The sequence below is a fragment of the Streptomyces actinomycinicus genome (assembly GCF_016741775.1).
Taxonomy (GTDB): Bacteria; Actinomycetota; Actinomycetes; order Streptomycetales; family Streptomycetaceae; genus Streptomyces; species Streptomyces actinomycinicus.
In genome coordinates, this window is record NZ_JAERRK010000017.1 from 1 (window position 1) to 56013 (window position 56013).

General features: G+C 72.1%; 52 protein-coding genes (1 of these 52 only partly in view). 19 read left to right on the forward strand and 33 right to left on the reverse strand.

The window, feature by feature from the left end; translation table 11 throughout:
- Nucleotides 1–449 precede the first annotated feature (449 nt).
- Nucleotides 450–1472, forward strand: coding sequence for a tryptophan--tRNA ligase (gene trpS / locus JK359_RS27005; RefSeq protein WP_201840848.1), 1023 nt, complete (start codon nt 450–452; stop codon nt 1470–1472).
- Nucleotides 1473–1526: 54 nt separating this feature from the next.
- On the opposite strand, the gene proC is transcribed toward trpS, so the two are convergent.
- The 6 genes from proC to JK359_RS27035 all read right to left on the reverse strand — a co-directional run bounded on the left by proC (nt 1527) and on the right by JK359_RS27035 (nt 6764).
- Entirely contained in the window at nt 1527–2339 is an 813-nt protein-coding gene (gene proC / locus JK359_RS27010; protein ID WP_201840851.1) for a pyrroline-5-carboxylate reductase, read from the reverse strand.
- An 85-nt stretch (nt 2340–2424) separates the two neighbouring features.
- The gene (locus tag JK359_RS27015) at nt 2425–3225 is read right to left on the reverse strand and encodes an ABC transporter permease (protein ID WP_201840854.1); all 801 of its coding nucleotides are present in this window, start codon (nt 3223–3225) and stop codon (nt 2425–2427) included.
- The gene (locus JK359_RS27020; RefSeq protein WP_201840856.1) at nt 3222–4055 is read right to left on the reverse strand and encodes an ABC transporter ATP-binding protein; all 834 of its coding nucleotides are present in this window, start codon (nt 4053–4055) and stop codon (nt 3222–3224) included. The genes JK359_RS27015 and JK359_RS27020 overlap by 4 nt, the downstream gene beginning before the upstream one ends.
- Nucleotides 4056–4416: 361 nt before the next feature.
- Nucleotides 4417–5211 carry a class I SAM-dependent methyltransferase gene (locus tag JK359_RS27025; RefSeq protein ID WP_201840858.1) on the reverse strand — a complete coding sequence of 265 codons (795 nt, stop codon included), beginning with the start codon at nt 5209–5211 and terminating at the stop codon, nt 4417–4419.
- A gap of 437 nt (nt 5212–5648) precedes the next feature.
- Nucleotides 5649–6245, reverse strand: a complete 597-nt coding sequence (locus JK359_RS27030; protein WP_201840860.1) for an EamA/RhaT family transporter — start codon at nt 6243–6245, stop codon at nt 5649–5651.
- A gap of 201 nt (nt 6246–6446) precedes the next feature.
- Nucleotides 6447–6764, reverse strand: a complete 318-nt coding sequence (locus JK359_RS27035; RefSeq protein ID WP_201840862.1) for an SH3 domain-containing protein — start codon at nt 6762–6764, stop codon at nt 6447–6449.
- A 155-nt stretch (nt 6765–6919) separates the two neighbouring features.
- On the opposite strand from JK359_RS27035, the gene JK359_RS27040 reads away from it, so the two are divergent.
- Entirely contained in the window at nt 6920–9028 is a 2109-nt protein-coding gene (locus tag JK359_RS27040) for a serine/threonine-protein kinase (protein WP_201840864.1), read from the forward strand.
- A gap of 97 nt (nt 9029–9125) precedes the next feature.
- Here JK359_RS27040 and ilvD read toward each other — a convergent pair whose 3' ends face one another.
- The 4 genes from ilvD to JK359_RS27060 all read right to left on the reverse strand — a co-directional run bounded on the left by ilvD (nt 9126) and on the right by JK359_RS27060 (nt 13613).
- Nucleotides 9126–10979 (reverse strand): dihydroxy-acid dehydratase, encoded by a 1854-nt coding sequence (gene ilvD / locus JK359_RS27045; RefSeq protein WP_201840866.1) that lies wholly within the window; start codon nt 10977–10979, stop codon nt 9126–9128.
- Nucleotides 10980–11124: 145 nt separating this feature from the next.
- The gene (locus tag JK359_RS27050; RefSeq protein WP_201840868.1) at nt 11125–11733 is read right to left on the reverse strand and encodes a TetR/AcrR family transcriptional regulator; all 609 of its coding nucleotides are present in this window, start codon (nt 11731–11733) and stop codon (nt 11125–11127) included.
- Nucleotides 11730–12554: a sugar phosphate isomerase/epimerase family protein gene (locus JK359_RS27055; protein ID WP_201840870.1), complete on the reverse strand. Its 825-nt coding sequence runs from the start codon at nt 12552–12554 to the stop codon at nt 11730–11732. Before JK359_RS27055 ends, JK359_RS27050 begins: the two co-directional genes overlap by 4 nt.
- A gap of 117 nt (nt 12555–12671) precedes the next feature.
- Complete coding sequence (locus JK359_RS27060) at nt 12672–13613, reverse strand: Ppx/GppA family phosphatase (protein WP_201840873.1); 942 nt, start codon at nt 13611–13613, stop codon at nt 12672–12674.
- A gap of 71 nt (nt 13614–13684) precedes the next feature.
- Here JK359_RS27060 and JK359_RS27065 point away from each other — a divergent pair, with 71 nt between their 5' ends.
- Entirely contained in the window at nt 13685–14524 is an 840-nt protein-coding gene (locus JK359_RS27065; protein ID WP_201840876.1) for a DUF3109 family protein, read from the forward strand.
- A 116-nt stretch (nt 14525–14640) separates the two neighbouring features.
- Here the strand turns inward: JK359_RS27065 and JK359_RS27070 are convergent, their stop codons facing one another.
- Nucleotides 14641–16365: a BACON domain-containing protein gene (locus JK359_RS27070; RefSeq protein ID WP_201840879.1), complete on the reverse strand. Its 1725-nt coding sequence runs from the start codon at nt 16363–16365 to the stop codon at nt 14641–14643.
- A gap of 217 nt (nt 16366–16582) precedes the next feature.
- On the opposite strand from JK359_RS27070, the gene radA reads away from it, so the two are divergent.
- Nucleotides 16583–17992 carry a DNA repair protein RadA gene (radA, locus tag JK359_RS27075; RefSeq protein ID WP_201840882.1) on the forward strand — a complete coding sequence of 470 codons (1410 nt, stop codon included), beginning with the start codon at nt 16583–16585 and terminating at the stop codon, nt 17990–17992.
- Between the two features lie 80 nt (nt 17993–18072).
- Nucleotides 18073–19197 (forward strand): DNA integrity scanning diadenylate cyclase DisA, encoded by a 1125-nt coding sequence (gene disA / locus JK359_RS27080; RefSeq protein WP_201840887.1) that lies wholly within the window; start codon nt 18073–18075, stop codon nt 19195–19197.
- Between the two features lie 352 nt (nt 19198–19549).
- On the opposite strand, the gene JK359_RS27085 is transcribed toward disA, so the two are convergent.
- Nucleotides 19550–20371 (reverse strand): hypothetical protein, encoded by an 822-nt coding sequence (locus tag JK359_RS27085; RefSeq protein ID WP_201840890.1) that lies wholly within the window; start codon nt 20369–20371, stop codon nt 19550–19552.
- A gap of 181 nt (nt 20372–20552) precedes the next feature.
- Between JK359_RS27085 and JK359_RS27090 the strand changes: the two genes are divergently transcribed.
- From JK359_RS27090 to cseC, 5 genes are all read left to right on the forward strand, one after another.
- Complete coding sequence (locus JK359_RS27090) at nt 20553–21428, forward strand: HhH-GPD family protein (protein WP_307788296.1); 876 nt, start codon at nt 20553–20555, stop codon at nt 21426–21428.
- 275 nt (nt 21429–21703) lie between these two features.
- Nucleotides 21704–22243 (forward strand): SigE family RNA polymerase sigma factor, encoded by a 540-nt coding sequence (locus JK359_RS27095; protein WP_055703482.1) that lies wholly within the window; start codon nt 21704–21706, stop codon nt 22241–22243.
- A gap of 41 nt (nt 22244–22284) precedes the next feature.
- Nucleotides 22285–22893, forward strand: a complete 609-nt coding sequence (locus JK359_RS27100; protein WP_201840893.1) for a hypothetical protein — start codon at nt 22285–22287, stop codon at nt 22891–22893.
- Nucleotides 22894–22949: 56 nt separating this feature from the next.
- Nucleotides 22950–23651 carry a two-component system response regulator CseB gene (gene cseB, locus JK359_RS27105; RefSeq protein WP_201840896.1) on the forward strand — a complete coding sequence of 234 codons (702 nt, stop codon included), beginning with the start codon at nt 22950–22952 and terminating at the stop codon, nt 23649–23651.
- Between the two features lie 13 nt (nt 23652–23664).
- Nucleotides 23665–25017: a two-component system sensor histidine kinase CseC gene (cseC, locus tag JK359_RS27110; protein ID WP_201840899.1), complete on the forward strand. Its 1353-nt coding sequence runs from the start codon at nt 23665–23667 to the stop codon at nt 25015–25017.
- A gap of 228 nt (nt 25018–25245) precedes the next feature.
- Here the strand turns inward: cseC and JK359_RS27115 are convergent, their stop codons facing one another.
- The 3 genes from JK359_RS27115 to JK359_RS27125 form a co-directional block, all read right to left on the reverse strand.
- Complete coding sequence (locus JK359_RS27115; RefSeq protein ID WP_201840901.1) at nt 25246–25680, reverse strand: VOC family protein; 435 nt, start codon at nt 25678–25680, stop codon at nt 25246–25248.
- A complete protein-coding gene (locus JK359_RS27120; protein ID WP_201840904.1) occupies nt 25677–26153 on the reverse strand; it encodes a helix-turn-helix transcriptional regulator in 477 nt (158 codons plus the stop codon). The genes JK359_RS27115 and JK359_RS27120 overlap by 4 nt, the downstream gene beginning before the upstream one ends.
- A 136-nt stretch (nt 26154–26289) precedes the next feature.
- A complete protein-coding gene (locus JK359_RS27125) occupies nt 26290–27861 on the reverse strand; it encodes an MDR family MFS transporter (RefSeq protein WP_201840907.1) in 1572 nt (523 codons plus the stop codon).
- Between the two features lie 125 nt (nt 27862–27986).
- On the opposite strand from JK359_RS27125, the gene JK359_RS27130 reads away from it, so the two are divergent.
- The gene (locus JK359_RS27130) at nt 27987–28586 is read left to right on the forward strand and encodes a TetR/AcrR family transcriptional regulator (RefSeq protein ID WP_201840910.1); all 600 of its coding nucleotides are present in this window, start codon (nt 27987–27989) and stop codon (nt 28584–28586) included.
- A gap of 1 nt (nt 28587) precedes the next feature.
- Here the strand turns inward: JK359_RS27130 and JK359_RS27135 are convergent, their stop codons facing one another.
- Complete coding sequence (locus JK359_RS27135; RefSeq protein WP_201840912.1) at nt 28588–29139, reverse strand: M23 family metallopeptidase; 552 nt, start codon at nt 29137–29139, stop codon at nt 28588–28590.
- Nucleotides 29140–29615: 476 nt separating this feature from the next.
- Between JK359_RS27135 and JK359_RS27140 the strand changes: the two genes are divergently transcribed.
- Nucleotides 29616–30239 (forward strand): HAD family acid phosphatase, encoded by a 624-nt coding sequence (locus JK359_RS27140; RefSeq protein WP_201840914.1) that lies wholly within the window; start codon nt 29616–29618, stop codon nt 30237–30239.
- Nucleotides 30240–30368: 129 nt separating this feature from the next.
- On the opposite strand, the gene JK359_RS27145 is transcribed toward JK359_RS27140, so the two are convergent.
- On the reverse strand, nt 30369–32894 hold the full coding sequence (locus JK359_RS27145; RefSeq protein WP_201840916.1) for an ATP-dependent Clp protease ATP-binding subunit: 2526 nt from the start codon (nt 32892–32894) through the stop codon (nt 30369–30371).
- A gap of 448 nt (nt 32895–33342) precedes the next feature.
- On the opposite strand from JK359_RS27145, the gene JK359_RS27150 reads away from it, so the two are divergent.
- On the forward strand, nt 33343–34014 hold the full coding sequence (locus JK359_RS27150) for an SCO3374 family protein (protein WP_201840918.1): 672 nt from the start codon (nt 33343–33345) through the stop codon (nt 34012–34014).
- Here JK359_RS27150 and JK359_RS27155 read toward each other — a convergent pair.
- The 10 genes from JK359_RS27155 to JK359_RS27200 all read right to left on the reverse strand — a co-directional run bounded on the left by JK359_RS27155 (nt 33993) and on the right by JK359_RS27200 (nt 42697).
- Nucleotides 33993–34328: a histone-like nucleoid-structuring protein Lsr2 gene (locus JK359_RS27155; RefSeq protein WP_201840919.1), complete on the reverse strand. Its 336-nt coding sequence runs from the start codon at nt 34326–34328 to the stop codon at nt 33993–33995. The genes JK359_RS27150 and JK359_RS27155 overlap by 22 nt on opposite strands.
- A 203-nt stretch (nt 34329–34531) precedes the next feature.
- Nucleotides 34532–35065, reverse strand: coding sequence for an amino-acid N-acetyltransferase (locus JK359_RS27160; protein ID WP_201840921.1), 534 nt, complete (start codon nt 35063–35065; stop codon nt 34532–34534).
- Nucleotides 35066–35074: 9 nt separating this feature from the next.
- A complete protein-coding gene (locus tag JK359_RS27165) occupies nt 35075–35521 on the reverse strand; it encodes a BlaI/MecI/CopY family transcriptional regulator (RefSeq protein WP_236678541.1) in 447 nt (148 codons plus the stop codon).
- Nucleotides 35522–35717: 196 nt separating this feature from the next.
- Nucleotides 35718–35894 (reverse strand): hypothetical protein, encoded by a 177-nt coding sequence (locus JK359_RS27170; protein WP_201840926.1) that lies wholly within the window; start codon nt 35892–35894, stop codon nt 35718–35720.
- A gap of 303 nt (nt 35895–36197) precedes the next feature.
- Nucleotides 36198–36863 (reverse strand): hypothetical protein, encoded by a 666-nt coding sequence (locus JK359_RS27175; RefSeq protein WP_201841182.1) that lies wholly within the window; start codon nt 36861–36863, stop codon nt 36198–36200.
- Nucleotides 36864–37172: 309 nt separating this feature from the next.
- A complete protein-coding gene (locus JK359_RS27180) occupies nt 37173–37970 on the reverse strand; it encodes a type III pantothenate kinase (RefSeq protein ID WP_201840929.1) in 798 nt (265 codons plus the stop codon).
- A 5-nt stretch (nt 37971–37975) separates the two neighbouring features.
- Nucleotides 37976–38953 carry a carboxylating nicotinate-nucleotide diphosphorylase gene (gene nadC, locus JK359_RS27185; protein WP_201840932.1) on the reverse strand — a complete coding sequence of 326 codons (978 nt, stop codon included), beginning with the start codon at nt 38951–38953 and terminating at the stop codon, nt 37976–37978.
- Between the two features lie 5 nt (nt 38954–38958).
- A complete protein-coding gene (locus JK359_RS27190) occupies nt 38959–40680 on the reverse strand; it encodes an L-aspartate oxidase (protein ID WP_201840934.1) in 1722 nt (573 codons plus the stop codon).
- A complete protein-coding gene (gene panC, locus JK359_RS27195) occupies nt 40677–41672 on the reverse strand; it encodes a pantoate--beta-alanine ligase (protein ID WP_201840937.1) in 996 nt (331 codons plus the stop codon). The genes JK359_RS27190 and panC overlap by 4 nt, the downstream gene beginning before the upstream one ends.
- On the reverse strand, nt 41669–42697 hold the full coding sequence (locus JK359_RS27200; protein WP_201840940.1) for a Rossmann-like and DUF2520 domain-containing protein: 1029 nt from the start codon (nt 42695–42697) through the stop codon (nt 41669–41671). Before JK359_RS27200 ends, panC begins: the two co-directional genes overlap by 4 nt.
- Nucleotides 42698–42882: 185 nt before the next feature.
- On the opposite strand from JK359_RS27200, the gene JK359_RS27205 reads away from it, so the two are divergent.
- Nucleotides 42883–44067, forward strand: coding sequence for a threonine aldolase family protein (locus tag JK359_RS27205; RefSeq protein WP_236678526.1), 1185 nt, complete (start codon nt 42883–42885; stop codon nt 44065–44067).
- Between the two features lie 108 nt (nt 44068–44175).
- Here JK359_RS27205 and JK359_RS27210 read toward each other — a convergent pair whose 3' ends face one another.
- Nucleotides 44176–44385: a hypothetical protein gene (locus JK359_RS27210; protein WP_201840945.1), complete on the reverse strand. Its 210-nt coding sequence runs from the start codon at nt 44383–44385 to the stop codon at nt 44176–44178.
- Between the two features lie 186 nt (nt 44386–44571).
- Between JK359_RS27210 and JK359_RS27215 the strand changes: the two genes are divergently transcribed.
- Nucleotides 44572–45714, forward strand: a complete 1143-nt coding sequence (locus JK359_RS27215; protein ID WP_201840947.1) for a DUF5937 family protein — start codon at nt 44572–44574, stop codon at nt 45712–45714.
- Nucleotides 45715–45764: 50 nt separating this feature from the next.
- Here JK359_RS27215 and JK359_RS27220 read toward each other — a convergent pair whose 3' ends face one another.
- Nucleotides 45765–46436 carry a response regulator transcription factor gene (locus tag JK359_RS27220; protein ID WP_201840949.1) on the reverse strand — a complete coding sequence of 224 codons (672 nt, stop codon included), beginning with the start codon at nt 46434–46436 and terminating at the stop codon, nt 45765–45767.
- A gap of 124 nt (nt 46437–46560) precedes the next feature.
- A complete protein-coding gene (locus JK359_RS27225) occupies nt 46561–47766 on the reverse strand; it encodes a sensor histidine kinase (protein WP_201840951.1) in 1206 nt (401 codons plus the stop codon).
- 118 nt (nt 47767–47884) lie between these two features.
- Here JK359_RS27225 and JK359_RS39350 point away from each other — a divergent pair, with 118 nt between their 5' ends.
- Nucleotides 47885–49180: an SAM-dependent methyltransferase gene (locus JK359_RS39350; protein ID WP_307788297.1), complete on the forward strand. Its 1296-nt coding sequence runs from the start codon at nt 47885–47887 to the stop codon at nt 49178–49180.
- A gap of 140 nt (nt 49181–49320) precedes the next feature.
- On the opposite strand, the gene JK359_RS27240 is transcribed toward JK359_RS39350, so the two are convergent.
- Nucleotides 49321–50472 carry an NADH-quinone oxidoreductase subunit D gene (locus tag JK359_RS27240; RefSeq protein ID WP_201840953.1) on the reverse strand — a complete coding sequence of 384 codons (1152 nt, stop codon included), beginning with the start codon at nt 50470–50472 and terminating at the stop codon, nt 49321–49323.
- A gap of 31 nt (nt 50473–50503) precedes the next feature.
- On the opposite strand from JK359_RS27240, the gene JK359_RS27245 reads away from it, so the two are divergent.
- On the forward strand, nt 50504–51007 hold the full coding sequence (locus tag JK359_RS27245; RefSeq protein WP_201840961.1) for a PH domain-containing protein: 504 nt from the start codon (nt 50504–50506) through the stop codon (nt 51005–51007).
- Between the two features lie 251 nt (nt 51008–51258).
- The gene (locus tag JK359_RS27250; protein ID WP_307788301.1) at nt 51259–52602 is read left to right on the forward strand and encodes a PH domain-containing protein; all 1344 of its coding nucleotides are present in this window, start codon (nt 51259–51261) and stop codon (nt 52600–52602) included.
- Nucleotides 52603–52925: 323 nt separating this feature from the next.
- On the opposite strand, the gene JK359_RS27255 is transcribed toward JK359_RS27250, so the two are convergent.
- Together JK359_RS27255 and JK359_RS27260 are read right to left on the reverse strand one after the other, a co-directional pair.
- Complete coding sequence (locus tag JK359_RS27255) at nt 52926–54527, reverse strand: hypothetical protein (protein WP_201840964.1); 1602 nt, start codon at nt 54525–54527, stop codon at nt 52926–52928.
- Nucleotides 54528–54625: 98 nt separating this feature from the next.
- Nucleotides 54626–55753, reverse strand: coding sequence for an alpha/beta hydrolase (locus JK359_RS27260; protein ID WP_201840967.1), 1128 nt, complete (start codon nt 55751–55753; stop codon nt 54626–54628).
- 227 nt (nt 55754–55980) lie between these two features.
- Here JK359_RS27260 and JK359_RS27265 point away from each other — a divergent pair, with 227 nt between their 5' ends.
- Nucleotides 55981–56013: the 5' end (the start) of a phosphatidylglycerol lysyltransferase domain-containing protein gene (locus JK359_RS27265; RefSeq protein ID WP_201840970.1), read on the forward strand. It continues 1782 nt past the right edge of the window; the window shows 33 of its 1815 coding nt (coding positions 1–33); the start codon lies at nt 55981–55983; its stop codon lies beyond the right edge, outside the window.

Consider the following 56013-nt stretch of genomic DNA (forward strand, 5'->3'; position numbering starts at 1 on the left):
TCTTCCCGGCCGCTGGGCCGTTCCGACGAGTGAGACTTTAGCGGATTCCTCGCTCCCGAGCTAATCGGGGGCCGGCGTCCTTTCGAACGCGGATTCCTCATTTCGCAAATACGCACGCCAAGACAGTCGGCGCCGGAGCGTCGATTGAGTGGGAGGTACTGCGGAATGGCTGCCCGGGGACCGACCGGAGTCGGCGCTCACGCCGGACAACTCGGAGTACCTTACGGATCGGCATGAGGCGTGTCAACCCGCTGCCGTCGGCCACTCCCGAGGCGTACGCTGTTCGTCATGACTACGCGTACGTGCACCCAGTTCTGGTGGGCCGCCTGACGGCGGCCGTACTCACGTATGCACTCGACGGCCGCCGCTTCGGCGGCCGTTCTCGTATCTCCCTCCGGGACTGGGGGCCGGCCGCAGGAGCGGCGGTCCCGGCAGAAGGTGGAGCGGAGATGAAGCGAGTATTCAGCGGGATCCAGCCGACCGGGCACGTGACCCTGGGGAACTACCTGGGGGCCATGCGGCGCTGGGCCGAGGTCGACCAGCACCGGGCGGACTCGCTGTTCTGCATCGTGGATCTGCATGCGCTGACGGTGGACCACGACCCTGCGCGGGTGCAGCGGCTCAGCCGGCAGACGGCGACGTTGCTGCTGGCCGCCGGTCTCGATCCCGGACTGTGCACCTTGTACGTGCAGAGCCACGTCGGCGAGCACACCCGGCTGTCGTACCTGCTGGAGTGTGTCGCCGGCGACGGTGAGATGCGGCGGATGATCCAGTACAAGGAGAAGTCCGCGCGGGAGCGGGAGCGCGGCGGGAGCGTCCGGCTGTCACTGCTGACGTATCCGGTGCTGATGGCGGCGGACATCCTGGCCTTCGGCACGGAGGAGGTGCCGGTCGGGGACGACCAGGTGCAGCACGTGGAGCTGGCGCGGGATCTGGCGGTCCGGTTCAACCAGCGGTACGGGCACACGTTCGTGGTGCCGAAGGCGTCGCTGCCGGGCGTGGCGGCCAGGGTGATGAACCTGCAGAACCCGACGTCGAAGATGGGGAAGACGGATGCGGGGCAGGGGGTCGTCTATTTGCTGGACGAGCCGGACGTGGTGCGGAAGAAGGTACTGCGGGCGGTGACCGACAGCGGGCGGGACGTCGTCTACGACCGTGAGGGGCGGCCGGGCCTCACGAATCTGCTGGAGATCCTCGCTGCGTGCACGGGCGGGAACCCTGAGTCACTGGCGAGCGTTTACGACTCGTACGGCTCTTTGAAGAAGGACACCGCGGAGGCCGTGGTGGAGGTGCTGCGGCCCGTGCAGGCGAGGCACAGGGAGCTGTGCGCCGATCCGGTCTATGTGGAGGGGGTGCTGCGGGATGGTGCGGAGAAGGCCCGGGAGTTGGCCCGGCCGAGGGTCGATACGGCTTATAGGGCGATCGGGTTGCTGCCGCCCGCGGCGGAGCCTTCGCTGACGGCCGTCGGGTAGCCGGAGTGGGAAGACGGGCGGCGGGGCTGGGCCGCCGCCCGGGAGGCTCGGGGGCTAGTCCTTCTTGCCTGAGGCGAGTTCGCGGCTGCGGTCGCGGGCGGCTTCGAGGGCGGCGATGAGTGCGGCTCGTACGCCGTGGTTCTCCAGTTCGCGGATGGCGTTGATCGTCGTGCCCGCGGGGGACGTGACGTTCTCCCGGAGCTTGACGGGGTGTTCGCCGCTGTCGCGGAGCATCACGGCGGCGCCGATGGCGGACTGGACGATGAGGTCGTGGGCCTTGTCGCGTGGCAGGCCGAGCAGGATGCCGGCGTCGGTCATGGCTTCGACCAGGTAGAAGAAGTAGGCCGGGCCGGAGCCTGACAGGGCGGTGCAGGCGTCCTGCTGGCTCTCGGGGACGCGGAGGGTCTTGCCGACGCCACCGAAGATCTCGTCGGCGTGCGCGAGGTGCGCCTCGGTGGCGTGGCTGCCCGCGGAGATGACCGACATGGCCTCGTCGACGAGGGCGGGGGTGTTGGTCATGACACGGACGACAGGGGTGCCTGCGGCCAGGCGCTCCTCGAAGAAGGAGGTGGGAATACCGGCGGCTCCGCTGATGATCAGGCGGTCGGCGGGGAGGTGCGGCGCCAGTTCCTCGAGGAGGGTGCCCATGTCCTGCGGCTTGACCGTGAGGATCAGGGTGTCTGCGGTCTTGGCGGCCTCGGCGTTGCTGACCGGGGTGACTCCGTAGCGGGTGCGGAGTTCTTCGGCGCGTTCCGCGCGGCGGGCCGTGACCAGGAGGTCGGCGGGGGCCCAGCCGGCCCGGATCATTCCGCTGAGCAGGGCTTCGCCGATCTTGCCGGTGCCGAGGACTGCGACTTTCTGGCTCATGCGGTTCAGTTTCGCACCGGGGCGAAGGGGTGCGCGGGGATTGTCCGGTGGGCGGACGCCCTCGGGGCACCCGCCGGTTCGGTGGTCATGCGGTCCGGCGTCGCAGGGTCGCCGCGCCCAGTCCCAGCACGAGCAACGCGCAGCCGGCCACGATCAGGACGTCCCTGACGAACGTGGCTGTCATGTCGGTGTGGTGGAGGACCTCGTTCATACCGTCGACGGCGTACGACATCGGCAGTGCGTCGGAGACGGCCTCCAGGGCGGGGTGCATGTCGGAGCGGGGGGTGAACAGGCCGCAGAGGAGGAGCTGGGGAAAGATCACCGCGGGCATGAACTGGACCGCCTGGAATTCGGAGGCCGCGAAGGCCGAGACGAAGAGGCCGAGGGCTGTGCCGAGCAGCGCGTCGAGCAGGGCGACGAGGAGGAGCAGCCATGCGGAGCCGGTGACGTCCAGGCCGAGGAACCAGACCGCGAGTCCGGTGGCGAGCGCGGACTGGACGATGGCGAGGGCGCCGAAGGCCAGGGCGTAGCCGGCGATGACGTCGGCCTTGCCGATGGGCATGGCGAGGAGGCGCTCGAGGGTGCCTGAGGTGCGTTCGCGCAGGGTGGCGATGGAGGTGACCAGGAACATCGTGATGAGCGGGAAGATGCCGAGCAGCGAGGCACCGATGTTGTCGAAGGTGCGCGGGCTGGCGTCGAACACGTAGCGCAGCAGGATCAGCATCAGGCACGGGATGAGGATCAGCAGCGCGATGGTGCGCGGGTCGTGGCGGAGCTGGCGCAGGACCCGGGCCGCGGTGGCGGCGGTGCGGGCGGCGTTGAGCGCACTGGGGGCCGCGGCGGGGCTTGGCGCGCTCGTCGTGCTCGTCGTACTCGTCGTGCTCATCGGTTGCTCTCTTTCGGGCGGTTCGCGGCGGCTGCTTCGTCTACGAGGCGCAGGAAGGCGGCCTCCACGGTCTCGGTGCCGGTGCGGGTGCGCAGGGCGTCCGGGGTGTCATCGGCGAGGATCTCGCCCTCGCGCATGAGGAGGAGGCGGTGGCAGCGCTCGGCCTCGTCCATGACGTGGGAGGAGACGAGGAGGGTGGTGCCGCGGGTGGTGGCGAGGTCGTGGAACAGGTTCCACAGGTCGCGGCGGAGGACGGGGTCGAGGCCGACGGTCGGTTCGTCGAGGACGAGGAGATCCGGGGCGCCGAGGAGGGCGACGGCCAGGGAGACGCGGTTGCGCTGGCCGCCGGAGAGATTGCCGGCGAGGACGTCGGCGTGGCTGGTGAGGTCGACGTCGGCGATGGCCTGGGTGACGTGCTGGTGACGGCGTTCGGCGGCGGGGGCCGCCCCGCGCGAGCGCTTCCGTGCGTGCGGGAGGCCGGGGTCGAGGATCGCGGCGAAGTACTCGAGGTTCTGGCGGACGGTGAGGTCGTCGTAGACGGAGGGGGCCTGGGTGACGTAGCCGATGCGGCTGCGCAGGGTGGGGTGGCCGGCCGGCTGGCCTAGGACGTCGAGGGTCCCGGTGACCTTGGCCTGGGTGCCGACGATCGAGCGCATGAGGGTGGATTTGCCGCAGCCGGAGGGCCCGAGCAGGCCGGTGATCTGGCCGCGGGGGACGGTGAAGCGGAGGTGGTGCAGGACCGTGCGGGTGCCGCGGCTGACGGTGAGGTCGTCGGCGTGGACGGCGGGGGTGAGGGTGTCGTGCGGGGGGTCCGCCGCATAATTCATCATGCGATGAATAATCGGCCCGCGCGGGCGAGGCGTCAAGGGGGTGGCAGCCGCGCGTCCGCGGAGTTCGGGGCGGGGAGCGGCACCTGGGGGACGGCGGCTGAGGAGGAGGGCCGCTCATGACGAACGACGGCCGGGGCGTGGGCCGCGCATGGGGAACGGCCGCCGGGAGGAGGGCCGCACATGGGGAACGGCGGCCGGGGCGTGGGCCGGCCGCCGCTGGTGGGGAGAGAGTGTGGCTGGTTCAGCCGGGCGGGAGCTGAGGAGTGTGCAGTGTCAGGGCTCCAGGAGTGCAGGAGTTCAGGAGCGCAGGAGTTCAGGGCTCCAGGGCTCCAGAACTTCAGAAGTTCAGGGCTTTCGAAGTTCAGGGCTTCAGGGCGACGAGGAGGAGCACGTCGTAGACCTCCTCGACCAGGCCCTCTGGGAAGACTTTGAGCAGGTGGCCGCGCTCCTCCTCCAGGAAGGCGGTCCTGCGCTCCTCGGGTGTGAGGAGGAACGCCGAGTGGCTGCCGATGTTGGCGAGGTGGGTGTCGATGGTGACGCGACGGCTCCAGCGGACCTCGCGGCGGCGGAAGCGCAGGCGGCCGCTCGGGTCGGCCAGTTCGGTCCGGCTGCCGTTCCGTTGGCGGGCGACCATGTCCACACCGAAGAAGCGGCCGATGCGGACGGCGGCCTCGGCGAGCCAGGGGATGTCCAGGGCGTCGCCGTTCCACCACAGGGCCAGCGCACCGCCCGGCCGCAGCACACGCAGGGCTTCCGGCACCGAGTGGGCGGGGTCGGTCCAGTGCCAGGCCTGGGCGTAGGTGAGGAAGTCGGCGTGGGCGTCGGGGAGGGGCAAGGCGTTGCCGTTGCCGCGGACCAACGGGATGTGCGGCAGTGCCCGCCGGAACTCGGCGGCCATGCCCGCGCCGGGTTCGACGGCGAGGACGTCGGCTCCGCGGGCGTGCAGCAGAGCGGTCGCGATACCGGTACCGGCGCCGACGTCCACGGTCCTGGCACCGGCCAGGGAGCGGCCGGCCATGTCCTCGACGGCGTCGAAGAGAGCGGGCGGATAGGAGGGGCGGTTCGCCGCGTACTGGGCGGCGGCCGAGTTGAAGGAGGTGGCTCGGGCGGCGTGGTGGGCGGGTGAACCGGCGGGCGTCGACTCGGTGGCTGTCATGAAGTCATCGTGAGCGGAAGGGGCGGGCCGGGGCTGCGGTTTCCGGCGGAATGCGTACCGGTACGTCCTCCCTCGCGGATGGGCCGCACCTGCCGCACCGGGCTGCGCGACAACCCCGTACCGACGCGAGCAAGTGGGGCCGCACCTCGCGCATCCGGCTGCGCGCACCCCATGGACCGGGCGAGCGGGCGCGGCCACACCTCGCACACCCGGCTGCGCGAAACGCCCGTACCGACGCGAGCGAGTGGGGCCGCACCTCGCGCATCCGGCTACGCGCACCCCTGGACCGGCGCGAGCGGGCGAGGCCGCACCTCGCGCACCCGGCTGCACGAACCCCGTACCCACCTGAGTGGAGCGAGGCGGCATCCGGCGTGCCCGGTGGTGCGGAAGCCCCGTGCCGCCGGGGCCCGCGGGTCCCGGACTGCGCCCTGCGGGGTCTAGCGGCGGCGCTTGTTCTTGGGGCTCTTCGCGTTCTTCGCGGGGTTGCCGGTGCGGCGGGTCGTGCGGCGTTCGTGGGCCTCGCGGGCCTTCTCGTACTCCTCGCGGTGCAGCTTCTCGCCCGGGGCCTCGGTGAGGGAACGGACGAAGTAGGCGAGGAGGGAGCCGACGAAGCCGATGGCGAGCAGGCCGCGCAGGGAAGCCTGGCGCTCGGGGTCGTGCCGTTTGCCGAAGCCCTCCCAGGTGTTGCGGAAGGCGAGCGCGCTGCAGATCGCGAACATGGCGATGACCAGCACGGTCACGAAGGAGCCGGTGTCGGCTATCTGGATGCCTTCATAGGCGAAGCGGAGCACCAGGCAGGAGAGGACGGCGGCGGCGAGGGACCCGACGGCGACGCCGGCGCGGCGGGCCGGGTAGCCGTTGTCGTGGTTCACCCAGGACGTGCCGAAGAAGCGCAGGGGCTCGGGGCGGGGGCCGCGGTCCCGGGCCGTTGCGGCCTGGGAAGTGACGGCCTGGGCGGTCGCGGCCTGGGTCGCGCCCGCGGCGGAGTCCTCGGAGCCCGCCGCAGAGTCCGGGGTGCCGGTTTCGTCGCTCACGGGACGATTATGTCTCCGTGCGGGGCCGGGCCCCCGGCTGGGGCGGCTGCTCAGGGCCTGCATTGCCTGCATTCGGCCCGGCGCACCCCCGCCGGGGGCGGATGCTCAGGGCCGGCGCACGGCTTGCGGTGCTCCCGGCTGGGGGCGGGTGCTCGGGGCCTGTGAGGGGTCCGGCGCTCCCAGCCGGGCGCCTGGGTGGGGTCAGCCGCAGCGTGGGGCGATGTAGCCGTCGCTGCCCGTGTGGACGAAGGCGTCCGAGACGTACTCGCCGCTGTCGATGAGGTCCCAGATGTTGGTCGTGCCGTAGGGCCCGGCGACCGTCGTACCGGGCGTCTGGCAGTAGATCGGTACGCGGACGCCCTCCGGCAGGACGCGGACGAGGTTGTAGCCGGTGCCGGGGCCGCTGCGGACGTTCAGCCGGACGCCGGGGGCGACGGCGTAGGTACGGACGGCTGCCGCTGCCGGCGCCGTGGTGGTGTCGTCGATGCCCTCGGCCTCTGGTGCGCGGTCAACTGACATGAAAGTGGGCCCTCCCCCGTCGTTCGGCTGGAACTGCGCGTGAAACACATGTGCGCAACGCGCACGCAGACGCTAGCAAGCCGCCTCTGTCTCGTACGAGTCATCGACTAGGCTCCGTGCGTCGCGCGCGCGGACGAACAGCACGGGGGTGGTCCATGACGCCACAGCGCAACACCGGAGCGGGCGCGGAAGCGGAACTTCCTGAATACGCCGGCCACTATCGACTGGAGTCCTGTCTGGGATCCGGGGGCATGGGGGTCGTGCACCTCGCCCGTAGCACCTCGGGGATGAAGCTCGCGGTGAAGGTCGTGCATGCCGAATTCGCCCGGGATCCCGAGTTCAGGGGACGTTTCCGGCAGGAGGTGGCCGCCGCGCGGCGGGTCAGCGGGGCCTTCACGGCGCCGGTCGTGGACGCCGATCCGGAGGGCGAACGGCCCTGGATGGCCACGCTGTTCATTCCCGGTCCGACCCTGTCCGAACAGGTGAAGCGGAAGGGTCCGATGCCGGCCGCGCAGCTGCGCAGGCTGATGGCCGGGCTCGCCGAGGCGCTGCGGGACATCCACCGGGTCGGGGTCGTGCACCGCGATCTGAAGCCGAGCAACGTGCTGCTGGCCGAGGACGGGCCGAAGGTCATCGACTTCGGCATCTCACGGCCCAAGGACAGCGAACTGCGGACCGAGACCGGCAAGTTGATCGGCACGCCGCCCTTCATGGCACCCGAGCAGTTCCGGCGGCCCCGCGAGGTGGGGCCCGCGGCCGACGTCTTCGCGCTCGGGTCGGTCATGGTGCACGCGGCCACCGGGCGCGGGCCGTTCGACTCCGACAGCCCGTACGTCGTCGCGTACCAGGTGGTGCACGACGAGCCCGACCTGACCGGTGTGCCGGACAGCCTCGCACCGCTGATCCGGCGCTGCCTGGCCAAGGAGCCCGAGGACCGGCCCACGCCGGACGAGCTGATGCGGGAACTGCGCTCGGTGGCGGCCTCGTTCGACACGCAGGCGTTCATACCGGCGCAGCGGACGGCCGGGGACGGACCCCCGCCGCCGGCGGCGGGCCCCGGGCCGGCCGGCCGGCGCCCCGCGCGGCGCCTGGGCCGCGGACGGCTGGTACTGGGTGCCGCAGCCCTCGCGCTGGCGCTGGTGGGTTCCCTCGCCTCGGTCTGGGCGTTCGGCGGCGACGATTCGGCCCCGCGGCGGGAGAGCGGGCCGGCTCGGACGGTCGCCTCCGGTCCCTGGACGGCCCGGTCCGTGCCCGCGGGTGAGGGCATGCCGCAATGTGCCGAGGGGGCGGGCCGGTTGCTCTGCGCGCGGCCGGGTGTCGTGTTCGCGCTGTCCGCCTCCGACGGCAGGCTCCTGTGGCGGCGCTCGGTCCACACGCGCACCACGAGCGGGCCGCCGGCCGTCTCCGGTGGGCTGGTGCAGCCGTACACGGACGGCGGCTCGCGGCTGGCGGGGCTCGATCCGGCCACGGGCAAGGACGTCTGGCAGCGCCGCCTGCCGACGGGGACGACGGTGCGGTACGCCGGCGGCACGGCTCTGCTCACCGATGCCGGCGGAGTGGTCACCGGCGTGGACGGCGCGACCGGCGCCACGCGCTGGCGCAGTACGGTGCCCGGGCAGGGCGGGCCCTCCTTCACCGCGTTTCCGGGGGAGGCCGGCGGGTCCGCGTATGCCACGCGTACGTCCGCCGACGGTAAGAACACCCAGGTGACCGCGGTGGACCCGGGCACGGGCAAGGCCGGGTGGGACGTCCGGCTGGGGGGATGGCTGAAGCCCGTGGCCGCCGGGAAGGACGGTTCGGTGTACTTCCTGGGTGTCGACAGCGGCTACGGCGCCAAGGAGATCGTCCGCTACTCCCCCGCCACCGGGTCGACCCGGCGGGTCGCGCTGCCCGCCGTGCTCGACGGCGCGCACGTGGCCGTACGGGGGGACGTGGCCTACGTGCTCGCCACCGGCGGCTCCCTCGACGCGGTGGACCTGGGGACGGGGAAGCACATGTGGCACCTGGAGACGTCCGTGAGCCGTGGTTCGGCCCCCGTCGTGCAGGGCGGCCGGGTGTACTTCACCGCGAGCGACGGCCGGCTGCTCGCCGTCGACGCCCGCACGGGGCGGCTCGTCGGGCAGACGCCCGCACGTCTGGGCGCGAACTCGGCCCAGGTGATGAGCACGCCGCCCGCCCCACTGATCGTCGGCAGCCTCGTCTGCGCCACCGCGCCCGACGGCACCGTCTTCGCGGTGGACGGCCGCTCGCCCGCGCGGTGGTGAGGCCCCGCGGCCCGGCCCCGTTGAACCGGCGAAGGGCCGCCCCCGCAGGAGGCGGCCCTTCACACGGACGGATCGTTCGACCAGCTAGTACGGCCGGTCAGCCCAGCCGGGACACGTCCCGGACGGCGCCCTTGTCGGCGCTCGTCGCCATCGCCGCGTAGGCGCGCAGGGCGGCGGAGACCTTGCGCTCCCGGTTCTTCGGGGCGTGGACGCCGTTCAGCGCCTGCTCGCGGCGGGCCAGTTCCGCCTCGTCCACGAGCAGCTCGATCGAGCGGCCCGGGATGTCGATGCGGATGCGGTCGCCGTCCTGGACCAGGGCGATGGTGCCGCCGGAGGCCGCCTCCGGGGAGGCGTGGCCGATGGACAGGCCCGAGGTACCGCCGGAGAAGCGGCCGTCGGTGATCAGGGCGCAGGTCTTGCCGAGGCCGCGGCCCTTCAGGTACGAGGTCGGGTACAGCATCTCCTGCATGCCGGGGCCGCCCTTGGGGCCCTCGTAGCGGATGACGACGACGTCGCCGTCCTTGACCTCCTGGGTCAGGATCCGCTGGACGGCCTCCTCCTGGGACTCGCAGACGACCGCCGGGCCCTCGAAGGTCCAGATCGACTCGTCCACGCCGGCCGTCTTCACCACGCAGCCGTCGACGGCGAGGTTGCCGCGGAGGACCGCCAGGCCGCCGTCCTTGGAGTACGCGTGCTCGACGGAGCGGATGCAGCCGTTCTCGGCGTCCTCGTCCAGGGCCTCCCAGCGCTCGGACTGGGAGAAGGCCTCGGCGGAGCGGACGCAGCCGGGGGCCGCGTGCCACAGTTCGACGGCCTCGGGGGACGGGGAGCCGCCGCGGACGTCCCAGGTCTTCAGCCAGTCGGCGAGGGAGGGGCTGTGGACGGCGTGGACGTCCTCGTTGAGCAGGCCGCCGCGGTGCAGTTCGCCGAGCAGTGCCGGGATGCCGCCGGCGCGGTGCACGTCCTCCATGTAGTACGTGCGGTTCTTGGCGACGTTCGGGGCGACCTTGGCGAGACAGGGGACGCGGCGCGAGACGGCGTCGATCTGGTCCAGGCCGAAGGGGACGCCCGCCTCCTGGGCGGCGGCCAGCAGGTGCAGGATCGTGTTGGTGGAGCCGCCCATCGCGATGTCCAGGGCCATGGCGTTCTCGAAGGCCTGGAAGGTGGCGATGTTGAGGGGCAGGACGGTGTGGTCGTCCTGCTCGTAGTAGCGGCGGGTGAGGTCCATGACCGTGCGGGCCGCGTTCTCGTACAGGGCGCGGCGGGCGGTGTGGGTGGCGAGGACCGAGCCGTTGCCGGGCAGGGAGAGGCCGATGGCCTCGGTGAGGCAGTTCATCGAGTTGGCGGTGAACATGCCGGAACAGCTGCCGCAGGTCGGGCAGGCGTTCTCCTCGATGCGGAGGATGTCCTCGTCGGAGATCTTGTCGTTGACGGCGTCGGAGATCGCGTCGACCAGGTCGAGGGTGCGGACGGTGCCGTCGACGAGGGTGGCCCGGCCGGACTCCATGGGGCCGCCGGAGACGAAGACCGTCGGGATGTTCAGGCGCAGCGCCGCCATCAGCATGCCCGGGGTGATCTTGTCGCAGTTGGAGATGCAGACCAGGGCGTCGGCGCAGTGGGCCTCGACCATGTACTCCACCGAGTCCGCGATCAGGTCGCGGGAGGGCAGCGAGTACAGCATGCCGCCGTGGCCCATGGCGATGCCGTCGTCGACGGCGATCGTGTTGAACTCGCGCGGGATGCCGCCGGCCTCCTTGATCGCCTCGCTGACGATCCGGCCGACCGGCTGGAGGTGGGTGTGGCCGGGCACGAACTCGGTGAAGGAGTTGGCGACGGCGATGATCGGCTTCCGGCCGATGTCCGCACCGGGTACACCGGAGGCGCGCATAAGGGCGCGGGCGCCCGCCATGTTGCGGCCGTGGGTGACTGTGCGGGACCTCAGCTCGGGCATCGTCGCTCGCTCCTTCGGAGACCTTCTGGGACCTTCCGGCGAAGAGTCCAGAGAGTTCTGACTGTACGGTCGAGCGTACGCCGGTGCTCCAAGTGCTGGACATGCTTGTCCGGAATGCGGGACGCCCGTTCCACGTACCGTGCTGTCAGGGCTGCGTCAGGTGGGCCTGCACCACCGGTGCCACCCGCGCGATGATCTGCTCCAGGTCCGCCGAGGCGAGCGGCTCCAGCTTGATCACGTAGCGCATCATCGCCGTACCGACGATCTGCGCGGCCGCCAGTTCGGCGCGCAGCTCCGCGTCCGGCAGGTCCAGCTGGGCGACGACGCGGCGCAGCAGCTGGGTGGCGACGAGCCGGCGGAAGACGGCGGCGGCGGTCTCGTTGTTCACGGCGGACCGCAGGATGGCGAGGAGCGGCGCCCGGGTCGCGGGGTTCTCCCAGACGCCGAGGATGAAGCGGGTCAGCCGCTCCCCGACGCTCTCCAGGGGGCCGGCCGCCACCGCGTTCGGTGCGTTCAGGGCGGGGGCGAAGGCGACCTCGATGGCCGCCTCGAAGACCTGCTCCTTGGTGCCGAAATAGTGGTGGACGAGCGCGGAGTCCACGCCGGCGGCCTTGGCGATGCCGCGGACGGACGTCTTCTCGTACCCGCGCGCGGAGAACTCCTCGCGGGCGGAGGCGAGGATCCGGTCGCGGGTGTCGGCGGACTCGGTGCGCGGGGGGCGGCCGCGGCGGCGGGGGACGGGCTGGGTCGTCATCGCCGGGGCACCCGCACCGCCGAGGCCAGGTGCTTGCGCGTGAACTCCAGGGCCTCGGCGAGGTCGGCCTCACGTTCGGCGCTGGACATCGCCCTGCGGGTGTTGACCTCGATGACGACGTGGCCGTCGAAGCCGGTGAGCGCGAGGCGCTCCAGCAGCTCGGCGCAGGGCTGGTTGCCGCGGCCGGGCACCAGGTGCTCGTCCTTGGCCGAGCCCCGGCCGTCCGCCAGGTGGACGTGCCCGAGCCGGTCCCCCATGCGGTCGACCATGTCCAGGGCGTCGGTGCGGGCCGTCGCCGTGTGGCTGAGGTCGATCGTGAAGTGCCGGTAGTCGTGGTTGGTGACGTCCCAGTCGGGGGCGTAGGCGAGCATCTCGCGGTCGCGGTAGCGCCAGGGGTACATGTTCTCGACGGCGAACCGTACGTCCGTCTCGTTCGCCATCCGCCAGATCCCGTCGACGAAGTCGCGGGCGTACTGCCGCTGCCAGCGGAACGGCGGGTGCACGACGACGGTGGAGGCCCCCAGCTTCTCCGCCGCCGCCCTGGCCCGCTGGAGCTTCACCCAGGGGTCCGTGGACCAGACTCGCTGGGTGATCAGCAGACAGGGGGCGTGGACGGCCAGGATCGGGACGCCGTGGTAGTCCGACAGGCGGCGCAGGGCCTCGATGTCCTGGCTGACCGGGTCGGTCCACACCATGACCTCGACTCCGTCGTAGCCGAGGCGCGCGGCGATCTCGAAGGCCGTCGCCGTCGACTCCGGGTACACGGAGGCGGTCGACAGCGCGATGCGCACGTCCGTCTGTTCAGCCACGTCCGTCACCATACGGCGTCGGGTGGTGCCGGTGTTGGGTGCCTGTTCGCCGTTGTGACTTTTGCCATTTGTGCGGGTGCGGGTGCGTTGTTCTTCCGGCGCGGCACCGAGCCCCGACCCCACGCCCCCTTACGGGGCGCTGATCGTGTCCATGTGGTCGAGGCGCCGGAGGATCACACCCTCCCTCAGGGCCCACGGGCAGATCTCCAGGTTCTCGACCCCGAACAGGTCCATCGCGCCCTCGGCGACCAGGGCGCCGGCGAGGAGCTGGCCCGCCCTGCCCTCCGAGACGCCGGGCAGCTCGGCGCGCTGGTCGGCCGTCATGCCTGCCAGGCGCGGGACCCAGGCCTCCAGGGACTCGCGCTTGAGTTCGCGCTGCACGTAGAGGCCCTCGGCGCTGCGGGCGGCGCCGGCGATCCGGGCGAGCTGCTTGAAGGTCTTGGAGGTGGCGACCACGTGGTCGGGAGCGCCGAAGCGGCTGAATTCGCCCACCGTGCGGGCGATCTCCGCGCGGACGTGCCGGCGCAGGGCGCGGACGGCGTCCGGGCCGGGCGGGTCGCCGGGCAGCCAGCCGGCGGTGAGGCGGCCGGCGCCGAGCGGGAGCGAGACGGCGGTGTCCGGCTCCTCGTCTATGCCGTAGGCGATCTCCAGGGAGCCACCGCCGATGTCCAGGACCAGCAGTTTTCCGGCGGACCAGCCGAACCAGCGGCGGACGGCGAGGAAGGTGAGGCGGGCCTCCTCCTCGCCGGTGAGGACCTGGAGCCGGACGCCGGTCTCGGCCTCCACGCGCGCGAGGACCTCGTCCGCGTTGCCGGCCTCGCGGACCGCGGAGGTCGCGAACGGGAGCAGGTCCTCGACGCCCTTGTCCTCGGCGGCCTGGAGCGCCTCTCGCACGACGTCGGTCAGCTTGTGGATGCCGTCGTCGCCGATGGCACCGCTGTCGTCGAGGAGTTGGGCGAGCCGAAGGTCGGCCTTGTGCGAATGCGCGGGCAGCGGGCGCGCGCCGGGGTGAGCGTCCACCACCAGCAGATGCACCGTGTTCGAACCCACGTCCAGGACACCGAGTCTCATGTACGGAACGCTACTGCCAGATCGTCCGCCCTCGGTCCCCGGATCGGGCTCCAGCCACTTACCCTGGACGGGTGCCAAAGACGAAAAAGGCGAAGCCGGGGAAAGCCGACAAGGCGGACAAGGTTCGCAAGACCGCCAAAGCATCCAAGGGGGCGAAGATGAGTGACGAGAAGGGGCTCGACTTCGCGCGCGCCTGGGTGGAGTTTCCCGACCCGGCGGACGACGAGCAGGTGTTCCGCTGCGATCTGACCTGGCTGACCTCTCGCTGGAACTGCATCTTCGGCAGTGGCTGCCAGGGCATTCAGCCGGGTCGCGCGGCGGACGGGTGCTGCACGCTGGGGGCGCACTTCTCCGACGAGGACGACGAGAAGCGGGTCGCCACGCACGTGGCACGGCTCACCCCGGAGATCTGGCAGCACCACGACGAGGGCACGCGGAACGGGTGGGTCTCGGAGGACGAGGAGGGCTCCCGGCAGACGCGTCCCTTCGAGGGGTCCTGCATCTTCCAGAACCGGCCCGGATTCGCCGGCGGCGCCGGCTGCTCGCTGCACATCCTCGCCCTGAAGGAGGGCCGGGAGCCGCTGGAGACCAAGCCGGACGTCTGCTGGCAGCTGCCGATCCGGCGGACGTACGACTGGATCGACCGGCCGGACGACACGCGGGTGCTGCAGGTGTCCATCGGCGAGTACGACCGGCGGGGCTGGGGCCCCGGCGGCCATGACCTGCACTGGTGGTGCACCTCGGCGACCTCGGCGCACGGCGCCGGAGAGCCGGTGTACGTCTCGTACCGCGCCGAGCTGACCGAGCTGATGGGCAAGGCCGGGTACGACCGTCTCGTCGAGCTGTGCGAACAGCGGCTGGCCTCCCAGCTGCCCCTCGTGGCTCCCCACCCGGCGGACCCGGCACGGTAACCGGGGCGCACCGCCTTCACCGCCCGCCCGTACGCCCGCCTGTCGCCGCCGACGGCACGACCGCCGGCCCCTGGGCGCCCGGCGTTTTCCGGTTCGGCGCGAGCCGTCGGCCGGCCCTAACTGCCCGACGGGCTCGGTGTCCCGCTGTCCGTCGGGGTCGGCGTCGGGGTCGGGGTGTCCGAAGGGGGCGGGGTCGTCGGGGTGGGCGTCGGATCCGTGGGCGGTGGGGCCGGGGTGGTCGGGTCCGTGGGCGGGGTGCTGGGCGGGACCGACGGCGGGGTCGAGGACGGACGGGGCGTCGGGCGGCTCGGGGCCGTGCCGTAGCCGTCGATGGTGACCACCGCGCCCGCCGGGGCCACCGCCACCTGCGCGTGCCAGTGGCCGGACGGCTCGCGCAGATGGTCGACGTACACCTTGATCGTCAACGTCTCGCCGGGGGCGAGGGTTCCCGAGGACTGGCTGAAGTAGAGCCAGCCGGCCGAGGTGGACACCGACCAGTCGACGTCGGCGGAGCCGGAGGCGGTGAGGGTGATCAGCGTCGTGTCGCCGTCGTTGGCCGCACCGACCGCCAGTTTCCCGGCGCCCTCGCGGTCCGCCCCGCCGACGCTGACGACCTCCACGGAGACGTCCGCCTTGCCGTCCTTGGCGACCCGCGCCCCAGGCTTCACGCTGGCGTTACCCGCGTTCTCGTAGCCGCCCGCCGCATCGCTGCCGAACGCGTCCGGGCCCTGAGCCTCGCGCGCGGTCGCCGAGCGTCCGTCGTCGTCCACGGCCGGCCCGCCCCGGTAGGCGGCCCAGAGCGCGAGGACCGGCGCGGCGACGACCGTGGCGACCACCGTGGTCGTGACGGCACGCGCGCGGAGACGGTCGCGGCGGGCCGCGCGGTCCTTGGGGTCCATCGGAAAGCCGCGCCGGTCGAAGCGCGGTACTGCCGCACCCCGCGTGCGCGGGTGGTGCGCGAGCGTCATGTGCAGGGCCGCGCGCGGGGCCTCCAGGACGGGCAGCTCGGCGGGGGTGACCGTGGCACCGGGCCAGCGGCCGGGGACGGCGCACTCGGCGGTGCGGCGGCAGCGCGGGCACTCGTCGACGTGCCGGACCAGCTCGCCGCGTACCGCCGCGCTGAGGACCATCTGGCTGTCGCCGGTGAGGTGGGCCACGCTCGGGCAGCCTCCGGTCTCCACCACGGCGAGGGCCGCGCGGGTGCGCTCGACCTCGCAGGCGGCGGTGGCGAGCAGCTCGCGCGCGGCGGCGGGTTCCATGCCGAGGACGCGGGCGACCTCGTGGGCGGCGAGGTGGTGGCGGACGGCCAGTTCCAGGGCCTCGCGTTGCTCGGGCGTGGTGCCGGCCGCCTCCGGCCAGGCGAGCAGGGCCAGTTCGCGGCGCCGTCGCACCCGGACCTCCGCAGCGACGGGCGGCTCGGGGGCCTGCTTCCCGGCTCCTCGCGCGGCTCCGGTACGGCCCGCCGCGTGCGTGGCCTGACGTTTCTGCTTGGCCTCGGCGAGCTTGCGCAGGCAGGCCCAGCGGGCCAGTGCGTAGAGCCAGGCCCTGCGGTCGCCGGCCGCCTCGGGGACCCGGTGCCCGCGCCGCTCGGCCAGGGCGAGGACGTCGCCGAGGGCGGCGGTGGCCGTGTCGTGGTCGCACAGCACCGACAGACAGTAGGTGAACAGACCGTCCAGGTACGGCTCGTAGCGCGCCGGCGTGCGCTGGGCGAGGGTGCGCGCGGCCGCGCGGTCGCGTGCCTCACGGGCCTCGCGGCGGGCTTCACGTGCCTCACGCGACTCACGCTGCGCCCGGTGCGCGCCGGTCGTGCGGGTGGTCGTCTCCGGACTGCTGCTCATCACCCGTGCGACCGTAGGCGGCGGCGGAGTGCCCCTTCCGGAGCCTTGAGCACTTTTAATCCGTACGGGTGAAACGATCCCTCATAAGGGGACAGGAACCCTTTATTCCGCGGCCGGTTCCCGACGGGTGGTGGCCGATAACGGACCACTCGTACGTGACCCCGTGCCCCCGCGCACGGTCCCGGGACCCGTTGTCAGTGCCACGGGCTACGGTTTCCGCATGGCTGCCCGTACGAAGACCACCAAGGACCGACCGTCCTACCGCTGCACCGAATGCGGCTGGCAGACGGCCAAGTGGCTCGGCCGCTGCCCCGAGTGCCAGGCCTGGGGGACGGTCGAGGAGTACGGCACGCCCGCGGTCAGGACGACGACGCCGGGCCGCGTGTCCACCTCCGCGCTGCCCATCGGCCAGGTCGACGGCCGCCAGGCCACCGCCCGCTCCACCGGCGTGCCCGAGCTGGACCGGGTGCTCGGCGGCGGCCTCGTGCCGGGCGCGGTCGTGCTGCTGGCCGGCGAGCCCGGCGTCGGCAAGTCCACCCTCCTGCTGGACGTGGCCGCCAAGTCCGCCGGCGCCGAGCACCGCACCCTCTACGTGACCGGCGAGGAGTCGGCGAGCCAGGTGCGGCTGCGCGCCGACCGCATCGGCGCCCTCGACGACCACCTGTACCTGGCCGCCGAGACCGACCTGTCCGCGGTCCTCGGCCACCTGGACGAGGTCAAGCCGTCCCTGCTGATCCTCGACTCGGTGCAGACGGTCGCGTCCCCGGAGATCGACGGTGCGCCCGGCGGCATGGCCCAGGTCCGGGAGGTGGCCGGCGCCCTGATCCGCGCGTCCAAGGAGCGCGGCATGTCCACGCTGCTGGTGGGCCACGTCACCAAGGACGGCGCCATCGCCGGCCCCCGCCTGCTGGAACACCTGGTGGACGTCGTCCTGCACTTCGAGGGCGACCGGCACGCCCGCCTGCGCCTGGTGCGCGGAGTGAAGAACCGCTACGGGGCGACGGACGAGGTCGGCTGCTTCGAGCTGCACGACGAGGGCATCACGGGCCTCGCCGACCCCAGCGGTCTGTTCCTGACCCGCCGCGCCGAGCCCGTGCCCGGCACCTGCCTGACCGTGACCCTGGAGGGCCGCCGGCCCCTGGTGGCCGAGGTGCAGGCGCTGACCGTCGACTCCCAGATCCCCTCCCCGCGGCGCACGACGTCGGGTCTGGAGACCTCGCGCGTGTCGATGATGCTGGCCGTCCTGGAGCAGCGCGGCCGGATCACCGCGCTCGGCAAGCGGGACATCTACTCCGCGACGGTCGGCGGCGTGAAGCTGTCGGAGCCGGCCGCCGACCTCGCGGTCGCGCTCGCCCTCGCCTCCGCCGCCAGCGACACCCCGCTGCCGAAGAACCTGGTCGCCATCGGCGAGGTGGGACTCGCGGGCGAGGTCAGACGGGTCACGGGCGTGCAGCGCAGGCTCGCCGAGGCGCACCGGCTGGGCTTCACGCACGCACTCGTACCGGCCGATCCGGGGAAGGTGCCGTCCGGCATGAAGGTCCTGGAAGTCGCCGACATGGGGGAGGCGCTCCGGGTGCTGCCGCGCTCCCGTCGCCGAGAGGCCCCACGGGAGGCGGAGGAGCGCCGGTAGACTTTGCCCAGGTCTCGCCTGTCCGTACGAACCGAGTGCGGGTACGGGAGCGCGTCAGAACCTGCGACCGGAGGAGTGCAGTGGCAGCCAACGACCGGGCAGCAGCTCCCGGAAAGTCCGGTGGGAGTGCCGGTACCGATGGCCTGATGCGCGCCTCGCTGAGCGCCGTGGCACCGGGTACGGCCCTGCGTGACGGCTTGGAGCGGGTCCTGCGCGGCAACACCGGCGGCCTCATCGTCCTCGGCTCCGACAAGACGGTCGAGGCGATGTGCACGGGCGGTTTCGTGCTGGACGTCGAGTTCACCGCGACCCGGCTGCGGGAGCTGTGCAAGCTGGACGGCGGCATCGTGCTGTCGTCGGACCTGTCGAAGATCCTGCGTGCGGGCGTCCAGCTGGTCCCGGACCCGACGATCCCCACGGAGGAGACGGGCACGCGGCACCGCACGGCGGACCGGGTCAGCAAGCAGGTCGGCTTCCCCGTGGTCTCCGTCTCCCAGTCGATGCGGCTGATCGCCCTCTACGTGGACGGACAGCGGCGCGTCCTGGAGGACTCGGCGGCGATCCTCTCCCGCGCGAACCAGGCGCTGGCCACGCTGGAGCGGTACAAGCTGCGGCTGGACGAGGTCGCGGGCACGCTGTCGGCGCTGGAGATCGAGGACCTGGTGACGGTCCGGGACGTCTCCGCGGTCGCGCAGCGGCTGGAGATGGTCCGCCGCATTGCCACCGAAATCGCCGAATACGTGGTCGAACTGGGCACCGACGGGCGTCTTCTCGCCCTCCAGCTGGAGGAGTTGATCGCCGGGGTCGAGCCCGACCGCGAGCTGGTCGTCCGGGACTACGTGCCCGAGCCGACGGCGAAGCGCTCCCGCACGGTCGAGGAAGCCCTCGCCGAGCTGGACGCCCTGACCCACGCGGAGCTTCTCGAACTCGGCACGGTGGCGCGTGCGCTGGGCTACACCGGTTCGCCCGAGACGCTCGACTCGGCGGTGTCCCCGCGGGGCTTCCGGCTGCTGGCCAAGGTTCCGCGCCTGCCGGGCGCGATCATCGACCGCCTGGTGGAGCACTTCGGGGGGCTGCAGAAGCTGCTCGCCGCCAGTGTGGACGACCTGCAGACCGTGGACGGTGTGGGCGAGGCCCGGGCGCGGAGCGTGCGGGAAGGGCTGTCGCGCTTGGCCGAGTCGTCGATCTTGGAGCGGTACGTCTGAGTTCTGGGCCGGGCGCGTGTAGGGGTTGAGCCGGGGCGCCTAGAGGGGCGGGGCCGCGTGCCGTCGGGCGGCTGCGGGTGCGGGGTGGTTGCTCGCGCCGTTCCCCGCGCCCCCTGCGGGGGCTTTCCGGCCGACCCCCGCTTGGCGGTCCGTCGTGGTTGCTCGCGCCGTTCCCCGCGCCCCCTGCGGGGGCTTTCCGGCCGACCCCCGCTTGGCGGTCCGTCGTGGTTGCTCGCGCCGTTCCCCGCGCCCCCTTGCGGGGGCTTTCCGGCCGACCGCGTTCGGCGGTCCCTCGTGGTTGCTCTTGCCGTTCCCCGCGCCCGCTGCGGGGTGGCTCCGGTTTGTGGGTGTGTCAGTCCGCTGACAGGACGAACGAAGTCTGTGTCTTGGGAAGGCCGGGGGCCTTGGCTTCCAGGAGGTACGTGCCTGCGTGGGCCGAACCCGCCGGCGGCGTTGCGCAGTGCGCGGCACTCGGCTTGCGGTCCCACTTCACGGTGTACGTGATGGCCTGCCCGGCCGGCACCCGGAAGACCAGGCTGCCCGCACCCTTGGGGCAGTCGTCCGACGACCAGTACGCGTCGTCGCCGTCCGCCGGGGTGATGGTCAACACCGCCTTCTTCGGCCCGAGATCGACCTTGCAGTCGGCCGACGAACTGTTCCTGACGGTGAGTTCAAAGGCCGGCGTCTGGTCCGGCGAGTAGGAGTTGTGCTCGCTGCGCAGGGTCAACGCCACCGCTCCGGAGGCGCAGTCGGGCACCGTGGAGGACGCCGGGAGGGCGTCGCCCGCACCGACGTCGCCGCCACCGGAACCCGAACCGGAGCCGTCACCCGACCCGGTGGCGCCGTCGGAGCCGCCGGTCGGCCCGCCCGCGCCGCCGCTCCCGCCGGAGGCGGAGCCGGAGCCGGAGCCGCCGGAGTCCTCGCCGCCCGACTCGTCGCGTCCGCCGGGACGTTGGCTGTAGGCGGGGCCGGACTCGGAGGGCCCGGGGGTGATCGTGTGCGTGGGATTCTTGCCGTTGGAACCGTCGGCGCTCTTCTTGCCGCTCCCACCGCCGGCCACGACGATCCATGTGATCACCAGCGCCGACAGGGCGAGCACGGACAGCAGCACGGCCCTCCGACGCCAGTAGATGGAGGAGGGAAGCGGCCCGACCGGATTGCGCAGAGATCCCACGGCGCAAACTGTACGAGAGATCGCCCGGCTTGCTCGCCCCACCCGCCGCACCGGCGCCAACTTTTCCGGATCATCATCCCGGTAACTGCCGTCACGGACATACTTCTTCGCCTTCCGCCACGCTCGGTGACCGTGCCATCACGCACCATGCCCGCCAACCCGTGGCAGGATCGGGAGTGCCATGACTGAGATGCTGCACGCCCCCGTGATCGCCTGGTTCGACGTCCACGCCCGCGACCTCCCGTGGCGCCGCCCGGAGGCGGGCCCGTGGGGTGTGATGGTCAGCGAGTTCATGCTGCAGCAGACGCCGGTGAGCCGGGTGCTGCCCGTCTACGAGGAGTGGCTGGCCCGCTGGCCGCGCCCCGCGGACCTCGCGAAGGAGGCACCCGGAGAGGCGGTGCGCGCCTGGGGCCGGCTCGGCTACCCGCGCCGGGCCCTGCGCCTGCACGGAGCCGCGGTGGCCATAACGGAACGGCACGGCGGGGACGTACCGACGGAACACGCGCAACTGCTGGCGCTGCCCGGCATCGGTGAGTACACGGCCGCTGCGGTGGCCTCGTTCGCGTACGGGCAGCGGCACGCGGTACTGGACACCAATGTCCGCCGGGTCCTCGCGCGGGCGGTGACGGGCGTGCAGTACCCGCCGAACGCGACCACGGCCGCGGAGCGGCGTCTGGCACGGGAGTTGCTGCCGCAGGACGACCCGACCGCCGCGCGGTGGGCCGCGGCCTCCATGGAGTTGGGCGCACTGGTGTGCACGGCGAAGAACGAGGGCTGCCAGCGCTGCCCGATCGCCGCGCAGTGTGCCTGGCGGCTCGCGGGCAAGCCGGAGCACTCGGGGCCGCCGCGCCGCGGGCAGACCTACGCGGGCACCGACCGGCAGGTGCGCGGCAAACTGCTGGCCGTCCTGCGGGAGGCGCACGCACCGGTGCCGCAGGCGGCGTTGGACCGGGTGTGGCACGAGCCGGTGCAGCGGGCCCGGGCGCTCGACGGGCTGGTCGCGGACGGTCTGGTGGAGCCGCTGCCGGGCGGCCTGTACCGGCTGCCGCTCAGCTGACGGACAGCCAGATCACAGCGGGCCGGAGTACGTTACAGAGACCGCGACCACATAAATCGACATGAAACTGGGCATAAAGCCCTCTCCTCTTACCCCGTTCCTACTTCCGTTACACAACCGACGGACAGCCGATTGCCAGCCGCAGGCTGGTCCGCACAGCCCCGTGACAACCGCTCCGTAGCTTCTTCTCCGTGCCCGGCAGACCAGGGCCACGGGGACGGCGGGACTTCCGGCACGAGAGCCGGAAGCACTACGGGGAACGGAGGCGGTTGATCATGGCGCAGGGCGAGGTGCTCGAATTCGAGGAGTACGTCCGCACCCGGCAGGACGCGCTGCTGCGCAGCGCCCGCCGGCTGGTGCCGGACCCCGTCGACGCCCAGGACCTGCTGCAGACCGCGCTGGTGCGGACGTACGGCCGCTGGGAGGGCATCGCCGACAAGCGGCTCGCGGACGCCTATCTGCGCCGGGTCATGATCAACACGCGGACCGAGTGGTGGCGGGCGCGCAAGCTGGAGGAGGTGCCGACCGAGCAGCTGCCGGACGCCTCCGTGGAGGACTCCACCGAGCAGCACGCCGACCGGGCCCTGCTGATGGACGTCATGAAGGTGCTGGCTCCGAAGCAGCGCAGTGTCGTGGTGCTGCGACACTGGGAGCAGATGTCCACAGAGGAGACGGCCGCGGCCCTCGGCATGTCGGCCGGAACGGTCAAGAGCACGCTGCACCGGGCGCTCGCCCGGCTCCGTGAGGAGCTGGAGGCCCGCGATCTGGACGCACGCGCGCTGGAGCGTGAGGAGCGGGAGCGTTGCGCGGCCTGACCGGGGCCGGGCCCGAACGGGTCCGAGGAAGTTCACAGGCGGTGATCGCGGCGGGGGCCGCGCTCGCCGCCCTCGGCCTTTTGGCCGTCGCCGCGTGCGGCAGCGGGGGTACGGGTGCCCGGGACGAGGGCCCGGCGCACGGCTCGGCGGTGGCGGGATCCGTCACCTCGCCCTCCCCCTCCCCCAGCGCCTCCGAGCGGTACCGGCAGGTGGACGCCGTGGCGCTGCTCAGGAGTGACCCCGAGGTGTCGACGGCGGTCAAGGCACAGCTGAAGCCGTGCGACGGCGACAACTACAAGGTCGACGTCAAGTACGGCGACCTGACCGGGGCCGCGGTGGACGACGTCGTCATCAACGTGGTGACCTGTGCCGACTGGGTCGGCATCGCCTCGTACGTGTACCGGGACGAGGACGGCACGTTCAAGAACGTCTTCAAGAGCGAGGACTCCCCGGTCTACTCGGAGATCGATCAGGGGACCCTGTCGGTGTTCCGGCAGTACTACGAGGACGGCGACCCGATCTCGAGTCCGTCCGGGGACGTCCTGACCCCGTACACGTGGAAGGCGGGACGGTTCGTGGCCGGGAAGCCCATCCGCAACGAGTACAGCAACGCCTCCGACGAGGGCGCGCAGACCGCGCCGGACAACTGATCGCCCACGGACAACCGATCCCCCACACGCACACCATGAGGACTGAGAGCACCCGGATGGCAGACCAGACCCACGTTCTGTTCGTCGAGGACGACGACGTCATCCGCGAGGCCACCCAGCTCGCCCTCGAGCGGGACGGCTTCGCGGTCACCGCGATGCCCGACGGCCTGTCGGGACTGGAGGCGTTCCGCGCGAACCGCCCCGACATCGCGCTGCTGGACGTCATGGTGCCGGGCCTGGACGGGGTCAGCCTGTGCCGCCGGATCCGGGACGAGTCGACCGTGCCGGTGATCATGCTGTCGGCACGCGCCGACTCGATCGACGTCGTCCTCGGTCTGGAGGCGGGCGCCGACGACTACGTGACCAAGCCGTTCGACGGTGCCGTACTGGTCGCCCGGATCCGCGCGGTGCTGCGCCGCTTCGGACACGCCGGGGGTTCCGCGCAGGCGGAGGAGTCCGCGTCCGCGGCCACCGGCACGCTCGTCTTCGGGGAACTGGAGATCGACACCGACGGCATGGAGGTGCGCCGGGCCGGGGAGCCGGTGGCGCTCACCCCGACCGAGATGCGGCTGCTGCTGGAGTTCTCCTCGGCGCCGGGCTCCGTGCTCTCCCGGGACAAGCTGCTGGAGCGCGTGTGGGACTACGGCTGGGGCGGGGACACCCGGGTGGTCGACGTGCATGTGCAGCGGCTGCGGCAGAAGATCGGCCAGGACCGGATCGAGACGGTCCGCGGCTTCGGCTACAAGCTGAAGGCCTGAGCGGAGCGGCGGCATGCGGGGGATTCTTCGGTACCCGGTCCGGCGCGTGGAGCGGGCGGGCCTGCGCACCGGGCTCAGATGGAAGCTGAGCGCGGCGATCGCACTCGTGGCGGGGCTGGTGGCGATCGTGCTGAGCCTGGTCGTGCACAACGCGGCCCGCGTCTCCATGCTGGACAACGCACGCGAGCTGGCCAACGACCGTCTCCTGCTGGCCCAGCGCAACTACGAACTGAACCGGGGACCGGTCTTCCCCTACGTCAAGATCGACGATCCTGGGCTGCCGGCCGCCCTGCGCGAGAGCGTGGAACGGGGCCGCCGGGCCAGCGACGTCTCCGAGCGCGGCGGGATGCCGGACATCTGGGCGGCCGTTCCGGTGAAGGACGGGCACGTGTTGTCCGTGCACATCCATCTGCCCGACCGCAGCACCGACATGCTGAACGACCTGGACCAGGCCCTGGTCATCGGCTCGGTCTCGGTCGTGCTCGGGGGCAGCGCGCTCGGGGTGCTGATCGGGGGCCAGCTGTCCCGGCGGCTGCGCAAGGCGGCGGCCGCCGCGAACCAGGTCGCCAAGGGCGAGCCCGACGTCCGGGTGCGGGAGGCCATCGGCGGGGTCGTACGGGACGAGACCGACGATCTCGCACGCGCGGTGGACGCCATGGCGGACGCGTTGCAACAGCGCCTGGAGGCCGAGCGGCGGGTCACCGCCGATATCGCGCACGAGCTGCGCACCCCGGTGACGGGTCTGCTGACCGCCGCCGAGCTGCTGCCGCCCGGCCGGCCGACCGAGCTGGTCCTGGACCGGGCGAAGGCGATGCGGACCCTGGTCGAGGACGTCCTGGAGGTCGCCCGCCTCGACAGCGCATCGGAGCAGGCCGAGCTGCAGGACATCATGCTGGGCGAGTTCGTGAGCCGGCGTGTGGCCGCGAAGGACCCGGACGTCGCCGTGCGGGTGGTGCACGAGTCGGAGGTCACCACCGATCCCCGGCGCCTGGAACGGGTGCTGTTCAATCTGCTCGCCAACGCGGCCCGGCACGGCCGGCCGCCCATCGAGGTCACCGTGGAGGGCCGGGTCATCCGGGTCCGCGACCACGGGCCGGGCTTCCCCGAGGAGTTGCTCGCCGAGGGCCCGAGCCGGTTCCGTACCGGCAGCATGGACCGCGCGGGGCAGGGCCACGGGCTGGGGCTGACCATCGCGGCCGGCCAGGCGCGCGTGCTCGGCGCCCGGCTCACCTTCCGCAACGTACGCCCCCCGGGCGCGCCCGCTCATGTCCCCGCCGAGGGCGCGGTGGCCGTCCTGTGGCTCCCGGAGCACGCCCCGACCAGCACCGGCAGCTATCCGCTGCTCCCGGTGTCGGGCGGCCACTGAACGCCGTCCCCGGACCCCGCGGGCGGGAGAGCGAGCCGACCGTGCCGGGCGACGAGGGAGAGCGGTGGCCGGGCGTGCCGGGCGACGAGGGCAGGCGCTAGCCGGGCGTGCCGGGCAGCCAGGGCGAGCGGTGGCCGGGCGTGCCGGGCAGCGGGGGCGAGCGGTGGCCGGGTGTGCCCGGCAGTCAGGGCGAGAGCCGGTGTGCCGGCCGGCGTGCGGGGAGCGCGGTCAGCCGAAGTCCTTGGAGAAGTCCAGCTCCTCACTGCGCTCGGTCAGCGAGTACCAGTTGCCGTTGTCGTCACGGAAGATCGCCTCGATGCCGTACGGCCGCTCCTTCGGCTCCTGGAGGAACTCCACGCCGCGCGCGCGGAACGTCTCGTAGTCGCCCCGGCAGTCGTCCGTGTGGAACGCTCCCGCCCCCAGCACTCCCTTGGCGACCAGCTTCTTCAGCGCCTCGGCGGACTCGGGGTCCAGGCCCGGTCCGTCCAGGCTCATCAGCGCCAGCTCCACCCCCGGCTGGTCCTGGGCGCCGACGGTGATCCAGCGCATGTCGCCCACGGCGAGGTCGCTGCGCACCTCGAAGTCCAGCTTCTCGGTGAAGAAGGCCTTCGTCCGCTGCTGGTCGGTGGTCCATACGGTGCTGATGCCCAGGCCCTTGATCATGTCTGCGCGCTCCTGTCACGAGGGGGCTGTTCCTGCTCGTCACCGTAGGCGGGGCCGGGCGCGGGGCGCTTCTCCGATGTTGCGGTGTTGAAGCCGCCGGCCCAGAGCATGGCGTAGCAGCCGGGTATGAGGGCGGCACCGCGGCCCACGTGCTTCGTGCGGTACTCGCTCGGGGTGAGGCCGGTACGGGCCTTGAACCGGGCGGAGAACGTGCCGAGGCTGCTGAAGCCGACCAGCGTGCAGATCTCGGTCACCGTGAGGTTGGCGCTGCGCAGCAGCTCCTCGGCACGCTCGATGCGCCGGTGGGTCAGATACTGGCCGGGCGTCTCGCCGTACGCCTCCTTGAAGGCGCGCAGGAAGTGGTACCGCGAGTACCCGGCGTGGGCCGCCGCCGCGTCCAGGTCGAGTCCGGCGTCGGCCCAGTCGCGGTCCATGGCGTCCTTGGCCAGGCGCAACCGGCGCAACTTGTCCATGGCCCGATGGTGACACGGGGGTCTGACACCGGGGACGCCGAAGGCCCGCGGTGGCGGCGACGCACCGGGGCCGGGAACGGACGAAGGCCCGCGGTGGCGGAGGAGACGCACCGGGGCCTTCGAACTCGGGCGGACGTCAGACGGCCTCGGCCATGGCCGGCGGCACCGCGTCCGCGCCCTCGGTGGAGGGCTGCTGCGGCCCGCCCTTCAGCGGCACCTCCTTGACGAACAGCGCCGCGATCAGCACCAGCACCGCGATGCCGGCGCCGAGCAGGAAGGCGGAGTGCGTGCCCGCGGACACCGCGTGCTGGTAGGCCTCACGGGCCGCCGTGGGCAGCTTGTGCAGGCTCTCCGCGTCCAGCTGCGCCGACTTCTCGGTGATGTTCTTGCCCAGTGCGCCGGCCCGCTCGGCCATGACGTCCTGGACCCGGTGGTTGAACAGGGCGCCCATGATGGCCACGCCGAAGGAGGACCCGAGCGTACGGAAAAGGGTGGCGGAGGAGGACGCCACGCCCATGTCCTTCATCTGCACGCTGTTCTGCGCGACCAGCATGGTGATCTGCATCAGGCAGCCCATGCCGGCGCCGAGCACGGCCATGTAGAGGCCGGAGGTGAGCCGGGTGGTCTCCGTGTCCATGAGCGACAGCAGGTACAGGCCGGTGATCATCAGGACACCGCCGACGATCGGGAACGCCTTGTAGCGGCCGCTGCCGGTGGTGACGCGTCCGGCGACCATCGAGGTCACCAGCATCGCGCCGAGCATCGGCAGGAGCAGCAGACCGGAGTTGGTCGCGGAGGCGCCCTGAACGGCCTGCTGGTACAGCGGCAGGAACAGGGTGGCGCCGAACATCACGAAGCCGGTGATGAAGCCGATGACCGACATCAGGGTGAAGTTGCGGCTCCTGAAGATGTGCAGCGGAAGGACCGGTTCGGCGGCCTTCGTCTGCCAGAACACGAACCCGACCAGCGCGGCCACGCCGATGCCGGTCAGCTCCATGATCCGCGCGGAGGTCCAGGCGTACTCGGTGCCGCCCCAGGTGGTGACCAGCACGACGGAGGTGATGCCGACGGTCAGCAGGACGACACCCAGGTAGTCGATGCCCGCCTTGGCCCGCTTCTTCGGCAGGTGCAGCACGGCGGTGACCAGCGCGAGGGCGACGGCCCCGAGGGGCAGGTTGATGTAGAAGGCCCAGCGCCAGCCCCAGTTGTCGGTGATGGTGCCGCCGACCAGCGGGCCGCCGATCATCGCGAGCGCCATGACGCCGGCCATCATGCCCTGGTACTTGCCCCGCTCTCGCGGCGGCACGAGGTCGCCGATGATCGCCATGACGCCGACCATCAGACCGCCCGCGCCCAGGCCCTGAACGGCGCGGAAGCCGATCAGCTGGCCCATGTCCTGGGCCATGCCGCTCAGCGCCGAACCGGCCAGGAAGATCACGATCGAGCTGAGGAAGGCGCCCTTGCGCCCGTACATGTCGCCGAGCTTGCCCCAGATCGGCGTGGAGGCAGCGGTGGCCAGGGTGTACCCGGTGACGACCCACGACAGATGCTGCAGGCCGCCCAGTTCGCCCACGATCGTCGGCATCGCCGTGCCCACGATCATGTTGTCGAGCATCGCGAGCATCATCGCGATCATGAGCGCGAGCAGGACCACGCGCACGCTCTTGGGTTGTTTACTCTCAGTGATGCTTTCGACCGTGTCCGCCATCGCTTTTCCACTCCCCCGGTGACTGTTACTTACTTGCCGCCCGGCTAGTTGACTACACTGGGAAGGTAGACCTGTCACTAGCCGGTCGTCAAGTAAGTTTCCGCGGAAGCGCGAGGAGTACGAGGATGGGCGTCACCATGGACGGCACCAAGCAGCAGCGCCGCGGCAACACCCGCCAGCGCATCCAGGACGTCGCGCTCGAGCTCTTCGCGGAACAGGGATACGAGAAGACCTCCCTGCGCGAGATCGCCGAGCGCCTCGACGTCACCAAGGCAGCCCTGTATTACCACTTCAAGACGAAGGAAGAGATCATCGTCAGCCTCTTCGAGGACCTGACGAAGCCGATCGAGGACCTGATCGAGTGGGGCAGGCGGCAGCCGCACACACTGGAGACCAAGCAGGACATCCTGCGGCGCTACAGCGAGGCGCTGGCCGGGGCGGAACCGCTCTTCCGCTTCATGCAGGAGAACCAGGCGACGGTACGGGAACTGCGCATCGGCGAGACCTTCAAGGACCGGATGCGCGGCCTGCGGGACATCCTCATCGACCGCGAGTCGGAACTGGTGGACCAGGTGCGCTCGGTCAGTGCGATGTTCACCCTGCACGCCGGGATGTTCGTGATGCAGGACCTGGAAGGCGACCCCGAGAGGAAGCGCGAGGCCGTTCTCGAGGTCGCCCTGGACCTGATCACGCAGGCGCACGAGCACACCCGCGGGAAGGACTAGATCAGACCTTCACGCCCTTGGCGCGCAGGAAGGAGACCGGGTCGACGGCCGAGCCGTAGTTCGGGGTCGTGCGGATCTCGAAGTGCAGGTGCGGGCCGGTGGAGTTGCCGGTCGAGCCGGACAGGGCGAGGTGCTGGCCGGTCTTGACGATCTGGCCGATCTTGACGTCGACCCGCGACAGGTGCGCGTACTGCGAGTACGTGCCGTTGCCGTGCTTGACGACCACGGCGTTGCCGTACGCCGGGCCGTCACCGGCACCGTTGGGGCCGGCCTTGACGACGGTGCCGCCGTGCGCGGCGACGACCTCGGTGCCGGTCGGCACGGCGAAGTCCTGGCCGCTGTGCTTGGCGACCCAGTGACCGCCGGCCTGGGCGAAGCTCGCGGAGAGCGTGTACTTCTTCACCGGGTCGACCCAGGAGTCGGCCGACGGGGTGGCGGCGCTCGCGATCCCGGTCCCCAGCACGGCCGTGGCGCCGATTCCGGCAGCCAGGACGGCCACGCGGTTGCGGTTCGCGGACATACGGGCGGAGCGGGACGTGAAGCGTCGGAACATGGGAGTCCTCGTGGGCTCGGGAACGGGTCGGCCGATCGGCGCACAGACGTCCAGGACGGACGTTCGCCGTAGCGGCCATCCCTTGGTAACCGAGCAACCCGGTCGCGACCAACCCCCCCTTTCTACGGCGTCATGTAGTAGATGCCTGCAAAACCGCCCACTCTCGGACAGACCTCACATCGACCCCATGCGCTCCGACGTCGCTGTATTCGGCGGACTGGTCGGCGAGTTCAACGCTAAAAGCCCCTTTTATCCTCTTATTTCCTGCAACTATGCCTCTTAGTATGTGACGTAGGTCCTGTGCGGCTTATCACCGGTCACACAAACCGGCCACCCCGGAAATGTGACGCAGACCTCTAGCCACCTACCGTCCGGTAACCCTACGGTTCCCCTCGCGCCACCCTCACCGCAGATCATGCCCCTGACATTTCAGGCACGTACGGACCCCACGTACGGACGTGAGAGGACCCCCACCGATGACCACACGCCCCTGGGCGCACCGTCTTTCCGTGACCGCCGTATCCGTGGCCGCCCTGGCCGCGCTGGCCGCGCCGGCCCAGGCGGCGGACACCACGGCGCCCGCGAGCAGCTCCGCCACTGCCGCCAAGGTCGACTACGCGACCTGGCAGAAGGACTGCCAGGCGGTGATGGACCAGGCCCTGCCGTACGTGAAGGCCCGCATCGCCGTCGGCAAGCCGGGCGAGAAGCAGGCCATCGTCTTCGACATCGACAACACCACGCTGGAGACCGACTTCGGCTTCAGCTACCCGCAGCCGGCCAACAAGCCCGTGCTGAACGTCGCCAAGTACGCCCAGGAGCACGGCGTCTCCCTGTTCTTCGTCACCGCCCGCCCGGGCATCCTCTACTGGCCCACCGAGTACAACCTCGAGCACGACGGGTACGACATCTCCGGTCTGCGCGTCCGCGGCCTGTTCGACCTCTTCAAGGACGTCGCCGCCTACAAGACCGCGCAGCGCGTCGACATCGAGAAGCAGGGCTACACGATCATCGCGAACATCGGCAACAGCCCCACGGACCTCTCCGGCGGCCACGCCGAGAAGTCCTTCAAGCTGCCCGACTACAACGGTCAGTTGTCGTAACGCGCACCGACCGCCGGCTCGGAGCGGTCGGCGCGCCGCCCGGAACTCACACCGGGCGGCGCTGGAACAGCGAAAGGGGCCGGTGCCCGAAAGGCACCGGCCCCTTCACTCGCTCGACCTGCGGGAGGCTTACGCGTCCTTGCTCAGGTTCGGCCCGGCCCCGCCGGCGGCCTGCTCGATCGGCGGGACGTCCGGCAGCGCCGACTTCTCCTCACCCCGGAAGGTGAAGGTCTGGGCGTCGCCCTCGCCCTCGGTGTCCACGACCACGATGTGACCGGGGCGCAGCTCACCGAAGAGGATCTTCTCCGAGAGGGTGTCCTCGACCTCGCGCTGGATGGTGCGGCGCAGCGGCCGGGCACCCAGCACCGGGTCGTAACCCTTCTTGGCCAGCAGTTCCTTGGCGGACTGGGACAGCTCGATGCCCATGTCCCGGTCCTTCAGGCGCTCGTCCACCTTGCTGATCATCAGGTCGACGATCCGCAGGATGTCCGCCTGCGTCAGCTGCGGGAAGACGACCACGTCGTCGACGCGGTTGAGGAACTCGGGACGGAAGTGCTGCTTCAGCTCGTCCGAGACCTTGTTCTTCATGCGCTCGTAGTTGGTCTTCGTGTCACCCGCGGCGGCGAAGCCGAGGTTGAAGCCCTTGGAGATGTCCCGGGTGCCGAGGTTGGTCGTCATGATGATGACCGTGTTCTTGAAGTCCACGACCCGGCCCTGGGAGTCGGTCAGGCGACCGTCCTCCAGGATCTGCAGCAGCGAGTTGAAGATGTCCGGGTGGGCCTTCTCGACCTCGTCGAAGAGGACGACGGAGAACGGCTTGCGGCGGACCTTCTCGGTCAGCTGGCCGCCCTCTTCGTAGCCCACGTATCCGGGCGGGGAACCGAAGAGACGCGACACCGTGTGCTTCTCGCTGAACTCCGACATGTCGAGGGAGATCAGCGCGTCCTCGTCACCGAAGAGGAACTCGGCGAGGGCCTTGGACAGTTCGGTCTTACCGACACCGGACGGGCCGGCGAAGATGAACGAACCACCCGGACGCTTCGGGTCCTTCAGACCGGCACGCGTACGGCGGATCGCCTTCGACAGCGCCTTGACGGCGTCGTTCTGGCCGATGACCCGCTTGTGCAGCTCCTCCTCCATGCGGAGCAGGCGGCTGGACTCCTCCTCGGTCAGCTTGAAGACCGGGATGCCGGTGGCCGTGGCGAGGACCTCGGCGATCAGCTCGCCGTCGACCTCGGCGACGACGTCCATGTCGCCGGCCTTCCACTCCTTCTCCCGCTTGGCCTTGGCGGCCAGGAGCTGCTTCTCCTTGTCGCGCAGGGAGGCGGCCTTCTCGAAGTCCTGCGAGTCGATCGCGGACTCCTTGTCCCGGCGGACGGCGGCGATCTTCTCGTCGAACTCGCGCAGGTCCGGCGGAGCGGTCATCCGGCGGATGCGCATCCGGGAGCCGGCCTCGTCGATCAGGTCGATCGCCTTGTCCGGCAGGAAGCGGTCGGAGATGTACCGGTCGGCCAGGGTGGCGGCCTGGACCAGGGCCTCGTCCGTGATGGAGACGCGGTGGTGGGCCTCGTAGCGGTCGCGCAGGCCCTTGAGGATCTCGATCGTGTGCGGCAGGGACGGCTCGGCGACCTGGATGGGCTGGAAGCGGCGCTCCAGGGCCGCGTCCTTCTCCAGGTGCTTGCGGTACTCGTCCAGGGTGGTCGCACCGATGGTCTGCAGCTCGCCACGGGCCAGCATCGGCTTGAGGATGCTCGCGGCGTCGATGGCGCCCTCGGCGGCACCCGCACCGACCAGCGTGTGCAGCTCGTCGATGAACAGGATGATGTCGCCGCGGGTGCGGATCTCCTTGAGGACCTTCTTCAGGCGCTCCTCGAAGTCACCGCGGTAGCGGGAGCCGGCGACCAGGGCGCCGAGGTCCAGCGTGTAGAGGTGCTTGTCCTTCAGCGTCTCGGGCACCTCGCCCTTGACGATCGCCTGGGCGAGGCCCTCGACGACAGCGGTCTTGCCGACGCCGGGCTCACCGATCAGCACCGGGTTGTTCTTGGTACGGCGGGACAGCACCTGCATGACCCGCTCGATCTCCTTCTCGCGCCCGATGACCGGGTCGAGCTTGGACTCACGAGCGGCCTGGGTGAGGTTCCGGCCGAACTGGTCCAGGACGAGGGAGGTCGAGGGGGTGCCCTCGGCCGGGCCGCCGGCGGTGGCGGTCTCCTTGCCCTGGTAACCGGAGAGCAGCTGGATGACCTGCTGCCGCACCCGGTTGAGGTCTGCGCCCAGCTTGACCAGGACCTGGGCGGCGACGCCCTCGCCCTCACGGATCAGGCCGAGCAGGATGTGCTCCGTGCCGATGTAGTTGTGGCCCAGCTGAAGAGCCTCGCGGAGCGAAAGCTCCAGGACCTTCTTGGCACGGGGGGTGAAGGGGATGTGACCGGACGGGGCCTGCTGGCCCTGGCCGATGATCTCCTCCACCTGCTGGCGGACCGCCTCAAGCGAAATGCCGAGGCTCTCCAGGGCCTTAGCGGCGACACCTTCGCCCTCGTGGATGAGACCCAGGAGGATGTGCTCGGTGCCGATGTAGTTGTGGTTGAGCATCCGGGCTTCTTCCTGAGCCAGGACGACAACCCGCCGCGCGCGGTCGGTGAACCTCTCGAACATCGTTAATCGCTCCTCAGAGCGGTCAGGCAGTGGGGGGAACTTCCCCTCCCTGTCCTTCCGCAGCTTAGTCCCGCAAGCGGGGACCGCTCATTCCAACTGCCGACACCGTCGATGGCCTCCTGACCCCGAACGCCGACATCTGCTCCAACCCGATGGTGCGAGACGATGTTCCCGCAGGCCAGGCAGTTACCCCACTCGCCAGTACGCCGATGGCGAACGTGAGACGCCCCAACCTGCGTGTCGCCCCCTCCCACTAGGCATGTCTTACCCGCAGGGACTGACACTCCATGCCGCGCGCACCGGTTCCCTCCGCTACGGGCGAACAACCTTGCGCCTCCCCCTGGCCCCACGCGCCTCCGTTTTCAGCACGGTGTGCAGTCGCTGGGACACCCAGCGTAACCTGGGCCCCGGGAGGGCGGTTGCAGTGGGCATGGTTGGCTCGGTCTCCATGACCTCCACGGTCCCCCTTCCACGCCGGCCCGTCGATCCGGGCGCCGGTGATCACACCGCCGGCCCCGACGCCCGGGTCCGGCACTGGTACGAGAACGATCTGGGGTGGCCGACAGTGCCCGGCCTGCCGCTGAGGCTGCGCACGGGGGTGCGGTTCGACGTGCTGGACGTACCGGCCGAGGCGGGCGCGGGGGCGCTCCGGCATCTCGCGCCGGGCTCTCCGGTGGCCCTTCGGGGCGGCCGGATGGAGCTGCTGGTGGCCGCGGGCAGCGCGGAGGAGCTGCCCGGGCTGCTGGACTGGCTGGAGTGGGGAGCCGTGGCGCTGGACCTACGGGTCCTGGGCGCGGGCGGCACGCTGGAAGCTCCGGTGCCGTCGGCGGGAGCCGATGCGGTGCAGCGGGCCGTCCTGGCCGACGCCGCACAGCGGGCGACCGCGGCCGGTGGCGTGCAGGGGGCCGCCGTGTGGCTGCGGCCCCCCGGGCCGGGCAGCGGGCTCGAGGCCTCGCTGCCGGCGATGCCGACGATGCCGGCCGTAGGACGCGAGGGGAGCGTCCCCGATCTCGTACGGCTGGTGGACACGGTGGCAGCGCACTGTCACCGGGTCCGGCTGTGGCGCGCGTGCGCCGGGCCGAACGCCTGCCGGCCGGATCAGCCGTTGGCCTTCTCGTAGGCCTCACGGATGGACGCGGGGACACGGCCGCGGTCGTTTACCTCGTAGCCGTTCTCCTTCGCCCAGGCGCGGATCGCCGCGGTGTCCTGGTTGCCGCCGGAAGCGGCACGCGCCTTTCCACGCCCACCGGAGGCACGGCCCCCGGTACGACGACCACCCTTGACATAAGGGTCGAGAAGGCTGCGCAGCTTGTCCGCATTGACAGTCGTGAGATCGATCTCGTACGTCTTGCCGTCCAGCGCGAACGTCACGGTCTCGTCCGCCTCGCCGCCGTCGAGGTCGTCGACAAGAAGGACCTGAACCTTCTGTGCCACCGCATTTCCTTTCATCGATAACGTTGAGGGCCAGGGGTGTGCGGCGTCCGCCGTTTCGCCGCCCCTGTTATATGCAGTACTGCAGTACGTCGGAAAGCAAACCGCTTTTGCCGGAAAAACACAAACCCCCGGGAGTGACCGAGCGGACGGCTCCCGTCCGGAAACATGCGCGTTTCGGACATAGGGCACCCGGGCAATGACGATCACAGATGCAGAAGCATCCGGCTGTTGCCCAAGGTGTTCGGTTTCACTCGTTCGAGACCGAGGAACTCCGCGACGCCCTCGTCATAGGAACGCAACAGCTCCGCGTAGACGTCGGTGTCGACCGGCGTCTCCCCGATCTCGACGAAGCCGTGCTTGCTGAAGAAGTCCACTTCGAAGGTCAGGCAGAAAACCCGGCGAACGCCGAGCCAGCGCGCGGTCTGGAGCAACTTCTCCAGCACCCGGTGCCCCACGCCGGCGCCCTTGAGGCCGGGCTTCACCGCCAGAGTGCGGACTTCCGCGAGGTCCTCCCACATGACGTGCAGGGCACCGCAGCCGACCACCTCGGCGTTGTCGTCGCGTTCCGCGACCCAGAACTCCTGGATGTCCTCGTAAAGGGTGACCATGGCTTTGTCGAGCAGGATGCGGTCACGGACGTAGGCGTCGAGGAGGCGGCGCACGGCGGGGACATCGCTGGTCCGGGCCCGCCGGACGGTGATGGCTTTTGCGGGGACTTCGGGACGCTCTGCTGCCATGAGCGGACGCTATCGCCCGGCCGCGCCCCCGGCCGAGCCGGGGTTCTCCTCTTGCCCGGCTTCGACGGCTTCCTGTTGCCCGGCTTCGGCGGCTTCCTGTTGCCGGGCTTCCGGGGCTTCCCGGGTTTCTTCCGGACCCTGCACGATGCGTACGGCGTCCCTGAGGGCCTGGCGCTGTTCCTCGCTCATCATCCCGAAGAAGGCGACGAGAGCGGCGGCCGGGTTGTCGCTCTGCGACCAGGCGTCGTTCATGAGGGCGGCGGCGTAGGCGGCTCGCGTCGACACGGCCTCATATCGATAGGCCCGCCCTTCCGCCTCGCGGCGGACCCAGCCCTTCTGATGGAGATTGTCCAAAACGGTCATCACGGTGGTGTACGCGATCGAGCGTTCCTGCTGGAGGTCTTCCAGGACTTCTCGAACGGTCACCGGGCGGTTCCACTTCCACACCCGCGTCATGACCGCGTCTTCGAGTTCTCCCAATGGGCGAGGCACAGCTCAGAACAATAGTGGGAGATCCCGGCAATGGCGTGCCGGACGTGCGCTAGGACTACAAAAGCGAACAAAAAGGGCGTACGACTCGGAAAGCACCGCGGAGCGCGGAGGAGTCGTACGCCTGAGGGGCCGGGTTCGCCGGGGCGTGCCGCAGGTCTGCTCAGGCGTCGCCGGCGTGGGCCTTGGGAGCGCCCTCCACACGTGCGAGGGCGGCGTCGACGGCCGCGTCCTCCTTGGCCTTGGCGGCCCCGCCCTGGGTCTTCACGATCACCCTGACCACACCGATGAAGAAGGCGGCCATGACGATGGGGGGCACGAGCGCGGAGACATAGTCCATGCGTCCAGAGTAGCCACGGCGGAACGGGCGAAAGGGGCGGGGTGCGCCGAACGGCGGAACGGGCGAAAAGGGCGGGGTGCGCCGAACGGCGGAACGCGCCGGACCGTTCTCGCCGCGCCGGAACGGCGGAGCGCACCGGCCCCGTGCGGCGTGACGGAAAGCCGACGGCCCGGTCGGCCCGTACGGCGCGGCCACGGTCGGCCCGTACGGCGCGGCAGAACGCCGGCGGCCGCAGTCGGCCCGTACGGCGTGGCAGAACGCCGGCGGCCGCGGTCGGCCCACGCCCTCCGTCGGCGGCCCCGGCTAGCCCGCGGCCAGTTGCCGTGAGTCGGCCGGCTCGGTGGGCGGCGCCGGCTTGCGCCGCGGGAAGACCTCGCCCGGCGTCGGAATGGGCCGCTTCGGCGCGGCCGGCTCGCCGTCCGGCCGGGTGGCGGGCCGGTCGGCGGGGCCCGGCTTCGGCGCGGGCTTCTGCGGGGGCTTGGGGGGCTCCTCGGCCTGCCCCTCGTCCTGGCGGACCCCCGGCTCCCCCGCGCCGCCCGCGAGGGCCATCAGGCGCGCCCTGGCGGGCGGTACCGCGGGCGCCGGCACCTTGCGCCCACCCTGCGCGAACCGGGCCCGTACGTCCTGCTCCGCCAGCGCCTGGCAGCGGTCCAGCAGCGCCGCCGCCCCAGGGTTCCCGCGCAGCGCCCGGAGTGCGGCGAGGTCGTCCGGCGTCGGCCGGTGCCCCGCCCCCAGCGCCTCCTCGAGGAGGCCCAGGTAACCGGCGGCGGTACCCGGCAGCGCCGCCCGGTACCGGCCGAGGTCGGCCACCAGGAACGCGCGGAGTCTGGCTCCCTCGCACATCGCCTCGTCGAGCGACTCGGCGAGCCGGAAGCAGTCCTGCACGTCCTCGGCGGAGGCGTGACCGGGGTGAAGGGCGAGGGCGAGGGCGCGGCGGAGCACACGCAGCTCCTCCACGCCGAACGCCATGCCGCCGCGGGATCCGAATGGCGTGGGCATGCGGCGACGCTACCGCTAATCGGACAAAAGTGACGGAATGGGATCTTCTTTCGCCGCGTGTCGCTCCCGGTTTCCCTCGTCCGGGGCCACGCACGAGGGCCGCGGACGGTCCTGGACCGAGCCGCGGACGGTCCTGGACCGAGCCGCGGACGGGCCCGGCTGCGGGGCCACGGACAGGCCGGGGCGGGGCGGCGAAGGGCCCCGAGCCGGGCCCCAGAGGGACCCGGGGACCGGCACGGACGGGCCGGGCCGGCGCCCCGGAGGGTGCCGGCCGGGCGGTCACATCCGCGAGACGTTCCGCTCGTAGACCAGGCGCAGGCCGATCAGCGTCAGCCACGGCTGGTGCTCGTCGATCACGGAGGACTCGCCCAGCACCATCGGGGCGAGCCCGCCCGTGGCGATCACCGTCACGTCGTCCGGGTCGTCGGACAGCTCCCGCGCCATCCGGCTGACCACGCCGTCGACCTGCCCGGCGAAGCCGTACACGATGCCCGCCTGCATGGCCTCGACCGTGTTCTTGCCGATCACGCTGCGCGGCCGGGCCACCTCGATCTTCCGCAGCTGGGCGCCGCGCACACCGAGCGCCTCCACGGAGATCTCGATCCCGGGCGCGATCACCCCGCCGACGTACTCCCCGCGCGCGGAGACCGCGTCGAACGTGGTCGCCGTGCCGAAGTCCACGACGATCGCCGGACCGCCGTACAGCTCGACCGCCGCGACGGCGTTGATGATCCGGTCCGCGCCGACCTCCTTGGGGTTGTCGGTGAGGATCGGCACGCCCGTCTTCACGCCCGGCTCCACCAGGACGGCGGGCACGTCGCCGTAGTACCGCCGGGTGACCTCGCGCAGCTCGTGCAGCACCGAGGGGACGGTCGCACAGATCGCGATGCCGTCGATGCCGTCGCCCAGCTCCTCGCCGAGCAGCGGGTGCATGCCCATCAGGCCCTGCAGCAGCACGGCCATCTCGTCGGCCGTGCGGCGGGCGTCCGTGGAGATGCGCCAGTGCTCGACGATGTCCTCGCCGTCGAACAGGCCGAGGACGGTGTGCGTGTTGCCGACGTCGATCGTGAGCAGCATGGCCGTTACTCCGCCTCGCGCAGGTCCAGGCCGACGTCCAGGATCGGCGAGGAGTGGGTGAGCGCGCCGACGGCCAGGAAGTCCACGCCGGTGTCGGCGTACGCGCGCGCGGTGGCCAGCGTCAGCCGCCCGGACGCCTCCAGCAGCGCCCGCCCGCCGACGATGCCGACGGCCTCCGCGCACTCGCCGGGCGTGAAGTTGTCCAGCAGGATCAGGTCGGCTCCCGCGTCCACGACCTCGCGCAGCTGGTGCAGGGTGTCGACCTCGACCTCGATCGGGACGTCCGGGAAGGCGTCCCGGACGGCCTTGAAGGCCTGCGCGACACCGCCGGCGGCGACCACGTGGTTGTCCTTCACCAGGGCGGCGTCGGAGAGCGACATGCGGTGGTTGACGCCCCCGCCGCAGCGGACGGCGAACTTCTCCAGCGAGCGCAGGCCCGGCGTCGTCTTGCGGGTGTCCCGCACGCGCGTCCTGGTGCCCTCCAGCGCGTCCGCCCACGCGCGTGTGGCGGTCGCGATGCCGGACAGCCGGCACAGGATGTTGAGCGCGCTGCGCTCGGCGGTGAGCAGGTCACGCGTGCGCGTGGTGACCGACAGCAGCTTCTGCCCGGCCTCGATCCGGTCGCCGTCCTCCACGTGCCGCTCGACCTCGAACTCGTCCGTGCACACCACGGACAGGACGGCCTCGGCGACCCGGAGGCCGGCCACGACGCCCGCCTCGCGCGCGGTGAAGTCGGCGGTGGCCACCGCGTCCTCGGGGATGGTCGACACGGTCGTCACGTCCACACCGCCGTCCAGGTCCTCCTGGATGGCGACGTTGGCGATGTCCTCGACCTCGACGGGGTCGAGTCCGGCAGCGGCCAGCAGCTCGGCGAGCGCGGGGTCGAGCCCGCACTCCAGGAATTCCTCGTCACCCTCGGCGCCGCAGGCGCAGCCGTCGCCGCAGCCGCCGGTCGGGGCGAGAGGAAGGTCGTCGGTGCTCACGTCTGTCACTGCTCCTGGGGACGCTGGGATTGCCGGGTAGGGGGGAAGTCTGCGGTGTCCGTGGTGCGTACGGCCAGCGACCGGTCGGGATTGAGCCGTACGACGATGTGGCGCCGCCAGTTGTCGTCGTCGCGGTCGGCGCGGTCCTCGCGCCAGTGGCAGCCGCGGGTCTCCTCGCGCAGCCGGGCGGCGGCGACCAGGACCCGGGCCACGCACAGGAGGTTCGTCGCCTCCCAGGTGTCCACGCCGGGCTCGGCGGTCTTGCCGTTCTCCTCCAGCGCGTCCCGGGCCTCGGAGTGCAGCCGCTGGAGCTGGTCCGCGGCCTTGGCCAGGGACTCCTCCGAGCGCAGCACGCCGGCACCCTCGGTCATGATCCGCTGGATGGCGAACCGGGTCTCGGGGGCGAGCAGCGGGTGGGCGGGCTTCTCGGGCTCCGGGACCGCGGCGGGCACGCGCGCGTCCAGGGCGTTGTCCGCCCGCGCGGAGACGATGTCGGCGACGATCCGCTCGGCGTAGACGAGCCCTTCGAGGAGCGAGTTGGAGGCGAGCCGGTTCGCACCGTGCACACCGGTGCACGCCACCTCGCCGCACGCGTACAGCCCCGGGACGGTCGTCCTGCCCCGCGCGTCGGTGCGGACGCCCCCGGAGGCGTAGTGGGCGGCCGGGGCGATCGGGATGGGCTCGGTGACCGGGTCGATGCCGTTGGCCCGGCAGGCGGCCAGGATGGTCGGGAAACGGTGCTCCCACATGTCGGCGCCGAAGTGCCGGGCGTCGAGGAACATGTGCTCGGCGTCCTGCTCCTGCATCCGCCGCATGATGCCCTTGGCGACGATGTCCCGCGGCGCCAGCTCGGCCAGCTCGTGCCGGCCCAGCATGAAGCGCACGCCGTCGCCGTCGACCAGGTGGGCGCCCTCGCCGCGCACCGCCTCGGAGACCAGCGGCTGCTGGCCCTCGGCGTCCGCGCCGAGGAACAGCACGGTCGGGTGGAACTGCACGAACTCCAGGTCGCTGACCTCGGCGCCCGCGCGCAGGGCCAGCGCCACGCCGTCGCCGGTCGACACGGACGGGTTGGTGGTCGCGGAGAACACCTGGCCCATGCCGCCGGTCGCGAGGACCACCGCGGGGGCGTGCACGGCGCCCACGCCGTCGTGCTGGCCCTCGCCCATCACGTGCAGGGTGACACCGGCCGTACGGCCCTCGGCGTCGGTCAGCAGGTCCAGTACCAGCGCGTTCTCGATGGTGCGCAGCCCGCGCGCGCGGACGGCCTCGACGAGGGCCCGGGAGATCTCCGCGCCGGTCGCGTCCCCGCCGGCGTGTGCGATGCGGCGGCGGTGGTGGCCGCCCTCGCGGGTGAGTTCCAGGCCTCCCTCGGAGGTCTCGTCGAAGTGCGCGCCGGTGTCGATGAGCCGGCGCACGGCGTCGGGGCCCTCGGTGACGAGGATCCGCACGGCGGCCTCGTCGCACAGGCCCACGCCGGCCACGAGGGTGTCCTCGAGGTGCTGTTCGGGGGTGTCGCCCTCGCCGAGGGCGGCGGCGATGCCGCCCTGCGCCCAGCGCGTGGAGCCGTCGTCCAGGCGGGCCTTGGTGACGACGACCGTCGTGAGTCCGGCGGCCTCGCAGCGCAGGGCCGCGGTCAGGCCGGCCACGCCGGAGCCGACGACGACCACGTCCGCGGCGATGGCCCAGCCGGGTGCGGGTGCGTGCAGTCGTATGCCTGTGCTGGTCACGAGGCGGCTCCGAAGGTGAGAGGGAGGTTGTCGATCAGCCGGGTCGTGCCGACCCGGGCCGCGACGGCGAGGACGGCCTCGCCGGTGAAGTCGTCACCGATCTCGGTGAAGTCGGAGGGGTCCACGAGGGCGAGGTAGTCCAGCTTCAGCGGCGGGTCGACGCGGACGGCCTCGTCCAGGACCTGGCGGGCGGCGGCACGGACGGCCGCCGGGCCGCCGGGCGCGCCGGTGGCCGCCACCGCATGGGCGTCGGCCGCCGCGCGGGACTCCCCTATGGCGCTGAGCGCCTCGGCACGCGCGTGCGTGGAGGGCACTTCCCGGGCCCGTGCGCGCAGTGCCTCCTGCGCCGCGTGCCGGTCACGGCCGGCGAACAACGCGCGGGACAGGAAGAGCGCGGTACGGCGCTGCGGGGGTGAGAGGTAGCGGTTGCGGCTGGACAGGGCGAGCCCGTCCTCCTCGCGCACGGTCGGTACGCCGACGATCTCCACGCCGAAGTTCAGGTCCCGCACCATGCGCCGGATCAGGGCGAGCTGCTGGGCGTCCTTCTGGCCGAACAGGGCGGCGTCGGGGCGGGTCAGGTGCAGCAGCTTGGCGACGACGGTGAGCATGCCGTCGAAGTGCCCGGGCCGCGAGGCGCCCTCCAGGCGTTCGCCCATGGGGCCGGCGGTGATGCGGACCTGGGGTTCGCCGCCGGGGTAGACCTCGTCCACGGAGGGTGCGAACACGGCGTCGGCGCCGGACTGTTCGGCGAGCTTGAGGTCGGCGTCGAGGGTGCGCGGGTAGCGGTCCAGGTCCTCGCCCGCACCGAACTGCAGCGGATTCACGAAGACCGTGACCACGACCTCGCCGTCCGGGCCGGCGATCTCCCGCGCGGTGCGGATCAGGGTCGCGTGGCCCTCGTGCAGGGCGCCCATGGTCATCACCACGGCACGGCGGCCGTGGCGCACGCGCGCGTGCAGCTCTTCGGCGGTGCTGAGCAGGGCGGTGGTCATCGGTCGTTCCCCTCGGTGCCGGTCGTGCCGTTCGAGCCGTCGGTGCCGTCCGTGCCGTTCGAGCCGTCGGTGCCGTTCGCGCCGCCCGTGCCGTTCGAGCCGCCGGTGCCGTGGCCCGGGTGGCCCCCGTCGGCGAGTACCCCGAGCAGGTCCTCGGCGAGTTCCGGCTTGAGCAGTCCGTGCGCGAGGGCCCGGTCGGCGGTCGCGCGAGCCATCGCCAGGTACCCCGCCACGGTCTGCGGTGCGTGCCTGCGCAGCTCGGTGACGTGCGCGGCGACCGTGCCGGCGTCCCCGCGCGCGACGGGGCCGGTCAGGGCGGCGTCACCGGAGCGCAGGGCGTTGTCCAGGGCGGCGCCGAGCAGCGGGCCGAGCATCCGGTCGGGCGCCTCCACCCCCGCGCTGCGCAGCAGCTCCATGGACTGGGCGACCAGGGTCACCAGATGGTTGGCGCCGAGGGCGAGGGCCGCGTGGTACAGCGGGCGGTTCTCCTCGCTGATCCACTCCGGCTCGCCGCCCATCTCGATGACGAGGGCCTGGGCGGCCAGCCGCAGCTGCTCGGGCGCGGTCACGCCGAAGGAGCAGCCGGCCAGGCGCTGGACGTCCACCGGGGTGCCGGTGAAGGTCATCGCCGGGTGCAGGGCCATCGGCAGCGCGCCCGCGCGCAGAGCCGGGTCGAGGACCTTGGTGCCGTACCGGCCGGAGGTGTGCACGAGCAGCTGTCCCGGCCGTACGGCGCCGGTCTCGGCGAGCCCCGCGACCAAGCCGGGCAGGGCGTCGTCGGGGACGGTGAGCAGCACCAGGTCGGCGCGCTGCAGGACTTCGGCGGGCGGCACCAGCGGGACGTCCGGGAGCATGGCCTCGGCGCGCCTGCGGGAGGCGTCGGAGACTCCGGAGACGGCCACCGGGCGGTGCCCGGCGAGCTGGAGGGACGCGGCCAGTGCGGGACCCACGCGACCGGCGCCGACGACGCCTACGGTGAGCCGCGCGGGGCGGTCCTTGAGGTCTGGCTGGTGGACTGTACTCACGCGACGGAGGCCTTCCCGTTCCAGTCCGCTCTGGGTACCGGACGATTTCTCGTCATGTTAACGCTATCGGGTGGCGCGGCGGCCGGTTGTCCACAGGCTGTGGGTTTCGCCACGCGCCCGCACCGGCCCCCTGACGCGGAAAACGGGATGTCCCCCAGGGGACCGGCCACGGCATGATCCGCGGCATGACGGACACGGCTGAGCAGGGCACCGGGCGGGACGCGGAACGATCGGCACAGGAGCCGCTGCGGGACCGGCGGGCGGCGGCCCGGCGGCGGGCGCGGCGCACGCTGTCCCGCGCGAAGTGGGGAAACACGATCCGCGAACGCCTCACGTATCTGACCGAGGCGACGGCCGGCATGCCCGGCCTGGACGAGACGGCCGACGTCTACGGCAACGGGATCGTGACCGACCTGGAGGAACGGGTCGCCGCGCTGCTCGGCACCGAGGCCGCCGCCTTCTTCCCGACCGGCACGATGGCCCAGCAGGTGGCGCTGCGCTGCTGGGCGGCCCGCACCGGCGACCCGACGGTGGCCCTGCACGCCCTCTCCCACCCGGAAGTGCACGAGCGGCACGCTTTCAGCCAGGTCAGCGGGCTGCGTCCGGTCCGGGTGGGCCACGGCCCGCGGCTTCCCACGGCCGCCGAGATACGCGAGTTCGCGGAGCCCTTCGGGACACTGATGCTGGAACTGCCCCTGCGGGACGCCGGTTTCGTGCTGCCCGCCTGGGAGGAGCTGACCGAGGTCGTCGAAGCGGCGCGGGAACGCGACGCGGTGGTGCACTTCGACGGCGCGCGCCTGTGGGAGTGCACGGAGCACTTCGGGCGCTCCCTGGAGGAGATCGCCGCCCTCGCCGACACCGTCTACGTGTCGTTCTACAAGTCCCTCGACGGCTTCGGCGGCGCCGCGCTCGCCGGCCCGAGGACCTTGATCGAGGAGGCGAAGACCTGGCGGCACAGGTACGGCGGGACCGTTTTCCAGCAGTTCCCGACCGTGCTGTCCGCGCTCGTCGGCCTGGACCGCGAGCTGCCCCGGCTGCCCGAGTACGTGCGGCACGCGCGCGTGGTCGCCGCCGCGCTGCGGGAGGGCTTCGCGGCGGCCGGGGTGCCCTGGGCCCGAGTCCACCCGGAGGTGCCGCACACGCACGAGTTCCGGGTCTGGCTGCCGTACGAGCCGGAGGCGGCGGCCGAGGCGGCGGTGCGCCAGGGCGAGGAGACCTCGGTGATGCTCTTCGGCAACGCCTGGGAGGCGGCGGGGCCCGGCCTGGCGTTCACGGAGGTGGGCATTCGAGCCGCGGGCCTGGACTGGACGGCCGACGACGTCCGCGCGGCCGTACGGGACTTCGTGGACCGCCTGCCGGACCGGGCGTAGCCGCGCGGTGGACCACCTGCCGGACCCGGCGTAGCCGCGCGGTGGACCGTCTGCCGGGCCGGGCGGGGCCCGGCGGTGCACCGCCTGCCGGGCCGCGCGGGGTGGGGCTCAGCCGAGGGCGCGGGGGCGCAGCCAGCGGGTCAGGGTGTGCCGGAGCCGTCCCTGTGCCGGGCGTTCGGCGATGACGGCACGGAAGCGCCGGTAGTCGCGCACCTCGCGCAGGACGGCGGCGTCATGACGGCCCGGCGCGGGCGGCTCGGGCTCGCCGTGCACGCGGGCCCGGTAGCTGTCGAGGAGGTACTGCTGGGTGATGCTCATGGCGGATCGCCTTCTCGGGACGTGGACTGATCACTGACTGCTCACCGACCGCTCGGTGACTGATCGGGCTCCGCGGCTGCCCCGGTGCCCTTCAGCCTGCCCCCGTGCGGGGCCGATGTCCCGTGGATTGACGACTGCCGTCAATCGACGCCGGCGCTGTCAGTGGGCGGGTGCACGATGGGGGGCATGAGCGTGACCATCGACATCAGCGGACTCGCCACCGCCGGGGGCGTCCCCGGCCCGAGCGAGGCCGAGAGGTGGGGACGGGTCTGCGTCACGCCCTCCCCGCTGGCCGAGCTGGGAATGGCGCTGCACGCGCTCAGCGAGCCCGGTCACCACCCCGAGCTGCAGGGCTGGGCGACCGCCGTCTCCTCCCGGCTGGACCCCTGCCTGGCGGACCGGCTGTGCGAGGCGGACTTCCTGTGGCGTACGACGTTCTCGGACGTCTTCGCCCCGTTCGCCGGCATCCCGGGCGGCCGGGCGCTCCCCGGGGCCACGCTCGCCGAGGAACTGGACCTGCTGGACAAGCTGACGGACGAACAGTTCGTCAATGCGGCGCTCGAGTTCACCTGCCAGCTGCGCTACGACGTCCAGACCCCCGGTCCCCTGGCCAACCCGGACCTGCGCCGCCGCTCCCTGGAACTGGCCGCCGCGCGCGGCGCCGTGCAGGAGCGGTTCACGCGCCGGCTGCTGGACGAACCGCCGGTCGTGCGGGCGTGGTTCCGGCAGCTGATGCTCGACTGCGACGAGGCGTTCTTCGCCGACACCTGGGCCCGGCTCGAGCCCCAGCTCGCCGCCGACGCCCGGCACAAGACGGAACTGCTGCGCCGCAAGGGCCTGGGCGCGGCCCTGGCGTCCCTCTCCGAAGCCGTGTCGCTGGACGAGGAGGCCGGGCTCATCACGGTCGACAAGCTCTCCGTGGGCCGCACCGCCACGGGCGACGGCGGCCTGGTGCTGGTGCCGACCAGCCTCGGCCGGCCGCACCTCATGGTCCTGCACCGGTTCGGCTGGCAGCCGTCGATCACCTACCCGGCGAGCGGTTCCCGTCCCCAGGCCCCCTCCGTCGAGCAGCTCACGCGCCGCCTGGAAGCACTGGCCCACCCGGTGCGGATGCGGCTGTGCCGGCACCTCGCGCGGGCCCCGCACACCACGAGCGAACTGGCCGACGCGCACGGCATGACGGCGCCGGAGATATCCCGGCACCTCACGGTGCTGAAGAAGGCGGGGCTGATCACGGACTGCCGTCGCGGCCGGTACGTCCAGCACCAGCTGGACCTGTCCGCGGTGGCCCGGCTGGGCAGCGACTTCATCGAGGGCGTCCTGCGCTGAGCCACACCGGCGCACGGCACCCGCGGTCCGGGGCGGCGGGGCCCCGGGCGTCAGCCCTGGCCGCCCACCCTTACCAGCCCCGTCTCGTAGGCCAGCACGACCACCTGTACGCGGTCGCGCAGGCCGAGCTTGGTCAGGATGCGGCCCACGTGCGTCTTCACCGTCGCCTCGCTCAGCACCAGCCGGGCCGCGATCTCGCCGTTGGACAGGCCCTGCGCGACCAGCACCATCACCTCGCGCTCCCGCTCGGTGAGCCGCTCCAGCTCCTTGTGCTGCTCCTTCCCGCTGCCGGAGGGCAGCATCGGGGCGAAGCGGTCCAGCAGGCGCCGGGTGGTGGAGGGCGCCACGACCGCGTCACCGCTGTGCACGGCGCGGATGGCCGTCAGCAGCTCGCCGGGCGGCACGTCCTTCAGCATGAAGCCGGAGGCGCCGGCCTTCAGCCCGGAGAAGGCGTACTCGTCCAGGTCGAACGTGGTCAGGATGAGCACCTTCGGCGCGTCGGGCTCCATGCAGATCCGCCGGGTGGTCTCCACCCCGTCCAGCTTCGGCATGCGGACGTCCATCAGGACGACGTCGACGGCGGTGGACCGCAGCGCCTGGAGGGCCTCCACGCCGTCGCCCGCCTCCGCGACGACCTCCATGTCCGGCTGGGCGGCGAGCACCATCTGGAACCCGGTGCGCAGCAGCACCTGGTCGTCGACGAGCATCACGCGGATCGTCATCGGGTCCTCTTCCGTGTCTTCGGTCGCCGTGGGGCGGGTGGTCTGCCTTGCCTGTCAGGTGGGCGGTCTGCCGTGCCTGCCGGGGGGCGGTTTTCGTTGCCGTGGGCCGCGGGGGGGGGCGCCGTCAGTGTGCCGGTTTGAGCGGCAGCAGTGCGCTGATGCGGAATCCTCCGCCGGGGCGCGGGCCCGCGTCCAGGGTGCCGCCGACCATGCCGACCCGCTCGCGCATGCCGATCAGACCGTGGCCCTGTCCGTCGGCGCCGCCCTCCTCGTACAGCTCGTGCGGAGCGCCCTTGCCGTCGTCCTCGACCAGCAGGCCGAGACCGTCGTCGAAGTAGACCAGCCGTACGCTCGCGCCCGCGTTGGGCCCGCCGTGCTTGCGCGTGTTGGTGAGCGCCTCCTGCACGATCCGGTACGCGGTCAGCTCCACCCCGCTGGGCAGCGGGCGCGGAGTGCCCTCCACCTTGAAGTCGACGGGCAGGCCGGAGCTGCGGCACTGCTCGATGAGGTCGTCGATCTGCTCGACGTCGGGCTGCGGGACGTACTCCCCGCTCTCCTGGTGCTCCCCGGTGCGCAGCACGCCCAGCAGGCGGCGCATCTCGGCGAGGGCCTGGCGGCCGGTCGAGGAGATCGTCTCCAGGGCCTTGCGGGCCTGGTCGGGGGCGGCGTCCAGGACGTAGGCGGCGCCGTCGGCCTGCACCACCATCACGGACACGTTGTGCGCGACGACGTCGTGCAGCTCGCGCGCGATCCGGGCGCGCTCGGCGGCGACGGCGACCTTCGCCTGCGCCTCGCGCTCCTTCTCCAGGCGGGCCGCTCGCTCCTCCAGCTGGGCGAAGTACGCCCGCCGGGTGCGGATGGAGTCGCCGAGCACCCAGGCGAGGGCGAAGGGCACCGTCTGGAAGACGGCTATCGCGACCTGCCCGAGGAAGGCGGTGTCCTCCTGCGGCCAGCGGATCTGGGCCACGGTCGCCGCGCAGAGGCTGACGGCGAGCGCGAGCCGGGACGCCCAGCGCGCGCCGACCGCCGCGACCGTGTAGGTGATCACCAGCATGGCGAAATCGGCGACGACCGGCTCGACGTCCAGGACCAGCTGGGCCAGCCCTGTGACGAGGGCGACCAGCAGCATCGCCTCCGGGAGACGGCGGCGCAGCGCCACGACGGCGGACAGGACGGCGGACACGGCCATCCCCAGGGGGACCGTCCCGCGGTGGCCCTGCACCGCGTCGAGGCTGACCACACTCACCCCGGACAGCCCGAACAGGACGACGGCCCAGAAGGTGTCGACCCAGGTCGGGTGGCGGCGGAGGAAGTCGTAGAGGCGCTGCACGTAACCCAGAGTAGGGAAACCAGATGCGTGCAGGGGTCAACCGGAGGGCCGATCCGGGCCCGCCGCGCATACTCCGCAAGGTGGAGACCGTGATCATCTGTGCGCCTAGTCTGTTGTGGTGACGGACGAGACGACGGAGGGCGGTTTCCGCGGTCCCGGCCCGCGCGGCTGGCGCGCGGCGGCCGAGGCGGCGCTGTACGGGCCCGGGGGGTTCTACCGGCGTCCGGAGGGCCCGGCCGGTCACTTCCGTACGTCCGTGCACGCCTCCCCGCTGTTCGCGCGCGCCGTGGCCCGGCTGCTGTGCCGCGTCGACGCGGCGCTCGGGCGGCCCTCCGCGCTGGACTTCGTCGACGTGGGCGCGGGCCGGGGCGAACTGGTCCGCGGGGTGCTCGCCGCGCTGCCGCCCGACGTGGCCGCACGCGTGCGCGCGTACGCCGTCGAGATCGCCGATCGTCCGGCCGGCCTGGACCGGAGGATCACCTGGCTGAGCGAACTCCCGGACGCGGTCACCGGGCTGCTCTTCGCCAACGAGTGGCTGGACAACGTGCCGGTGGACGTCGCCGAGGTGGACGCCGCGGGCGTGCCCCGGCTGGTGCTCGTCGCGCCGGACGGCTCCGAGCGGCTCGGGGAGCCCGTGGCGGGAGCGGAGGCCGACTGGCTGGCACGCTGGTGGCCGCTGCCGGCCGAGGAGGGGCTGCGGGCGGAGATCGGGCTGCCCCGGGACCGGGCCTGGGCGGCGGCCGTGGACCGGGTGGAACGCGGGCTGGCGGTGGCCGTGGACTACGCGCACACCGCGGACACCCGCCCTCCGTTCGGCACGCTCACCGGCTTCCGCGAGGGCCGCGAGACGGCACCCGTGCCGGACGGGTCGTGCGACATCACGGCCCATGTGGCCCTGGACGCGTGCGCGGCGGCACCGCCGGGTGAGGCGCCCGGCGCGGCGCGCACACCGTCCGATCCGGCGCACAGCACCCCTGACGCGCCCTCCGACGCGGCGCACAGCACCCCTCACGAGCCCTCCGGTGCGGCATGCAGCACCCCTCACGGGCCCTCCGGTGCGGCATGCAGCACCCCTCACGGGCCCTCCGGTGCGGCGCGCGCGCCTTCCCGCGCGCTCCGTGACGCGGCGCAGGCGCCGTCGGGTGCGGCGCAGGAGCCCGTAGAAGAGGCGCGCGAGCTTCCCGCCGCGCGCCTGCTCACGCAACGCTCCGCCTTGCGCGCCCTCGACATCACCGGCGCACGCCCCTCGCTCGCACTGGCGTCCACGGACCCGGCCGCGTACGTGCGCGCCTTGGCCGGCGCCGGGGAGGCAGCCGAGCTGACCGCACCGGGCGGCCTGGGCGACTTCGGCTGGCTGCTCCAGCCCGTCGGCATCCCGGACCCCCTGGAGACGACGCCACCGCACCGGTCCTGAGCGCACTCGCCCGGCCGTGAGCCCTGCGCCGCCGTACGCCGCATTGTCGGCGTGAGCCCTGCGCCGCCGTACCCGCCGCGTTGTCGGCGTGAGCCCTGCGCCGCCGTACCTCCGTGACATCGGTCCGGCGTCGCGTGCGGCTACTTGTCGATGTCGCCGACCACGAAGAACATCGACCCCAGGATCGCCACCATGTCGGCCACCAGCGTCCCGGGCAGCAGCTCGGTCAGCGCCTGGATGTTGTTGTAGGACGCCGAGCGCAGTTTCAGCCGGTACGGCGTCTTCTCGCCCTTGCTGACCAGGTAGTAGCCGTTGATGCCGAGCGGGTTCTCGGTCCACGCGTACGTGTGCCCCTCAGGCGCCTTCAGTACCTTAGGCAGCCGCTGGTTGATCGGCCCGGGCGGCAGCTCCGCGAGCCGGTCCAGGCAGGCGTCGGCGAGGTCCAGCGCGTTGTGGGTCTGCTCCAGCAGGATCTCGAACCGGGCGAGGCAGTCGCCCTCGCTCCTGGTGACCACCTTCAGGGTGTCCTGCAGGTCGCCGTAGGCCAGGTACGGCTCGTCGCGGCGCAGGTCGAAGTCGACGCCCGAGGCGCGCGCGATGGGCCCGCTCACGCCGTAGGCGTGCACCGTCTCGGGCGCGAGCGTCCCGACCCCGCGCGTGCGCCCCCGGAAGATCTCGTTGCCGAGCACCAGGTCGTCGAAGACGTCCATGCGCGAGCGCACGGCGGCGACCGCTTCACGCGCGCGTGCGGTCCATCCGGCCGGCAGGTCCTCCTTGAGGCCGCCGACGCGGTTGAACATGTAGTGCATGCGCCCGCCGGAAACCTCCTCCATGGCGTTCTGGAGCACCTCGCGCTCCCGGAACGCGTAGAACACCGGCGTGATCCCGCCCAGTTCCAGCGGGTACGAACCGAGGAACATCAGGTGGTTGAGCACCCGGTTCAGCTCGGCGAGCAGGGTCCGCGTCCATACGGCCCGCTCGGGGACCTCCATGCCGAGCATCCGCTCCACTGCGAGGACCACGCCCAGCTCGTTCGAGAACGCCGACAGCCAGTCGTGGCGGTTGGCGAGCACGATGATCTGCCGGTAGTCGCGCGCCTCGAAGAGTTTCTCGGCACCCCTGTGCATGTAGCCGATCACCGGCTCCGCGTGCACGATGCGCTCCCCGTCCAGCACGAGCCGCAGCCGCAGCACGCCGTGCGTGGACGGGTGCTGGGGCCCGATGTTGAGCACCATGTCGGTGCTCTCAGCTGCGCCGCCGATCCCGACCGTGGTCTCCGTCGTAGGAGTCATGGCCCCAGTTTCCCCTACGTACGCTGGGCGCATGGAGACGGGGAGCCCGGAAGGGAACGAGGCGCCGGCCGGCGAGCCGGTGTGGCGGGGGTTGGAGCCTGGTCTGCTGCGCGTGCGCCGGCTGCTGCTGGTGTGGTGGACGGCCGTGCTCACGGTGGCCGCGGGACTGGTGCCGGGCCTTCTGGCGGGGCCCGCGTGGGCGGCCTGTGCGCTGCTGCCGCCGGTGGTCGCCGCCTGGTGCTGGTGGCTGCTGGAGCGCAACTGGCGCTCCTGGCGGTACGCCGAGCGCGCCGACGACCTGCTGATCAGCCGTGGTGTGCTGTGGCGCGAGGAGACGGTGGTGCCGTACGGGCGGATGCAGCTGGTGGAGGTGACGTCCGGGCCCGTGGAGCGGCGCTTCGGGCTGGCCACCGTGCAGCTGCACACGGCCGCCGCGGCGACCGACGCGACCGTCCCCGGCCTGGACCCGGCCGAGGCGGAACGACTGCGCGACCGGCTCACCGAGCTGGGCGAGGCACGATCGGCGGGCCTGTGACGGCCCCGGACGACGCCGACGCCACTGCCACCGGTGCCGGGGGCTGCGGCGGGACCGGTGCTGGTGGCGGTGACCGTGACGGTGCTGGTGGCGGTGCTGGTGCAGCAGACGGGGGCATATCGTGCGGCGCCGTTCCTGATCCCGGCGTACCGGACGACGGCACATCGTGCGGCGGCCTTCCCGGCCCCGGCGTACCGGACGGCGGCACATCGTGCGGCGGCCTTCCCGGCCCCGGCGTACCGGACGGCGGCATACCGCAGCCCCCGCCCGTCATCGAGCGCCGGCTGCACCCGGTCACGCCCTTCCGCCGGGCCTGGGCCCCTGTCGCCGTACTGGCCGGCTGGGCGGTGCACGACCCGAACGGCACCCAGCAGCAGCTGGCGCGGCTGACCACCACCATGCTCCTGCTGGGGCTCGCGGTGCTGGTGCCGGTCGCCGGCCTCTACGGCTTCCTCTCCTGGTGGTTCACGCACTTCGCGGTCACCGACACCGAACTGCGCATCCGCACCGGACTGCTGTTCCGGCGCACCGCGCACATCCGGCTGGAGCGCATCCAGGCCGTGGACGTCTCCCGCCCGCTCCTCGCGCGCGTGGCGGGCGTGGCGAAGCTCCGGATCGACGTCGTCGGCGCCGACGACAAGGACGAACTGGCCTTCCTGGGCGAGCGGGAGGCGAGCGCCCTGCGGGCCGAGCTGCTCGCGCGTGCCGCGGGGTTCGCGCCCGAGACGGCGCAGGAAATAGGCGAGGCACCGGCGCGCGTCCTGCTGCGGGTGCCGCCGCGCGAGCTGGCGCGCTCCCTGGCGCTGACAGGGGCCACCTGGGGCACGCTGTGCGGCGCGCTCGTCGTACCGACCCTGCTGTGGCTCACCACCCACAACGTGTGGACGGTCCTCGCCACCGCACTGCCGCTGCTCGGTGCGGCCGGTGCGAGCGGTGTGGGCCGGTTCGTCAACGATTTCGACTGGACGGTGAGCGAGTCACCGGACGGACTGCGCATCGACCACGGGCTGCTCGACCGTACGCACGAGACGGTGCCGCCCGGCCGGGTGCAGACCGTACGGATCGTGGAACCGCTGCTGTGGCGGCGACGGGGGTCCGCCCGCGCGAGCGGAGCCGAGAGCGGGGGAGGCTGGGTCCGGGTGGAACTGGACGTGGCCGGGTCCGCCAACTCGGTGCTGATACCGGTGGCCCCGCGCGCGGCCGCCGAAGCGGTCGTCGCGCGCGTGCTGCCCGGCGTGACGGTGCCGAGGGAGCTGTCGCGGGCGCCGGGCCGGGCCCGGTGGTGCGTGCCGCTCTGGTGGCGCGGGCACCGGCTCGCGGTCACCGGCGCGGTGTTCGCCTCCCGGAGCGGCCTGCTGTGCCGCCGGCTCTCGCTGGTCCCGCACGCCAAGGTGCAGAGCGTACGGCTCACCCAGGGGCCCTGGGAACGCCGCTGGGGGCTCGCCGACGTACACGTGGACACGGGGGCCGACAAGACCGTAACGGCGCGGCTGCGGGGCGCCGAGGAGGCCGTGCGGTTCCTGGACGAACAGGCGGAGCGGTCCCGGACGGGCCGCAGGGACGCCCCACCGGACCGCTGGATGTCCACGGCCTGACGCCCGCCCCACCACCGCCCGGCCCCTTCACCGCGCCACCACCGCACAGCCGCACCGCCGCACCGCGCCACCACCGCACCGCGCCACCACCGCACCACCGCACCAGCGCGCACCAAGGCGACGCGCAACGTGCAGCGGACGGCGGCGTCAGGCGACGAACGACGGCACGACGGACGACAGGCGACAGGCGACAGGCGACAAGCGACGGCACATCGAGGTGTCATCGGATCGACGCGTCGATCCGTCGACGCAGCGGGCCCGGCCTCCCCCGTGGGAAGGCCGGGCCCGATCGCCTGCGTGTGCGGCGTACGGCTGACTTCGGCTCAGGAGGCGGCCGTGTGCAGCCCCTGCACGTCGATCTGCTCGGTCTCGTCGTGTGCCGTCAGGTCGATGACCTGGCCGACGCCCTGCGACTGCGCGTCGGCGGGCTTGAACCCGGCCTCGGCCTCGGCCTTGTGCACGGCGAGGGCCTCCGGGCCGACCACGTCGGCGAGGTCTTCGTTCTGCACGGAGTCCAGCGTGTCCTTCGAGTCGCCCTTCTGGGTGCCGAAGAAGTCGAAGCCGCCCTCGACCACGGGGCGCCGCACGGGCGCGGCCGGTACGACGGCCACCGCGGTCGGCACCGTGAAGTGCCCGGCGGGCGTCTGCCCCGCGCGCGTGGTGACGTCGGCCGCCGACGCGACCTCGGACGCATGCGCGGCCGCAGACGCATGCGCGGCCTCGGACGCAGATGCGATATCGGCCGTCCCCGTCACGCCTGCCGTGGCATGTTCTCCTTTGGCGTCGGCCCCGGCCTCGGCCACCTCGCTCGCGGGAGCCTCCGGCGCCCCGGCCGCGCTCTCGACGGCCTCGGACATCTCCCGGTCCCCGGCGACCTCGGCCACCTCGGGCCCGGCCGGCCCGGCCTCGGAAACGCCGGCCCCGGACACCTGAGCGTCGCCGACCTCGGCCCCGGACACCAGAGAGCCAGACACCTCGGCTCCGGGCGCCGTGGCAACCTCCGGCTCGTCGCCGGCCTGCCCCTCGGTCTGTCCCTCGGTCTGTCCCTCGGCCACGGCCACGGCCTCAGCGCCGACTTCAGCTTCGTCCACGACTTCGGCCTCGGTCTCGGCCTTGGCCTCCGCCTCCGCTTCCCCCTCGGCCTCGGCCTCCGCCTCCGCCTCCGCCGGAGCGTCCCCCCGGTCGAACCGGGCCAGGGCGGTCAGGGCCCGCCGGTACAGCCGGGCACCATCGGCCGAGAACACCGCCTCCGTCGCCGACCGGCCAGCGGCGGCCCCCGAACCCTCCGAGCCGTCCGTACCCTCCGAGCCCTTCGAGCCCTTCGAGCCCTTCAAGTCCTCGGCACGATCGGCACCATCCGCGCCCTCGGCGGCTCCGGCATCCCGGGGCCCTTCGGGCCCCCCGGTGGCCGTCCCGTCCGGTCCGGCGTGCCGTGCGGGCGGCAGGGCGGGCGCGGACGTGGGCTCGGGCGCCGACTCCAGCTCCAGCAGCCGGCGTCCCTCCAGGGCGCTCGCGCGCTCGGTCTCCGCCGTGGCGTACCGGCGCAGCAGGGACGCGTGCTCGTTACGCAGCCCGGCCAGCTCGGTCCTCTTGGCACGCAGCCGCTGCTCGAGCTTGGCGCGCAGCTCGCGGGACTCCTCGAGGTCGGTCTCCAGTTCGGCGACCCGTTCCTCGTAGCGCCACTCGTCGCCGGCACGCGCGCGCGTGAGTTCGGCGACCTGCTTGCCCGCCTGCGCGTCCCAGCGGCGCATCACGACCGCGCCGACGACCGCCGTCGCGGCGGCCGCGGCAGCCAGCGCGCGCAACACCGTGGCCTCGGAGAACGCCCAGGGACCCAGCGCGCAGACGACGGAGACACCGGCGATCGCCGAAGGAGGCAACAGCCGGTGCAGAGGAGGGGAATGGCGGTGGCGTCCACGTGGCATGGCCAGAAACTTACCGCGCGTAGGCGAATCGCGGACCCCCGCCCCGTAAAAACACAGCCACACCGGAGCTTTCACGGGACGTCAGGGGTGCGCCGGGATCAGCGGTCGGTGAGCCGCCCGCTGATCCACTGGAGGGTCGGCGGGATCTCGCGCCGCCAGGTGTTGAAGTTGTGGCCGCCGCTCTCGAGGATGATCGAGGAGATCCGGGTCAGGTTCGTGGCCTGCACACGCTCTATGAACCTCATCGTGTCGTTGTAGTTGTGCTCGCCCACCTTGCTGCTGGTCACGAGCAGCGAGGTGTCCGGCGCGGGCTCGTTCTTGAGGTACCACCACAGGTCGGCACGATTCTGCAGCTTCTTGTCGCCGTGGAAGAGGTCACCGGTCGTGGGGTCGATCGGCGCCTTGTAGTACGGCGACAGGCCGGCGCCGGCCGCGTACACACCGGGGTGGTGCATGGCCAGCTTGAGGGCGCAGTAGCCGCCCGTGGAGTCGCCGATGACACCCCAGCTGCCGGGACGCTTGCCGGCCCGGTAGTGGGTGAGGACGGCCTCCGGGAGATCTTTGGCGAAAAACGTTTCCGCCTGCGGCCCGCCCGGGACGTCCACGCACTCGGTGTCCCTCGGCGGCGCCACGGTCGGCCGCAGCATCACCAGGATCATCGGCTGCATCCGCCCGTCCTTGGCGAGCCGCTGTGCCGTGCTCGGGTAGTTCAGTTTGTCCACCAGCGACTGCGCGGTGCCCGGGTAGCCGGTCAGCACGACCGCGACGGGGAACGTGCGCGTGCGGTACTGCGGCTGGAAGTACTCCGGCGGCAGATAGACGTACGCGGGCGTGCCGATGTGGCTCGTACGGCCGACGATGTCGACCTTCTGGATCTGGCCGCCCGTCTCCGGCCGTGCGGTGGCCACGCCGGGCACGTCGGAGGTGGAGACCACCTGGAGCGGACCGCCGGTGCTGCCGTTGACCGAGTGGTCGACGACGATCCCCTGGTCGGTCTCCTTGCCGAACAGGTCCGCCCAGCTGGCGTAGAAACCGAAGGCCTGGTTGGCGGCGAGGCCCAGGGAGGCGAAGAGCGCCAGCTGGGTGGACAGCAGCAGTCCGACCCGGCCGCTGACGGTCCGCCAGTTCTGCCGGGCGAGGCGCGGCCACAGCCACACCGTGCCGATGAACAGCACGGCGGCGATCGCAATTGCCAGCACCAGCACTTTGTTGCTCGTGAGACCCATGGGCTGTTTCCTGCCTGCGCTTTCCGCCCGTGCCGCGCCCACGCTTCGTCGCGAGGGTTTGCCCGGGGCTTTCCTTGGCCTTTGACCCGACTTTCCGGTGGGGAGTGAACCTCTCTCCCCGAGACACCGTCCTAGAGGGCGCAATGTCGCCGGATGCCCGATCGGGCCCGGGTTCAAGGTCTCTCGCAGAACTACGGGATGCGATGTCTGTCAGGATAGATGGGGAAATGTCGGGCGGGGTTCCGAGCCGATCAAGCCGG

What these genes read in the sequence shown, in the direction of transcription:
- trpS (WP_201840848.1), top strand. Translation starts at nt 450, where the DNA reads ATGAAGCGAGTATTCAGCGGGATCCAGCCGACCGGGCACGTGACCCTG.
- proC (WP_201840851.1), bottom strand. Translation starts at nt 2,339, where the DNA reads ATGAGCCAGAAAGTCGCAGTCCTCGGCACCGGCAAGATCGGCGAAGCC.
- JK359_RS27015 (WP_201840854.1), bottom strand. Translation starts at nt 3,225, where the DNA reads ATGAGCACGACGAGTACGACGAGCACGACGAGCGCGCCAAGCCCCGCC.
- JK359_RS27020 (WP_201840856.1), bottom strand. Translation starts at nt 4,055, where the DNA reads ATGATGAATTATGCGGCGGACCCCCCGCACGACACCCTCACCCCCGCC.
- JK359_RS27025 (WP_201840858.1), bottom strand. Translation starts at nt 5,211, where the DNA reads ATGACAGCCACCGAGTCGACGCCCGCCGGTTCACCCGCCCACCACGCC.
- JK359_RS27035 (WP_201840862.1), bottom strand. Translation starts at nt 6,764, where the DNA reads ATGTCAGTTGACCGCGCACCAGAGGCCGAGGGCATCGACGACACCACC.
- JK359_RS27040 (WP_201840864.1), top strand. Translation starts at nt 6,920, where the DNA reads ATGACGCCACAGCGCAACACCGGAGCGGGCGCGGAAGCGGAACTTCCT.
- ilvD (WP_201840866.1), bottom strand. Translation starts at nt 10,979, where the DNA reads ATGCCCGAGCTGAGGTCCCGCACAGTCACCCACGGCCGCAACATGGCG.
- JK359_RS27050 (WP_201840868.1), bottom strand. Translation starts at nt 11,733, where the DNA reads ATGACGACCCAGCCCGTCCCCCGCCGCCGCGGCCGCCCCCCGCGCACC.
- JK359_RS27055 (WP_201840870.1), bottom strand. Translation starts at nt 12,554, where the DNA reads ATGGTGACGGACGTGGCTGAACAGACGGACGTGCGCATCGCGCTGTCG.
- JK359_RS27060 (WP_201840873.1), bottom strand. Translation starts at nt 13,613, where the DNA reads ATGAGACTCGGTGTCCTGGACGTGGGTTCGAACACGGTGCATCTGCTG.
- radA (WP_201840882.1), top strand. Translation starts at nt 16,583, where the DNA reads ATGGCTGCCCGTACGAAGACCACCAAGGACCGACCGTCCTACCGCTGC.
- JK359_RS27090 (WP_307788296.1), top strand. Translation starts at nt 20,553, where the DNA reads ATGACTGAGATGCTGCACGCCCCCGTGATCGCCTGGTTCGACGTCCAC.
- JK359_RS27095 (WP_055703482.1), top strand. Translation starts at nt 21,704, where the DNA reads ATGGCGCAGGGCGAGGTGCTCGAATTCGAGGAGTACGTCCGCACCCGG.
- cseB (WP_201840896.1), top strand. Translation starts at nt 22,950, where the DNA reads ATGGCAGACCAGACCCACGTTCTGTTCGTCGAGGACGACGACGTCATC.
- cseC (WP_201840899.1), top strand. Translation starts at nt 23,665, where the DNA reads ATGCGGGGGATTCTTCGGTACCCGGTCCGGCGCGTGGAGCGGGCGGGC.
- JK359_RS27115 (WP_201840901.1), bottom strand. Translation starts at nt 25,680, where the DNA reads ATGATCAAGGGCCTGGGCATCAGCACCGTATGGACCACCGACCAGCAG.
- JK359_RS27120 (WP_201840904.1), bottom strand. Translation starts at nt 26,153, where the DNA reads ATGGACAAGTTGCGCCGGTTGCGCCTGGCCAAGGACGCCATGGACCGC.
- JK359_RS27125 (WP_201840907.1), bottom strand. Translation starts at nt 27,861, where the DNA reads ATGGCGGACACGGTCGAAAGCATCACTGAGAGTAAACAACCCAAGAGC.
- JK359_RS27130 (WP_201840910.1), top strand. Translation starts at nt 27,987, where the DNA reads ATGGGCGTCACCATGGACGGCACCAAGCAGCAGCGCCGCGGCAACACC.
- JK359_RS27135 (WP_201840912.1), bottom strand. Translation starts at nt 29,139, where the DNA reads ATGTTCCGACGCTTCACGTCCCGCTCCGCCCGTATGTCCGCGAACCGC.
- JK359_RS27140 (WP_201840914.1), top strand. Translation starts at nt 29,616, where the DNA reads ATGACCACACGCCCCTGGGCGCACCGTCTTTCCGTGACCGCCGTATCC.
- JK359_RS27145 (WP_201840916.1), bottom strand. Translation starts at nt 32,894, where the DNA reads ATGTTCGAGAGGTTCACCGACCGCGCGCGGCGGGTTGTCGTCCTGGCT.
- JK359_RS27150 (WP_201840918.1), top strand. Translation starts at nt 33,343, where the DNA reads ATGACCTCCACGGTCCCCCTTCCACGCCGGCCCGTCGATCCGGGCGCC.
- JK359_RS27160 (WP_201840921.1), bottom strand. Translation starts at nt 35,065, where the DNA reads ATGGCAGCAGAGCGTCCCGAAGTCCCCGCAAAAGCCATCACCGTCCGG.
- JK359_RS27165 (WP_236678541.1), bottom strand. Translation starts at nt 35,521, where the DNA reads ATGACGCGGGTGTGGAAGTGGAACCGCCCGGTGACCGTTCGAGAAGTC.
- JK359_RS27170 (WP_201840926.1), bottom strand. Translation starts at nt 35,894, where the DNA reads ATGGACTATGTCTCCGCGCTCGTGCCCCCCATCGTCATGGCCGCCTTC.
- JK359_RS27175 (WP_201841182.1), bottom strand. Translation starts at nt 36,863, where the DNA reads ATGGCGTTCGGCGTGGAGGAGCTGCGTGTGCTCCGCCGCGCCCTCGCC.
- JK359_RS27180 (WP_201840929.1), bottom strand. Translation starts at nt 37,970, where the DNA reads ATGCTGCTCACGATCGACGTCGGCAACACGCACACCGTCCTCGGCCTG.
- panC (WP_201840937.1), bottom strand. Translation starts at nt 41,672, where the DNA reads ATGACCACCGCCCTGCTCAGCACCGCCGAAGAGCTGCACGCGCGCGTG.
- JK359_RS27205 (WP_236678526.1), top strand. Translation starts at nt 42,883, where the DNA reads ATGACGGACACGGCTGAGCAGGGCACCGGGCGGGACGCGGAACGATCG.
- JK359_RS27210 (WP_201840945.1), bottom strand. Translation starts at nt 44,385, where the DNA reads ATGAGCATCACCCAGCAGTACCTCCTCGACAGCTACCGGGCCCGCGTG.
- JK359_RS27215 (WP_201840947.1), top strand. Translation starts at nt 44,572, where the DNA reads ATGAGCGTGACCATCGACATCAGCGGACTCGCCACCGCCGGGGGCGTC.
- JK359_RS27220 (WP_201840949.1), bottom strand. Translation starts at nt 46,436, where the DNA reads ATGACGATCCGCGTGATGCTCGTCGACGACCAGGTGCTGCTGCGCACC.
- JK359_RS27240 (WP_201840953.1), bottom strand. Translation starts at nt 50,472, where the DNA reads ATGACTCCTACGACGGAGACCACGGTCGGGATCGGCGGCGCAGCTGAG.
- JK359_RS27245 (WP_201840961.1), top strand. Translation starts at nt 50,504, where the DNA reads ATGGAGACGGGGAGCCCGGAAGGGAACGAGGCGCCGGCCGGCGAGCCG.
- JK359_RS27255 (WP_201840964.1), bottom strand. Translation starts at nt 54,527, where the DNA reads ATGCCACGTGGACGCCACCGCCATTCCCCTCCTCTGCACCGGCTGTTG.
- JK359_RS27260 (WP_201840967.1), bottom strand. Translation starts at nt 55,753, where the DNA reads ATGGGTCTCACGAGCAACAAAGTGCTGGTGCTGGCAATTGCGATCGCC.